The 56,907-nt window shown below is 60.5% G+C and carries 53 protein-coding genes (1 of these 53 only partly in view); 34 read left to right on the top strand and 19 right to left on the bottom strand.

Annotation, left to right across the window (positions count from 1 at the left end):
* From ACR0LW_RS17695 to ACR0LW_RS17665, 7 genes are all read left to right on the top strand, one after another.
* On the top strand, positions 1 to 466 hold the final stretch of the coding sequence (locus ACR0LW_RS17695) for a peptidoglycan D,D-transpeptidase FtsI family protein (protein WP_480707806.1). Its footprint begins 1,322 nt before the window's first position; 466 of the gene's 1,788 nt are visible here — the last part of the coding sequence; its start codon lies beyond the left edge, outside the window; the stop codon is at positions 464 to 466.
* A 22-nt stretch (positions 467 to 488) separates the two neighbouring features.
* Entirely contained in the window at positions 489 to 1,970 is a 1,482-nt protein-coding gene (locus tag ACR0LW_RS17690; protein ID WP_480883645.1) for a UDP-N-acetylmuramoyl-L-alanyl-D-glutamate--2,6-diaminopimelate ligase, read from the top strand.
* Positions 1,967 to 3,361 (top strand): UDP-N-acetylmuramoyl-tripeptide--D-alanyl-D-alanine ligase, encoded by a 1,395-nt coding sequence (locus ACR0LW_RS17685; RefSeq protein WP_480883643.1) that lies wholly within the window; start codon positions 1,967 to 1,969, stop codon positions 3,359 to 3,361. The genes ACR0LW_RS17690 and ACR0LW_RS17685 overlap by 4 nt, the downstream gene beginning before the upstream one ends.
* A 36-nt stretch (positions 3,362 to 3,397) precedes the next feature.
* A complete protein-coding gene (mraY, locus tag ACR0LW_RS17680; RefSeq protein WP_170452107.1) occupies positions 3,398 to 4,480 on the top strand; it encodes a phospho-N-acetylmuramoyl-pentapeptide-transferase in 1,083 nt (360 codons plus the stop codon).
* A complete protein-coding gene (locus ACR0LW_RS17675) occupies positions 4,477 to 5,022 on the top strand; it encodes an AAA family ATPase (RefSeq protein WP_480883641.1) in 546 nt (181 codons plus the stop codon). The genes mraY and ACR0LW_RS17675 overlap by 4 nt, the downstream gene beginning before the upstream one ends.
* Positions 5,019 to 6,419 (top strand): UDP-N-acetylmuramoyl-L-alanine--D-glutamate ligase, encoded by a 1,401-nt coding sequence (murD, locus tag ACR0LW_RS17670; protein ID WP_480883639.1) that lies wholly within the window; start codon positions 5,019 to 5,021, stop codon positions 6,417 to 6,419. The genes ACR0LW_RS17675 and murD overlap by 4 nt, the downstream gene beginning before the upstream one ends.
* Before the next feature lie 108 nt (positions 6,420 to 6,527).
* Positions 6,528 to 6,902 (top strand): glycine zipper family protein, encoded by a 375-nt coding sequence (locus ACR0LW_RS17665; RefSeq protein WP_170452101.1) that lies wholly within the window; start codon positions 6,528 to 6,530, stop codon positions 6,900 to 6,902.
* On the opposite strand, the gene ACR0LW_RS17660 is transcribed toward ACR0LW_RS17665, so the two are convergent.
* On the bottom strand, positions 6,899 to 8,086 hold the full coding sequence (locus ACR0LW_RS17660; protein ID WP_480883637.1) for a BaiN/RdsA family NAD(P)/FAD-dependent oxidoreductase: 1,188 nt from the start codon (positions 8,084 to 8,086) through the stop codon (positions 6,899 to 6,901). The two genes, ACR0LW_RS17665 and ACR0LW_RS17660, sit on opposite strands and share 4 nt — an antisense overlap.
* Positions 8,087 to 8,263: 177 nt before the next feature.
* Between ACR0LW_RS17660 and ACR0LW_RS17655 the strand changes: the two genes are divergently transcribed.
* The 16 genes from ACR0LW_RS17655 to ACR0LW_RS17580 all read left to right on the top strand — a co-directional run bounded on the left by ACR0LW_RS17655 (position 8,264) and on the right by ACR0LW_RS17580 (position 25,328).
* A complete protein-coding gene (locus tag ACR0LW_RS17655; RefSeq protein WP_170734326.1) occupies positions 8,264 to 8,593 on the top strand; it encodes a hypothetical protein in 330 nt (109 codons plus the stop codon).
* Positions 8,594 to 8,826: 233 nt separating this feature from the next.
* The gene (gene ftsW, locus ACR0LW_RS17650; protein ID WP_170452095.1) at positions 8,827 to 9,990 is read left to right on the top strand and encodes a putative lipid II flippase FtsW; all 1,164 of its coding nucleotides are present in this window, start codon (positions 8,827 to 8,829) and stop codon (positions 9,988 to 9,990) included.
* The gene (locus ACR0LW_RS17645) at positions 9,990 to 11,087 is read left to right on the top strand and encodes a UDP-N-acetylglucosamine--N-acetylmuramyl-(pentapeptide) pyrophosphoryl-undecaprenol N-acetylglucosamine transferase (protein WP_480883634.1); all 1,098 of its coding nucleotides are present in this window, start codon (positions 9,990 to 9,992) and stop codon (positions 11,085 to 11,087) included. Before ftsW ends, ACR0LW_RS17645 begins: the two co-directional genes overlap by 1 nt.
* Entirely contained in the window at positions 11,084 to 12,493 is a 1,410-nt protein-coding gene (murC, locus tag ACR0LW_RS17640) for a UDP-N-acetylmuramate--L-alanine ligase (RefSeq protein WP_480883632.1), read from the top strand. Before ACR0LW_RS17645 ends, murC begins: the two co-directional genes overlap by 4 nt.
* A gap of 77 nt (positions 12,494 to 12,570) precedes the next feature.
* Positions 12,571 to 12,819: a DUF2484 family protein gene (locus ACR0LW_RS17635; RefSeq protein ID WP_170452089.1), complete on the top strand. Its 249-nt coding sequence runs from the start codon at positions 12,571 to 12,573 to the stop codon at positions 12,817 to 12,819.
* The gene (locus ACR0LW_RS17630) at positions 12,816 to 13,058 is read left to right on the top strand and encodes a DUF2484 family protein (protein WP_170452087.1); all 243 of its coding nucleotides are present in this window, start codon (positions 12,816 to 12,818) and stop codon (positions 13,056 to 13,058) included. Before ACR0LW_RS17635 ends, ACR0LW_RS17630 begins: the two co-directional genes overlap by 4 nt.
* 56 nt (positions 13,059 to 13,114) lie before the next feature.
* The gene (gene murB, locus ACR0LW_RS17625) at positions 13,115 to 14,041 is read left to right on the top strand and encodes a UDP-N-acetylmuramate dehydrogenase (RefSeq protein ID WP_480883630.1); all 927 of its coding nucleotides are present in this window, start codon (positions 13,115 to 13,117) and stop codon (positions 14,039 to 14,041) included.
* A 103-nt stretch (positions 14,042 to 14,144) separates the two neighbouring features.
* Entirely contained in the window at positions 14,145 to 15,068 is a 924-nt protein-coding gene (locus ACR0LW_RS17620; RefSeq protein WP_480582283.1) for a D-alanine--D-alanine ligase, read from the top strand.
* Entirely contained in the window at positions 15,056 to 16,063 is a 1,008-nt protein-coding gene (locus tag ACR0LW_RS17615) for a cell division protein FtsQ/DivIB (protein ID WP_170523382.1), read from the top strand. Before ACR0LW_RS17620 ends, ACR0LW_RS17615 begins: the two co-directional genes overlap by 13 nt.
* 8 nt (positions 16,064 to 16,071) lie before the next feature.
* On the top strand, positions 16,072 to 17,406 hold the full coding sequence (ftsA, locus tag ACR0LW_RS17610) for a cell division protein FtsA (protein WP_170452079.1): 1,335 nt from the start codon (positions 16,072 to 16,074) through the stop codon (positions 17,404 to 17,406).
* Positions 17,393 to 17,806 (top strand): hypothetical protein, encoded by a 414-nt coding sequence (locus ACR0LW_RS17605; RefSeq protein ID WP_480582281.1) that lies wholly within the window; start codon positions 17,393 to 17,395, stop codon positions 17,804 to 17,806. Before ftsA ends, ACR0LW_RS17605 begins: the two co-directional genes overlap by 14 nt.
* A 349-nt stretch (positions 17,807 to 18,155) precedes the next feature.
* Positions 18,156 to 19,757 (top strand): cell division protein FtsZ, encoded by a 1,602-nt coding sequence (ftsZ, locus tag ACR0LW_RS17600; protein WP_480883627.1) that lies wholly within the window; start codon positions 18,156 to 18,158, stop codon positions 19,755 to 19,757.
* 213 nt (positions 19,758 to 19,970) lie between these two features.
* Entirely contained in the window at positions 19,971 to 20,891 is a 921-nt protein-coding gene (gene lpxC / locus ACR0LW_RS17595) for a UDP-3-O-acyl-N-acetylglucosamine deacetylase (RefSeq protein WP_170633564.1), read from the top strand.
* A gap of 126 nt (positions 20,892 to 21,017) precedes the next feature.
* The gene (locus tag ACR0LW_RS17590; RefSeq protein ID WP_170452073.1) at positions 21,018 to 21,860 is read left to right on the top strand and encodes an outer membrane protein assembly factor BamD; all 843 of its coding nucleotides are present in this window, start codon (positions 21,018 to 21,020) and stop codon (positions 21,858 to 21,860) included.
* A gap of 31 nt (positions 21,861 to 21,891) precedes the next feature.
* The gene (gene recN / locus ACR0LW_RS17585) at positions 21,892 to 23,541 is read left to right on the top strand and encodes a DNA repair protein RecN (RefSeq protein WP_480883625.1); all 1,650 of its coding nucleotides are present in this window, start codon (positions 21,892 to 21,894) and stop codon (positions 23,539 to 23,541) included.
* A gap of 101 nt (positions 23,542 to 23,642) precedes the next feature.
* Complete coding sequence (locus ACR0LW_RS17580; protein WP_170452070.1) at positions 23,643 to 25,328, top strand: chloride channel protein; 1,686 nt, start codon at positions 23,643 to 23,645, stop codon at positions 25,326 to 25,328.
* Here ACR0LW_RS17580 and ACR0LW_RS17575 read toward each other — a convergent pair.
* On the bottom strand, positions 25,325 to 26,692 hold the full coding sequence (locus ACR0LW_RS17575) for a DUF3179 domain-containing protein (RefSeq protein ID WP_170523393.1): 1,368 nt from the start codon (positions 26,690 to 26,692) through the stop codon (positions 25,325 to 25,327). The genes ACR0LW_RS17580 and ACR0LW_RS17575 overlap by 4 nt on opposite strands.
* A 189-nt stretch (positions 26,693 to 26,881) precedes the next feature.
* Here ACR0LW_RS17575 and ACR0LW_RS17570 point away from each other — a divergent pair, with 189 nt between their 5' ends.
* Positions 26,882 to 28,003, top strand: a complete 1,122-nt coding sequence (locus ACR0LW_RS17570; protein WP_480883622.1) for a TauD/TfdA family dioxygenase — start codon at positions 26,882 to 26,884, stop codon at positions 28,001 to 28,003.
* A gap of 43 nt (positions 28,004 to 28,046) precedes the next feature.
* On the opposite strand, the gene ACR0LW_RS17565 is transcribed toward ACR0LW_RS17570, so the two are convergent.
* The 7 genes from ACR0LW_RS17565 to ACR0LW_RS17535 all read right to left on the bottom strand — a co-directional run bounded on the left by ACR0LW_RS17565 (position 28,047) and on the right by ACR0LW_RS17535 (position 34,660).
* Positions 28,047 to 28,388, bottom strand: coding sequence for a DUF427 domain-containing protein (locus ACR0LW_RS17565; protein WP_170452064.1), 342 nt, complete (start codon positions 28,386 to 28,388; stop codon positions 28,047 to 28,049).
* A 63-nt stretch (positions 28,389 to 28,451) separates the two neighbouring features.
* Positions 28,452 to 30,242 (bottom strand): aminopeptidase P family protein, encoded by a 1,791-nt coding sequence (locus tag ACR0LW_RS17560; RefSeq protein WP_480883620.1) that lies wholly within the window; start codon positions 30,240 to 30,242, stop codon positions 28,452 to 28,454.
* An 85-nt stretch (positions 30,243 to 30,327) separates the two neighbouring features.
* Positions 30,328 to 32,205, bottom strand: coding sequence for a cobaltochelatase subunit CobT (gene cobT, locus ACR0LW_RS17555; RefSeq protein WP_170452060.1), 1,878 nt, complete (start codon positions 32,203 to 32,205; stop codon positions 30,328 to 30,330).
* Positions 32,206 to 32,325: 120 nt separating this feature from the next.
* The gene (cobS, locus tag ACR0LW_RS17550; protein WP_170452058.1) at positions 32,326 to 33,312 is read right to left on the bottom strand and encodes a cobaltochelatase subunit CobS; all 987 of its coding nucleotides are present in this window, start codon (positions 33,310 to 33,312) and stop codon (positions 32,326 to 32,328) included.
* Between the two features lie 150 nt (positions 33,313 to 33,462).
* Positions 33,463 to 33,729: a methyltransferase family protein gene (locus ACR0LW_RS17545; protein ID WP_480883618.1), complete on the bottom strand. Its 267-nt coding sequence runs from the start codon at positions 33,727 to 33,729 to the stop codon at positions 33,463 to 33,465.
* Positions 33,726 to 34,067 carry a hypothetical protein gene (locus ACR0LW_RS17540; RefSeq protein WP_480883616.1) on the bottom strand — a complete coding sequence of 114 codons (342 nt, stop codon included), beginning with the start codon at positions 34,065 to 34,067 and terminating at the stop codon, positions 33,726 to 33,728. The genes ACR0LW_RS17545 and ACR0LW_RS17540 overlap by 4 nt, the downstream gene beginning before the upstream one ends.
* Before the next feature lie 215 nt (positions 34,068 to 34,282).
* Positions 34,283 to 34,660, bottom strand: coding sequence for a winged helix-turn-helix transcriptional regulator (locus tag ACR0LW_RS17535; protein WP_170452054.1), 378 nt, complete (start codon positions 34,658 to 34,660; stop codon positions 34,283 to 34,285).
* Positions 34,661 to 34,861: 201 nt separating this feature from the next.
* On the opposite strand from ACR0LW_RS17535, the gene ACR0LW_RS17530 reads away from it, so the two are divergent.
* A complete protein-coding gene (locus ACR0LW_RS17530) occupies positions 34,862 to 35,611 on the top strand; it encodes a nuclear transport factor 2 family protein (RefSeq protein ID WP_480582262.1) in 750 nt (249 codons plus the stop codon).
* A gap of 120 nt (positions 35,612 to 35,731) precedes the next feature.
* On the opposite strand, the gene ACR0LW_RS17525 is transcribed toward ACR0LW_RS17530, so the two are convergent.
* A complete protein-coding gene (locus ACR0LW_RS17525) occupies positions 35,732 to 36,358 on the bottom strand; it encodes a J domain-containing protein (protein WP_170452049.1) in 627 nt (208 codons plus the stop codon).
* Between the two features lie 107 nt (positions 36,359 to 36,465).
* Between ACR0LW_RS17525 and ACR0LW_RS17520 the strand changes: the two genes are divergently transcribed.
* Together ACR0LW_RS17520 and ACR0LW_RS17515 are read left to right on the top strand one after the other, a co-directional pair.
* Positions 36,466 to 36,720 carry a BolA family protein gene (locus ACR0LW_RS17520; RefSeq protein WP_480883613.1) on the top strand — a complete coding sequence of 85 codons (255 nt, stop codon included), beginning with the start codon at positions 36,466 to 36,468 and terminating at the stop codon, positions 36,718 to 36,720.
* Positions 36,721 to 36,981: 261 nt separating this feature from the next.
* Positions 36,982 to 38,043, top strand: a complete 1,062-nt coding sequence (locus ACR0LW_RS17515) for a glycosyltransferase family 4 protein (RefSeq protein WP_480883611.1) — start codon at positions 36,982 to 36,984, stop codon at positions 38,041 to 38,043.
* Positions 38,044 to 38,066: 23 nt separating this feature from the next.
* Here the strand turns inward: ACR0LW_RS17515 and ACR0LW_RS17510 are convergent, their stop codons facing one another.
* The 6 genes from ACR0LW_RS17510 to pepN all read right to left on the bottom strand — a co-directional run bounded on the left by ACR0LW_RS17510 (position 38,067) and on the right by pepN (position 45,850).
* Entirely contained in the window at positions 38,067 to 38,477 is a 411-nt protein-coding gene (locus ACR0LW_RS17510; RefSeq protein WP_480883609.1) for a DUF4177 domain-containing protein, read from the bottom strand.
* A gap of 80 nt (positions 38,478 to 38,557) precedes the next feature.
* A complete protein-coding gene (gene pepT, locus ACR0LW_RS17505; RefSeq protein WP_480883607.1) occupies positions 38,558 to 39,802 on the bottom strand; it encodes a peptidase T in 1,245 nt (414 codons plus the stop codon).
* Positions 39,803 to 39,895: 93 nt separating this feature from the next.
* Positions 39,896 to 41,407: an Asp-tRNA(Asn)/Glu-tRNA(Gln) amidotransferase subunit GatB gene (gene gatB, locus ACR0LW_RS17500; protein WP_170622379.1), complete on the bottom strand. Its 1,512-nt coding sequence runs from the start codon at positions 41,405 to 41,407 to the stop codon at positions 39,896 to 39,898.
* A 78-nt stretch (positions 41,408 to 41,485) separates the two neighbouring features.
* Entirely contained in the window at positions 41,486 to 42,709 is a 1,224-nt protein-coding gene (locus ACR0LW_RS17495; RefSeq protein WP_480883605.1) for a hypothetical protein, read from the bottom strand.
* A gap of 163 nt (positions 42,710 to 42,872) precedes the next feature.
* Positions 42,873 to 43,301: a hypothetical protein gene (locus ACR0LW_RS17490; protein WP_170452031.1), complete on the bottom strand. Its 429-nt coding sequence runs from the start codon at positions 43,299 to 43,301 to the stop codon at positions 42,873 to 42,875.
* On the bottom strand, positions 43,298 to 45,850 hold the full coding sequence (gene pepN / locus ACR0LW_RS17485) for an aminopeptidase N (RefSeq protein WP_480883603.1): 2,553 nt from the start codon (positions 45,848 to 45,850) through the stop codon (positions 43,298 to 43,300). Before pepN ends, ACR0LW_RS17490 begins: the two co-directional genes overlap by 4 nt.
* Positions 45,851 to 46,069: 219 nt before the next feature.
* On the opposite strand from pepN, the gene ACR0LW_RS17480 reads away from it, so the two are divergent.
* The 5 genes from ACR0LW_RS17480 (at position 46,070) to ACR0LW_RS17460 (ending at position 51,439) form a co-directional block, all read left to right on the top strand.
* The gene (locus ACR0LW_RS17480) at positions 46,070 to 48,205 is read left to right on the top strand and encodes a malate synthase G (RefSeq protein ID WP_480883601.1); all 2,136 of its coding nucleotides are present in this window, start codon (positions 46,070 to 46,072) and stop codon (positions 48,203 to 48,205) included.
* Between the two features lie 80 nt (positions 48,206 to 48,285).
* On the top strand, positions 48,286 to 48,711 hold the full coding sequence (locus ACR0LW_RS17475; protein ID WP_170452025.1) for a heme-binding protein: 426 nt from the start codon (positions 48,286 to 48,288) through the stop codon (positions 48,709 to 48,711).
* Between the two features lie 134 nt (positions 48,712 to 48,845).
* Complete coding sequence (locus tag ACR0LW_RS17470; protein WP_170523451.1) at positions 48,846 to 49,625, top strand: gamma-glutamyl-gamma-aminobutyrate hydrolase family protein; 780 nt, start codon at positions 48,846 to 48,848, stop codon at positions 49,623 to 49,625.
* Positions 49,626 to 50,165: 540 nt separating this feature from the next.
* Positions 50,166 to 50,558 carry a hypothetical protein gene (locus tag ACR0LW_RS17465; protein WP_480883599.1) on the top strand — a complete coding sequence of 131 codons (393 nt, stop codon included), beginning with the start codon at positions 50,166 to 50,168 and terminating at the stop codon, positions 50,556 to 50,558.
* Complete coding sequence (locus ACR0LW_RS17460; protein ID WP_480883597.1) at positions 50,495 to 51,439, top strand: autotransporter outer membrane beta-barrel domain-containing protein; 945 nt, start codon at positions 50,495 to 50,497, stop codon at positions 51,437 to 51,439. Before ACR0LW_RS17465 ends, ACR0LW_RS17460 begins: the two co-directional genes overlap by 64 nt.
* 56 nt (positions 51,440 to 51,495) lie before the next feature.
* On the opposite strand, the gene ACR0LW_RS17455 is transcribed toward ACR0LW_RS17460, so the two are convergent.
* Positions 51,496 to 53,736, bottom strand: coding sequence for a xanthine dehydrogenase family protein molybdopterin-binding subunit (locus ACR0LW_RS17455; RefSeq protein WP_480883595.1), 2,241 nt, complete (start codon positions 53,734 to 53,736; stop codon positions 51,496 to 51,498).
* Positions 53,737 to 53,739: 3 nt separating this feature from the next.
* Entirely contained in the window at positions 53,740 to 54,204 is a 465-nt protein-coding gene (locus tag ACR0LW_RS17450; RefSeq protein ID WP_480883593.1) for a (2Fe-2S)-binding protein, read from the bottom strand.
* Between the two features lie 99 nt (positions 54,205 to 54,303).
* Here ACR0LW_RS17450 and ACR0LW_RS17445 point away from each other — a divergent pair, with 99 nt between their 5' ends.
* Positions 54,304 to 54,882: a TetR/AcrR family transcriptional regulator gene (locus tag ACR0LW_RS17445; protein ID WP_480883591.1), complete on the top strand. Its 579-nt coding sequence runs from the start codon at positions 54,304 to 54,306 to the stop codon at positions 54,880 to 54,882.
* Here the strand turns inward: ACR0LW_RS17445 and kynU are convergent.
* Positions 54,875 to 56,068, bottom strand: a complete 1,194-nt coding sequence (kynU, locus tag ACR0LW_RS17440; RefSeq protein WP_480883589.1) for a kynureninase — start codon at positions 56,066 to 56,068, stop codon at positions 54,875 to 54,877. The genes ACR0LW_RS17445 and kynU overlap by 8 nt on opposite strands.
* Positions 56,069 to 56,240: 172 nt before the next feature.
* Here kynU and ACR0LW_RS17435 point away from each other — a divergent pair, with 172 nt between their 5' ends.
* Positions 56,241 to 56,690, top strand: a complete 450-nt coding sequence (locus ACR0LW_RS17435) for a methyltransferase family protein (protein WP_170452009.1) — start codon at positions 56,241 to 56,243, stop codon at positions 56,688 to 56,690.
* The last annotated feature ends 217 nt before the right edge of the window (positions 56,691 to 56,907 follow it).

The raw sequence follows: 56,907 nt of genomic DNA, 5'->3' as shown, positions 1-56,907 counted from the left end.
GTATGCGGCAATTGCCAATGGCGGGCATTATGTCAGCCCGACGATCCTGAAGAAAAACGGCCCGCAATACGGCCCGCGCGTGCTTTCCGACAGCGCCGCGTCGCAGGCGCAGAAGATGCTGCGCAAGGTGGTGACCGACGGCACCGCCAGCTTTGGCGATGTCAAAGGCTATGACGTTGCGGGCAAGACCGGAACAGCGGATAAACCCAAGCCGCGCGGCGGGTATTACGATGACAAGGTGATTGCGACTTTTGCCACAATCTTTCCGGCCTATGATCCAAAATACGTGCTGATCGTCACGCTGGATGAACCGTCAATCGTGGCTTATGGCGAAAAGCGCCGCACCGCAGGCTGGACGGCTGTCCCGGTTGCGGCTGAGCTGATCGGGCGGGTTGCCCCTTTGCTGGGCCTGCGTCCCCGGCTTGAGCCTGAGGCGGGCGCTGCTATAACCCTGACCTCGAATTAGGGTGCCAGAGAACAGGTGGGTCATGGGCGCAAGAACAAAGAAACTCAGCCAACTGGCCCTGACCGCGCGCGGTGGCGCAAATCCGGATATCACCGGGCTGGCGGCTGACAGTCGCGAGGTCAAAGACGGCTATCTGTTTGCGGCCCTTCCCGGTACACGCGTCCACGGGGGCGAGTTCATCCAATTTGCCCTGCGCATGGGGGCCGCTGCCGTTCTGACCGACGCCGAAGGCGCACGGATCGCGGCAACCGAACTGACCGCGTCGGATGTCGCCCTGATCGTGGTCGAAGACCCGCGTCAGGCGCTGGCCGGATCAGCGGCGCTGTGGTTTGGACAGCAGCCGCAGACCATTGTGGCGGTTACTGGCACCAACGGTAAAACTTCGGTTGCCAGCTTCGTGCGCCAGATCTGGACCGAGCTTGGCCATGCCGCCGTCAATCTGGGCACTACCGGGGTCGAGGGTGCCTGGACCGCTCCGCTGGCCCACACCACGCCCGAACCGATCACCCTGCATCGCTGTCTGTCCGAGGCTGCCGAGAACGGCGTGACCCATGCAGCGATGGAGGCGTCTTCGCATGGGCTAGAGCAGCGCAGGCTGGATGGCGTTCAGCTAACCGCCGCCGGATTTTCGAACTTCACGCAGGATCATCTGGACTACCACGAAACATTCGAGGCCTATTTTGCAGCCAAGATGGGGCTGTTTGACCGGGTTCTGCCTCATGATGGGACCGCAGTGATCAACCTCAGCGACCCAAAGGGAGCCCGCGTGCGCAAGATTGCCGAGGCGCGGGGGCAGTCGGTGCTGACAGTCGGATTGGGCGAGGCCGATCTTTGCCTAATGAACCAACGCTTTGACTCGACCGGGCAGGATTTGCGGTTTTCCTGGCAAGGCAAGACCTTCCAGACCCGCCTGAACCTGATCGGAGGGTTTCAGGCCGAAAACATCCTGCTCGCCTGTGGATTGGTCATCGCCGCCGGGGATGAGCCCGAGCGGGTGTTCGAAACCCTGCCGCACCTGACAACGGTTCGGGGGCGCATGCAACTGGCGGCCACCCGTGACAACGGCGCGGCGGTGTTTGTGGACTATGCCCATACGCCTGACGCCGTTGCCACGGCGTTAAAGGCGCTACGCCCGCACGTGATGGGCCGTCTGATCGCCATTGTTGGCGCAGGTGGAGATCGCGATGCCACCAAACGTCCGCTGATGGGCAAGGCAGCAACGAACCATGCGGATACCGTATTCGTCACCGATGACAACCCGCGTAGCGAAGATCCGGCCACCATCCGCGCCGCTGTCATGGACGGCGCACCGGGTGCGACCGAGGTAGGCGACCGGGCCGAGGCCATCCTTCGCGGTATCGACGCCTTGCAGCCGGGCGACGCGTTGCTGATCGCCGGCAAGGGGCATGAAACCGGCCAGATCGTCGGCGATCAGGTTCTGCCCTTCGACGATGTCGAGCAGGCGAGCATTTCCGTGGCCGCTCTCGACGGGAGGGTCGCATGACACTCTGGACAGCGGCAGAGGCTGCCGAGGCCACCGGCGGGCGGGCAACCACGGATTGGCAGGCAAATGGCGTGTCGATTGACACAAGAACGTTGCAGCCGGGCGATCTGTTTGTTGCGCTGAAGGCTGCACGTGACGGGCATGATTTCGTGGCTCAGGCGCTTGAGAAAGGTGCAGGGGCGGCGCTGGTTTCCCATATCCCCGAGGGTGTGTCCGAGGATGCGCCGCTGTTGATCGTCAAAGATGTGCAAGCCGGGCTCGAGGCGCTCGGGCAGGCCGCGCGCGCGCGGACACAAGCGCGCGTGGTCGGGGTGACAGGTAGCGTCGGCAAAACTTCGACCAAGGAAATGCTGGCAACCATTCTTGAAACTCAGGGCAAAACCCATGCCAGCGTCGCCAGCTACAACAATCATTGGGGCGTGCCGCTGACACTGGCACGGATGCCGCAGGACACCGAGTTTGCGGTGATCGAGATCGGCATGAACCACCCCGGCGAGATTGCTCCGCTGGCCCGCCAGGCCCGCTCGCATGTGGCGCTGGTGACAACCGTGGCCGCGGTTCATCTTGAGGCGTTTGAGTCGGTTGCAGGCATTGCCCACGAAAAGGCAGCTATTTTCGAGGGGCTGGAACCCGGCGGCGCAGCCATCGTGAATGCCGATATCGACCATGCCGAAATTCTGCGTCACACGGCGCAAGATCACGGTGCAGGGATCGTTGAATTTGGCCGCAAGGCTGCAGATTACAAACTGACGGATGTGACTGCCGGGCCGGATTCGGTTCAGGCGAAAGCCTCGGTCGGTGACACGCAGTTCACCTTCGACGTCCAATCCGCCGGTACGCATTTTGCGATGAACGCATTGGGCGCTCTGGCCGCCTGTGTCGAACTGGGTGTTGATCTGGATCAGGCCATCACCGGTTTGCGGCAATGGTCCCCGGTCAAGGGGCGCGGCGTGCGCGAGACCTTGCTGCTGGCCGCTGGCGGACAGATCGAACTGCTGGACGACAGCTACAACGCCAACCCGACCTCGATGGAGGCCGCCTTGGATGTGCTGGCCGCGTCGCAAGGCGCGCGCCGCATCGCCTTTCTGGGCGACATGAAAGAACTGGGGCCGCAGGAACAGGCCATGCACGCGGCCATGGCACAGGTCGATGCGATGGCGCGTGTGGACCAAGTGCATTGCATCGGTCCGCTTATGCAGGCTTTGCATCAGGCCCTGCCAGCCAACAAGCGCGGACTGTGGTTTGAAACCAGCGCCGAGATGGCCGTGCACCTGCCTGATCTGATCAAAACCGGCGATACTGTGCTGGCCAAGGGCTCGCTGAGCATGGCTCTGGCGCGGATTGTTGACGGTCTGCGCAAAATGGGGCAAGGGGGCGCGCTTAACGGGTGAACGCACCCATAAGCCTCGTGTGAGAAGGGTTTTGTAATGCTGTATTGGTTGACCGCCTTGTCGGACGGAGGGGATTTCTGGAACCTCTTCCGTTACATCACCTTCCGCGCTGGCGGCGCCTTTATGACCGCGCTGATCTTTGGCTTCATCTTCGGCAAGCCGCTGATCAACGTGCTGCGCAGGAAGCAGGGCAAAGGCCAGCCGATCCGCGATGACGGGCCAGAGGCGCATTTTTCCAAGGCCGGAACACCGACCATGGGCGGGTTGCTGATCGTCGGCGCGCTGGTGACATCGACGCTTGTCTGGGCGCGGTGGGACAATCCCTATGTCTGGATGGTGCTGTTCGTGACACTGGCCTATGCGGCCATCGGCTTCGCCGACGATTACGCGAAGGTTTCAAAGCAGAATACCAAGGGCGTTTCGGGCCGGATGCGGCTTGCCCTGGGCGTAATCATCGCCGTTCTGGCCTCGCTCTGGGCCACTCTGCATCATCCTGAAATCCTGCAAAACCAGCTGGCCGTGCCGGTGTTCAAGGACACTCTGGTCAATCTGGGCATCTTCTATATCCCGTTCGCTATTGTCGTTATCGTGGGGGCCGCAAATGCGGTGAACCTGACCGATGGTCTGGATGGTCTGGCCATCATGCCCGCGATGATCGCGGCCTCGACCCTGGGGATCATCGCCTACGCCGTGGGCCGGGTCGACTTTACCGAGTATTTGGACGTGCACTACGTGCCCGGCACCGGTGAGATCTTCATCTTCACCTCGGCCCTCTTCGGCGCGGGGCTTGGCTTCCTGTGGTACAACGCGCCGCCTGCGGCTGTGTTCATGGGCGACACCGGATCACTGGCGCTGGGCGGCGCGCTGGGTGCCATCGCCGTGGCCACGAAACACGAGCTGGTTCTGGCCGTGGTCGGAGGCTTGTTCGTGGTCGAAGCGCTGAGCGTGATCATCCAGGTCCTCTACTTCAAACGCACCGGCAAACGCGTCTTCCTGATGGCCCCGATCCATCACCACTATGAGAAAAAGGGCTGGGCTGAGCCGACCATCGTGATCCGGTTCTGGATCATCTCGCTGATCCTGGCGATGATTGGGTTGGCGACGTTGAAGGTTCGGTGAGCGATCGCCGGATTGTACTGTCCGGGTGTTCGGGCGGTGGTAAGTCCACACTTCTTAACGAAATGGCCCGGCGCGGCTATGCGACGGTTGAGGAACCGGGTCGCCGCGTTGTGATGAACGAGCAAAGGGAAAGCGGGGGTGCCGTGCCATGGGCCAACCCGGAAGCCTTTTGTCGAAAGGTGATCCAAACCGCTTTCGATGATATGGCCGAGGCGCCGGATGGCCTGGTCTTGTTCGACCGTTCAGCGTTGGATGCTCTAATCTGGTTCGACCGAACCGGTGCCAATCTGGAAAGCGCTTTACGGAACAGGATATTGCACCTCGGCTATGATCGCCGCGTATTTCTGTTCCCACCATGGCCTGAAATCTATGAAAAAGATGAACAACGAAGGCACGATTTGTCCGACGCACTTGCGGAGTATGAGGCTTTGTGCGACCGCTTACCGAAACTCGGGTTTCAAACTCTGCTTGTTCCGAAAGCACCGATTGCTGAACGCGCGGATTGGTTTGAGGCAAAGCTAGACGAAGGGCAAAGGACATGATCCCGGTCAAAGGGTTTTCAGGACAGAAAGTTGCGGTTCTGGGGCTGGGGCGGTCTGGGCTGGCCGCCGCGCGGGCGTTGCGTGCAGGGGGGGCACAGCCGGTGTGTTGGGATGACAATCCGGATGCGCGGGAGAGGGCTCAGGCCGAGGGGTTCGTTTGCACCGATCTGCTTCGGAACGGGGCGTTTGATCAGATTGCGGCGTTGATCGTGTCTCCGGGCATTCCGCATTTGTATCCGTCGCCCAATCCGGTTGTCGCGGCGGCTTTGGACGCGGGCGTTCCGGTTGATAATGATATCGGGCTGTTCTTCCGGTCCTTCGCCGGGTCGGAATGGAACAATTATGACACCCCGCCGCGCGTAATCGCGGTGACCGGGTCGAACGGAAAATCGACCACGGCGGCGCTGATCCATCACATTCTGACCGAGGCTGGGCGCGATGCGCAATTGGCCGGAAATATCGGGCGCGGGGTGCTGGATATTGATCCGGGGGGCGATGGCTCGGTCGTGGTGCTGGAGCTTAGCAGCTATCAGACGGAACTCGCCCGCTCTCTGACGCCGGATGTGGCAGTATTTACTAACCTTTCGCCGGATCATCTGGACCGTCACGGTGGTATGGGGGGCTATTTTGCTGCCAAAAGACGGTTGTTTGCCGAAGGCGGGCCGGATCGCGCAGTCATTGGCGTGGATGAGGCCGAGGGCGCGTTTCTGGCTGGGCAGATGGCCGAGGGGCCAGCAGATGATCGGGTGATCCGCATATCAGTCGAGCGCAAGCTGACCGGTCCGGGCTGGCAGGTCTTTGCCCGCAAGGGGTTCTTGTCGGAATACCGCAAGGGGCGGCAGGCGGGTTCGATCGATCTGCGGGCGATCAAGGGCCTGCCGGGGACCCATAACCACCAGAACGCCTGCGCGGCCTATGCGGCCTGCCGTTCGCTGGGGTTGGCGCCTCGGGTGATCGAGGACGCTCTGCACAGCTATCCGGGCCTGCCCCATCGCAGCCAGATCATCGCCGAAGCCGGGGGCGTGACTTATGTGAACGATTCCAAGGCCACCAATGTTGACAGCGCGGTGAAGGCGCTGGGCGCGTTCAAGCGGATTCGCTGGATCTGCGGCGGGTTGAAGAAAGAGGGCGGGCTGGACGCGCTGAACGATGCTGCAAGCGATGTGCTGAAGGCTTATGTCATCGGGCGCGAGGCGGCAGGTTTCGCCATGCAACTGAACGTGGACGCGCAGGTGTGCACAACCATGGCCGCAGCGGTCGAGCAGGCGATGGCGGATGCCGAAACGGGCGACACCGTGTTACTTGCGCCCGCTGCTGCAAGTTTCGACCAATATGATAACTTCGAACAACGCGGTGAGGATTTTGCCGACAATGTGCGGCAAAGACTGAATGAATAACGCGGTTGCAATCGACCGCCGGTTCATCTGCTCTGGGTCGCTATCGGCTTGACGCCCCACCGGATTTGGTCTTGCCTTGGCGGGACGTTAGAAAACGAGGTTACGGATATGTCCAACCGAAAGAAATTGATGGCCTTGCCAGCGGTGCTGCTGATTGGGGCCTGTGCAAGCTCGGGTGCCAACTATACGCCAATCATCGACGGCAATATTGGCCCGAATTACAATGCGGATCTGGCGCAGTGTCAGGCTCTGGCCCGGACGCAGCCAACTGTTGATGGCCGAACGGCAGGTGCGGCGGCAATTGGTGCAGCGGGTGCGGCGGGTGCGAAGGCGATCATTGATGACAGCGCCAGCGACCTTGGCCGTACGGCTGTCGCAGGGGCGTTGCTGGGCGCGGGCGCAAGCGCGTTGCAGAACAACCAGAACCAGGAAGTCATCGTGCGCAACTGCATGCGCGGGCGCGGGTATAACGTCGTCGGCTAAGGATGCTGACGGCTTGCAATGGCGGTTCCGGCGGCATGCCCCGAGGACCACGCCCATTGAAAGTTGTATCCGCCCAGCCAGCCGGTGACATCCACCGCTTCACCAATCGCATAGAGGCCGGGGATCTCCCTGGCCTCCATCGTTTTTGACGACAGGTCGTCTGTGTCGATCCCGCCCAGAGTGACCTCGGCGGTGCGATAGCCTTCAGTGCCCGAAGGGGTCAGATGCCAATCGGACAGGGCGGCGATCAGGTCTTTGAGCGCCGCGTCGGACTGGTCGGCCAGATTGCCCTGCATCGGGATATGCTGGCTGAGGTAGTCCACCAGCCGCGCGGGCAGGTGGCGGGCCAATTCTGTGGTCAGTGCCTTGCGCCCGCCGCTTTGGCGTTGATCGCGCAGCAGGTCGAACAGAGGCAGATCGGGGATCAGGTTGACGCGGATCACCTCACCCTCGCGCCAATAGGACGACAGTTGCAGCACCGACGGACCGCTGAGGCCGCGATGAGTGAACAGCAGCGCCTCGTCAAAGCTAGTACGGTTGTTTGACAAGCGTGCTGGCAGCGAGACGCCCGAGAGGTCTTTGAATTTCCCGTCCGAGAAGGTGAACGGGACCAAAGCGGCACGTGTTTCGGTGATCCGCAGCCCGAATTGCTGCGCGATGTCATAGGCCAGCCCGGTCGCCCCCATCTTGGGGATCGATTTACCGCCTGTGGCCAGCACGAGGTTGCTGCAAGTAAGGCTGAGGCGCTGACCTTCGCGGTCGACCTCAAGCGCAAACCCGGCCTCGGTCCTGCGCAGGTCCCTGAGTTCAGTTCGCACCCACAGTTCGGCCCCGGCACGCTCCATCTCGGTCAGCAGCATCTGGATGATCTGTTTCGAGGACCCGTCGCAGAATAGCTGCCCCAGCGTTTTCTCGTGCCACGCGATATTGTGGCGTCCGACAAGATCGACGAAATCCCACTGAGAATAGCGCGCCAGGGCGGATTTGCAGAAATGCGGGTTCTGGGACAGGAAATTTGCTGGTCCCGCATAGATGTTGGTGAAATTGCAGCGCCCGCCGCCCGAAATGCGGATTTTCTCGCCGGGGGCTTTTGCATGGTCGATCACCATTACGCGCCCGCCGCAATGGGTCGCGCACATCATACCGGCAGCACCGGCCCCGAGGATGATCGTGTCGTAGGTCATGGATGGGGGATGGCTGGGTTTCCGACAAATGGCAATAGTTGCGGTGCCACCAGTACTGGTGCCTTGGTCGGTTTGTAAGAAACGTCGTTTTGTATCGTCAGATTTTGTATCCATTGACAAAATCGATGTCTGCGCATGAAGCTGGCGATAAAGCGGTTAACTGAGTCTTGTCGCTAAATGAATAAATGGAATCGTATTCCAGAGACACAGGTGCTGAATCTAAATGTTTCGGATTGGACGCTCAGCTTTCCGGGAGGCTCGTATCGTCTTTATCTTCTTCGTTCCGAACCCGAATGGGTCCAAGTGAGCTACGGGCAGACTACTGAACGATGGCCGATCGAGGTGAAAGAGGAAAACAGTTCCGGCTATCGACTTTCAGGCTTCGCTTGGGAAACACCTGAGATCATGTTGGAGTCATCCACCTGGTTCGAACTCTTGATTTCAAACCGGACCCAAGTCACCTATTGGGGGGATCGGGTGGTTTATCGTGTGGACATAGGATGCTAGTGGCTCCCGCTCTCGGGTAATCATTGCTCTATTTGGTCGCTGAAGTCGATCGTGTTCCTCTTTTTCGTAGTAGCGATTTGCGTGTTAACCCGTGTTTCGCTCGTTTGAGATCAACAGCGCTTCTATTTCAGCCACTAGCCCTCATTTCCCTAGCCCAATCTCCAAAATCCCTGTAGACTCTCACCCAGATCCCGAAAACGGGACACGAGTGAGGCAGTAAGTGGCGGTATCTCATGACTGAGATGGTGTATGGCGCGGTCCAGGACCAGCGCGGGGAACCGATTCTACCAAAGTGGTGGCGTACGATTGATCGCTGGACGATGTCCTGCGTTCTGATCCTGTTTGTCATCGGGCTGTTGCTGGGGTTGGCCTCATCGCCGCCGCTGGCCGGGCGCAACGGGTTTGATCCGTTTCACTATGTCGAACGGCAGGTGTTGTTCGGCGGGCTGGCGCTGATTGCGATGCTGCTGACGTCGATGATGTCTCCGACCCTTGTGCGCCGTCTGGCGGTTCTGGGCTTTCTGGGGGCGTTCGTCGCGCTGGCCTTCCTGCCGATCTTTGGCACCGATTTTGGCAAAGGGGCGGTGCGGTGGTATTCGCTGGGCTTTGCTTCGTTGCAGCCGTCTGAATTTCTGAAGCCCGGATTTGTGGTTGTGGCCGCGTGGTTGCTGGCGGCCTCGCAGCAGATCAACGGCCCTCCGGGGCGGTTGTGGTCTTTTGCGCTGTGCATGGCGATTGTCGGGATGCTGGTGATGCAGCCCGATTTCGGGCAGGCGTGTCTGATCCTGTTCGGCTGGGGCGTGATGTATTTCGTGGCCGGGGCACCCATGCTGCTGCTGGTTGGCATGGCGGGCGTGGTCGTGCTGGGCGGCATGTTCGCCTATTCCAACTCGGACCACTTTGCGCGCCGGATTGACGGGTTTCTGAATCAAGAGGTCGATCCGACCACCCAGCTTGGCTATGCCACCAACGCCATCCGTGAAGGCGGTCTGTTTGGTGTTGGCGTGGGTGAGGGGCAGGTGAAGTGGTCTCTGCCCGATGCGCATACGGATTTCATCATCGCTGTGGCGGCCGAGGAATACGGCCTAATCCTGGTGCTGATCATCATCGCACTCTATTCGCTGATCGTTGTACGCTCGCTTCTGCGACTGATGCGCGAACGGGACATGTTCATCCGACTGGCGGGCACCGGTCTGGCCTGCATGTTCGGCGTTCAGGCGATGATCAATATGGGTGTTGCGGTGCGCCTGCTGCCTGCCAAAGGCATGACGCTGCCCTTTGTCAGCTATGGTGGTTCGTCCCTGATCGCGGGCGGCATCGCCATCGGCATGTTGCTGGCCTTCACCCGCACCCGCCCACAGGGCGAGCTTGGCGATATTCTGCGCGGAAGAGGTTGATGAGCAAACCCTACCTTCTGATTGCGGCGGGCGGCACCGGGGGCCACATGTTCCCGGCGCAAGCGCTGGCCGAGGTGATGCTGCACAAGGGCTGGCGCGTGCGCCTGTCCACCGATCCGCGCGGCACGCGCTATACCGGTGCCTTCCCCGAAGGCGTTGAGATTGTCGAGGCATCCTCGGCCACTTTCGCGCGTGGGGGTCTCGCTGCCAAGGCGCTGGTCGGGCCAAAGATTGCTGGCGGCGTCGCCAGCATGGCCTTTCAGATGATGCGCGACAAACCGGAAGTGGTCGTGGGCTTCGGGGGGTATCCCTCGATCCCGGCACTGGGTGCGGCGACACTGCTGAAAATCCCGCGCATGATCCACGAACAGAACGGCGTTCTTGGACGTGTGAACCAACTGTTTGCCACTCGCGTTGCGCAGGTGGCCTGCGGCGTATGGCCGACCGACTTGCCGGAGGGCGCGCATGGTATTCACACCGGCAATCCGGTACGCGCCGCCGTTCTGGATCGTGCGGCTGCCCCCTATATCCCGCCGGGCGAATACCCGATGTCGGTTTTGGTGATGGGCGGATCGCAGGGCGCGCGCATCCTCAGCGATGTCGTACCCGGAGCGATCGCTGCATTGCCCGAATTCCTTCGATCCTACATCCGCGTCTCGCATCAGGCGCGGGACGAGGATGGCGACCGCGTCACCGCCTTCTACGCCGACCATGGCATCCGCGCCGATGTTCAGCCGTTCTTTGATGATGTGCCCCGCCGTATGTCGGACGCGCAACTGGTGATCAGCCGCTCGGGCGCGTCCAGCGTGGCTGATATCTCGGTCATCGGGCGACCTTCGATTCTGATCCCGTTTGCCGCCGCCGCTGGCGATCACCAGACCGCCAATGCCCGAGGTCTGGTACAGGCGGGCGGGGCGATCATGATCCCTGAAAATGCTCTTGACGTTGCCGCGTTGACCGAGCAAATGACCACGGTTCTGACAAACCCCGAAGCCGCACAGAAAATGGCCCACGCCGCCTTGTCGGTCGGGGCACCGGACGCCACCGAGCGTCTGGTTGCCCAGGTCGAGCAACTGGCGCAGAAGGAGACCACATGACCCCAGCAACCAAACTGCCGCAGGACGTAGGGCCGATCCATTTCGTCGGGATCGGCGGGATCGGGATGTCGGGCATTGCCGAAGTGCTTTTGAACCTTGGGTACAGGGTTCAGGGGTCGGATTTGAAGGCGTCGAAAATCACCGACCGTCTGGCCGCGCTGGGGGCTGAGATTTTCGTGGGGCAAAAGGCCGAGAACCTCAAGAACGCCGCAGTGGTTGTCACGTCGACCGCGATCAAACCGGGCAACCCGGAACTGGATGAGGCGCGCGCCCAAGGCCTGCCTGTTGTACGCCGGGCGGATATGCTGGCCGAACTGATGCGCTTGCGGTCAAATATCGCGATTGCCGGAACCCATGGCAAAACCACCACGACCACGATGATGGCTGAGCTGATGGTCGCGGGTGATTTCGACCCCACCGTGATCAATGGCGGCATCATTCACGCCTATGGCTCGAACGCGCGAATGGGGCAGGGCGAATGGATGGTGGTCGAGGCCGACGAATCCGATGGCTCATTCAACCGCCTGCCTGCAACCATCGCCATCGTCACCAATATCGACCCCGAGCATATGGAGCATTGGGGCGATTTCGACACGTTGCGCGATGGGTTCTATGAGTTCGTCTCGAACCTGCCCTTCTACGGTCTGGCTGTCTGCTGCACCGATCATGCCGAGGTGCAGGCTCTGGTTGGTCGCATCACCGACCGCCGCGTGCGCACCTATGGTTTCAACGCGCAGGCGGATGTGCGGGCCGAGAACCTGACCTACAAGGGCGGCGTCGCGCATTTCGACATCCACTTGCAATACGAAGACAAAGTGATCGAGGGCTGCACCCTGCCGATGCCGGGCGACCACAACGTTTCAAACGCGCTGTCTGCGGTGGCCGTCGCCCGCCATCTGGGCATGAAGGCCGCGGAAATCCGAGAGGCACTGGCCAATTTCGGCGGTGTGAACCGTCGCTTCACCAAGGTCGGCGAGGTCGATGGAGTCACCATCATCGACGATTACGGCCACCATCCGGTCGAAATCGCTGCTGTGTTGAAAGCCGCGCGTCAGGCGACCGAAGGCCGTGTGATCGCTGTCCACCAGCCGCATCGCTACTCGCGCCTGTCTAATCTGTTCGACGATTTCTGCACCTGCTTTAACGATGCCGACGTCGTCGCCATTGCCGAAGTATTCGCCGCCGGGGAGGACCCGATCGAAGGTGCGTCCCGTGACGATCTGGTCGAAGGTCTGATCCGTCACGGCCACCGCCATGCGCGCGCGATCCTAAGCGAGGATGATCTGGAACGCCTTGTGCGGGAACAGGCTCGTCCGGGCGATATGGTCGTCTGCCTCGGGGCCGGTACGATCAGCGCGTGGGCCAACGGGCTGCCTGAGAGATTGCAAAGAAAACAAGCAGTTTGACGTTCATCCTCATTTGCCGCACAACCTGAAAGTGTGATAGAGTATTCACTGATACCGCGTACCCGTGGAGGGGGCGAATGGACTATTCGATGATCTTTGCCGCACTTTGGGTGATCTGCGCGACTATCGTGGCGCTGTTGCCGATGCGGCTGCAATTCCCTCCGGGTATCTTGCTGCTGATCTGCGCGCCGGTCCTGATCCTGTGGCTGGGTTATGATCACGGCTGGTTCTGGTCGGTTGCGGCCTTTGCCGGGTTCGTGTCGATGTTCCGCAATCCCATCCGCTTTTACTGGCGCAAATGGACGGGCCGGGAGGTCACGGAATGAGCTGGTCGATTGCACTGGCCGCCGCTTGGGGTGTGGCCGCCAATGTGCTGGCGATGATCCCCAGCAAGGACAACCACTGGACCCGCGCCTACATCCTGATCGCGGTTGGCATCCCAATCGTTGGGTATGTCACGTTCGAGCATGGCCCCTGGATTGGCTTGCTGGTGCTGGGAATGGGGATGTCCGTGCTTCGGTGGCCAGTGATTTATCTGGGGCGGTGGCTGCGTCGGCGGGTCTGAGAAACGTATCCCTTATACGTCTTGCCTTGGACGCCTAAATCCGCGATCTAGCGGCCATGAGCACTCTTCCATCAACACGCGGCAGGCTGTCCCAAAATCGCAGCCTCAACGACCTGACATGGCTCCGTGTCGGAGGGCCGGCGGACTATCTGTTTCAACCTGCCGATCTGGAAGACTTGCGGGGCTTTCTGCGCGATCTGCCCGCAGATACTCCTGTTTTTCCGATGGGCGTCGGGTCTAACCTGATCGTGCGCGATGGTGGTTTGCGTGCCGTGGTGATCCGGCTGGGGCGCGGTTTCAATGGTATCTCCATCGACGGTAACACCGTCACCGCAGGCGCTGCGGCCTTGGATGCGCATGTGGCGCGGAAGGCGGCGGATGCGGGGGTTGACCTGACGTTTCTGCGCACCATTCCCGGATCTGTCGGAGGCGCGGTGCGGATGAACGCGGGCTGCTATGGCAGTTACACGGCGGATGTTCTGCGCAAAGCCACCATCGTCACGCGGCAGGGTGAGGTCGTGGACCTGACCCCAGCGGATCTGAACTTCCGATACCGCCAGACCGATCTGCCCGAAGGCGCGGTGCTGGTTTCGGCGACGTTCGAAGGCCCATCGGGCAATCCGGAAGACCTGCACGCCCGCATGGAAGCGCAACTGAATAAGCGGGATGAGACGCAGCCGACCAAGGATCGCAGCGCCGGATCGACCTTCCGCAACCCGGCGGGGTTCTCTTCAACGGGGCGGGAAGACGACGTCCATGACCTAAAGGCGTGGAAAGTGATCGATGACGCGGGGATGCGCGGGGCCACCAAGGGCGGTGCGCAGATGAGCCCGAAGCACTCGAATTTCCTGATCAATACCGGTGACGCCACCGCTGCCGACCTCGAAGGGCTGGGCGAAGAGGTGCGAAAAAAGGTTTACGAAACAAGCGGCATCACGCTAGAGTGGGAAATCATGCGGGTCGGCGATCCGCTGACAGAATAAAGCCCCAACCGTCAGACCACAACAGGCAAATTAGGGCGACGGATCAAAGGCATAACGCAGTACGGACCACGACATAAGGTCCGGGGACATTGAGGCGCACAAAGTGGGACTGTCGAGCAGGACAAACCCCAAAGTGGCGGTATTGATGGGCGGCCCCTCGGCGGAACGCGAGGTGTCACTCAGCAGCGGGCGCGAATGCGCAGCCGCCCTTGTGGGAGAAGGCATTGAAGTGGTCGAGCTGGACGCGGGTCCTGACCTCTATGCGCGCCTATTGGACATCAAACCGGATGTTGTATTCAACGCTCTGCATGGCCGCTGGGGTGAGGATGGCTGTGTGCAGGGCCTGCTGGAATGGATGCGCATTCCCTATACGCATTCGGGCGTGCTGGCCTCGGCCCTGGCGATGGACAAGCAGCGCAGCAAAGAGGCGTTTCGGGTGGCCGGGCTGCCCATCGCAGAAAGCGTGATTGCCGCCAAGTCAGATGTGATGGCCGATCATGTCATGGCACCGCCCTACGTGGCCAAGCCCAACAACGAAGGGTCCAGCGTCGGCATCTACATCGTGCATGAAAACGCGAACGGACCGCCGCAGCTGTCCGAGGACATGCCCGATCAGGTGATGGTCGAGCAATACGTGGCCGGGCGCGAGTTGACCGTGACGGTGATGGGCGACCGCGCCCTGACCGTGACCGAGATCATGACCGATGGCGGCTGGTATGACTATGACGCCAAATACAAGCCCGGCGGCTCGTGGCATGTGTTGCCTGCCGAGATACCGTCCGAGATATTCGATCTGTGCATGGACTACGCGTTGCGCGCCCACAATGTGCTGGGCTGCAAAGGCGTCAGCCGGACCGATTTCCGCTGGGACGACAGCAAGGGGCGCGACGGCTTGTTCCTGCTGGAGACCAATACTCAGCCGGGCATGACGCCGACTTCGCTGGTGCCCGAGCAGGGACAGCACCTGGGCATGACATTCGGCCAGCTTTGTGTGTGGATGGTGGAGGACGCCTCATGCGACCGCTGACAGCCACCCGCGCACCGGTGATTCATCGGACCAAGGCCCTGGCCGGTCCGGATGCCGATTTCGAATCTGCGGATACGGAAACCCATGACACTCAGCCCGTTCTGCGCTTGAGCGGAGTAAAGCTGTTCAACCGCACAGCGCGCCGGGCGGACCCTGCGCCGTCGCGGCTCAGCTATCGGTTCCAGCGGTGGATGCTGACACCGGGCATTCGACTGGGCGTCAAGCTGGGCCTGCCGATTTGCGCGGTGGCTGCTGCGATCGGTCTGTATTTTGCGTCGGAAGATCGGCGCGAGGCTGTCAGCACCTATATCGCCGACATCCGCACCTCGATTCAGGAGCGCCCGGAATTCATGGTCAACCTGATGGCCATTGACGGCGCGGGGGCCGGTCTGGCCGACGATATTCGCGAAGTGGTGCCGTTGGATTTCCCGATCAGTTCCTGGGATCTGGATGTCGAACAGATGCGCGACACGATCACCGGGCTGGACCCGGTGAAATCCGCGACCGTGCGAATCCGGCCCGGAGGCATCCTTCAGGTCGATGTGGTCGAACGGCAGCCCGTGATCGTCTGGCGCACCCGTGACGGCGTTGAGCTGTTGGATGAGACCGGTGTGCACGTGGATCAGGCGGCCTCGCGCAAGGATCATGCGGGCCTGCCCTTGATTGCGGGCGAAGGTGCGGATGCGCATGTGGCCGAGGCGCTTGAGATTTTCCAGACCTCGCGCAGCCTTGGCACTCGTGTCCGGGGCTTGGTGCGCGTGGGTGAGCGCCGCTGGGATCTGGTGCTGGATCGCGGCCAGCGCATCATGTTGCCGACCGAGCGCCCGGTGCGCGCGCTTGAGCGGGTACTGGCGGTGAACGAGGTGCAGGACCTGCTGGAGCGTGATGTGGCCGTGGTCGACATGCGCCTTGGGAACCGGCCAACCATAAGAATGACCAAAGCCGCCAGCGAAGACTGGTGGAATACAAAAGTGAACGCGAGTAACGGGCAGTAGCAACCATGATGACCGATCTTTATCAGTCCCAGCGCGCCATGCGGCAGATGCGCAGACAAGCGATGCAACGGGGCGTTATCGCCATTCTGGATGTGGGCAGTTCCAAGATCGCATGCCTCGTGCTGCGCTTTGACGGGACCGGTCGGCTGAGCGAAGACAACACCATCGGGTCGATGGCCGGGCAGACCGGGTTCCGTGTGATTGGCGCGGCGACCACACGCTCGCGCGGGGTGCAGTTCGGTGAAGTCACCGCGATGCAGGAAACTGAGCGCGCCATTCGCACCGCCCTGCAGGCGGCGCAGAAGATGGCCGACATTCGTGTCGATCACGTGATCGCCTGTTTCTCGGGCGCGAACCCGCGCTCTTACGGTCTGGACGCGCAAGTTGATCTGGAAGGCCAGCTTGTGACCGAGGCCGAGGTGGGCCGAGTGCTCAACGCTTGCGACGTGCCGGATTACGGGGCAGGGCGCGAGGTGCTGCATGCCCAGCCGGTGAATTTTGCGCTGGATAACCGCTCGGGCCTGATCGATCCGCGCGGGCAACTGGGCCAAAGCCTTGCCGTGGATATGCATATGCTGACCGTCGATGCGGTTGCGATCCAGAACATCGTGCGCTGTATCAAACGCTGCGATCTGGAACTGGCGGGGATCGCGAATTCGGCCTATGTGTCGGGCATCTCGGCGCTGGTCGAGGACGAGCAGGAATTGGGTGCCGCCTGTATCGACATGGGCGGTGGCACGACCAGCGTCTCGATCTTCATGAAGAAACACATGATCTATGCCGACTGCGTGCGCATGGGCGGCGATCACGTGACGCAGGACATCTCGATGGGGCTTGGCGTGCCGACGGCGGTGGCCGAGCGGATCAAGACCTTTAACGGCGGCGTCCATGCCACCGGGGCCGATGATCGCGACCTGATCGATATCGGCGGCGATACCGGCGATTGGGAGCATGATCGCCGGACCGTCAGCCGGGCTGAGCTGATCGGTATCATGCGGCCTCGGGTCGAGGAAATTCTGGAAGAGGTCCGCGTGCGGCTGGATGCCGCCGGGTTCGAACACATGCCCAGCCAGCAGATCGTTCTGACGGGCGGCGGCAGCCAGATCATGGGGCTGGACGGTTTGGCGACGCGCATTTTGGGTCAAAGGGTCCGCCTGGGCCGTCCGCTGCGCGTTCACGGCCTGCCGCAATCGGCGACAGGGCCGGGCTTTTCTTCGGCCGTGGGTCTCAGCCTGTTTGCGGCACATCCGCAGGACGAATGGTGGGATTTCGAAATTCCGGTCGACACCTATGCCGCGCGCCCGTTCAAGCGCGCCGTGCGGTGGTTCCGTGACAATTGGTAAAACCTTTGTTGGCGCCATTCTGGCGTTATGGCCGGGTCTCGCCCCGGCCCAAACCCTGATCACGCCCGAGGTTTTTCTGGACTCCGTTATCGGCAAAACCGTTATGTTCTATGAGATCCGCAGCGGCGATCTGGTCGGAACGGAGGAATTCCTGAACCACAGAACCTCGGTCTGGCGGGAAGCAGGGAGGGGCTGCGTCTACGGGCAGATCACCACGCCCAACGGCCAGATCTGTTTTTTGTATGACAATGACCCGGATGGCATTCCGGTTTGCTGGTGGCCGTTTCTGCACGAAGACCGCCTGATGGTCCGGCTGGCGTCATTGACAAACGGCGAAATTCAAGAGGTTCGCAGCATCACCGAAAACGGCTTGGACTGTCCAAGTGCCCCGATCAGCTAAAGAAACCGGTTGCGGCTGCGGGATTTATCCCTAAAGATATCCACAAGGCCCGTCAGAGGCCCGGCGGCAGGACATTGAGCAGTTTTCCGCCCTACCAAAACCGGGATTTCCGTCCGTGTGCAAATCAATCGCCACGGCGCGGTTTTCGGCTGTCTTGTGGCATCTTTAGGCCGCTCCGCAAGATTTGGCGGCAGGTGCGAAATGCCGCCGTTTGATGCCTTATTTCCTCCATATTTTGTGGATTTGCGCGATTTTTGACGTGACCTTTGCGCATCACAAGGATAGAATCGAACAAGGATAGGTAAGAAAAACACCGCTTTGGCGGAACAAAAATACAGGCGGACAGAGCATGACATTGAATCTTTCGATGCCCGGGCACGACGAACTGAAGCCTCGGATTACAGTATTTGGCGTTGGCGGCGCAGGCGGCAACGCAGTCAACAACATGATTGAAAAACAGTTGGACGGCGTCGATTTTGTCGTCGCCAACACCGACGCGCAGGCGTTGCAGCAAAGCCAGTCTTCGGCGCGGGTGCAACTGGGTGTGAAGGTCACCGAAGGTCTGGGGGCAGGGGCCCGTCCGACGGTTGGGGCCGCCGCCGCCGAAGAAAGCATCGAACAGATCGTCGATCATCTGGCAGGTGCCCATATGTGTTTCATCACCGCCGGTATGGGCGGGGGCACCGGTACCGGGGCCGCGCCGATCATCGCGCAGGCCGCGCGGGAACTGGGTGTGCTGACCGTTGGCGTTGTCACCAAACCCTTCCAGTTCGAAGGTGCCAAGCGCATGCGCCAGGCCGAAGACGGCGTCGAGGCGCTGCAACAGGTCGTCGATACGCTGATCATCATCCCGAACCAGAACCTGTTCCGTCTGGCCAATGAAAAGACCACGTTCACCGAGGCGTTCTCGATGGCCGATGACGTTCTGTATCAGGGCGTCAAGGGCGTGACTGATCTGATGGTGCGCCCGGGTCTGATCAACCTCGACTTCGCGGACGTGCGCGCCGTGATGGACGAGATGGGCAAGGCGATGATGGGCACGGGCGAGGCGACCGGCGAAGATCGGGCCATTCAGGCCGCCGAAAAGGCCATCGCCAACCCGCTGCTGGACGAAATCAGCCTCAAAGGCGCGAAGGGCGTGTTGATCAACATCACAGGCTCGCACGACCTGACACTGTTCGAACTGGACGAAGCCGCCAACCGCATTCGCGAGGAAGTGGACCCCGAGGCCAATATCATCGTCGGTTCGACCCTCGACACCGCGATGGAAGGCGGAATGCGCGTTTCGGTCGTGGCAACCGGGATCGATGCCACGGAAAAAACCAGCGATGTGCCAGTTGCGCGCCGTTCGATGTCCGAGCCGCTGACCCGCACTGTATCGGCCGAAGAACCTGTGCGTGATGAAGCACCTGCCGCGGCAGAAGTGGCAGAGGCCGCGCCTCAGATGCCGGAAAACCGCGAACCCTCGCTGTTCGAGGCAACCGAAGAGCCCGCGCAATTCCAGCCGCGTGACGAACAGGACGATGATGGCCTTCCGCCGCCCGCCTACCAACCGCGTGTCGCTGAATTCGAACCGCAGCCGGAACCTGTTGAGCAGGCGCCGGACGCCTACGCCGCGCAACCGCATGCGGCGGGAACGCCTTCGCCCGAGGCGCTGCAGCGCTTGCAGGCGGCGGTGCAAAATGTCCCCTCGGCAGCACAGCGTCTGACCGCAACACGGTCGCCGGAACCCGCGCCGCAGCCGCAAGCTGAAGCCGAAGAACGCCCCCGCTTTGGCTTTAACCGTCTGATCGACCGCATGACCGGTCACGCCGCGGATACACCCGCGCAGCCGGTCCGTCAGCAGCCCGCGATGCGGCAGGCTGACGCCACGGCACCTGCGCATGAAGAAGCGGATCCCGACCAGGAGCGGATCGAAATTCCGGCTTTCCTGCGCCGTCAAGCCAACTGATCGCGGTAACAAAATGAGCATCAGGGGTCGCCATCAGGCGGCCCTTTTTCTATATTTGTTAGGGATTTATGAGCAGATAAGCAGGGTTTTGCCGATCTGTTACATTGATGTTTCATTCAGTTGCAAAGAGTGAGTTGAGCCTGACCGCCCGCTTCCTTAACTGGGTGTCCAACACAGCCGTCCGAGGCTGGACACCACTCGCTGAGGCCCATTTTGCAACATACGCTCAAATCTCCGGTCACGTTCAAAGGCGTCGGACTGCACGGCGGTCAGCCTGTTGTCATGGTTCTGAAACCGGCAGCAGCAGGTCATGGCATCTGGTTCAAACGGACGGATATCGAGCTGGGCAACGCTTTGATCCCTGCCATCTATGACATTGTCGAACGTACGCCGCTGTGCACCCGACTGATCAATGATGCAGGCGTGTCGGTGTCGACCGTCGAACATATCATGGCGGCGCTGGCGGGTTGCGGCGTGCACAACGCGCTGATCGAGATTGACGGGCCCGAAGTGCCGATCATGGACGGGTCGTCCATCGACTTTGTGCGGGGCATCATGGCCAAGGGTGTGCGCCGTCAGGCCAGCCCGGTTCTGGCTTATGAAGTGCTGAAACCCGTCACCGCATCGCGCGAGGGGGCCAGCGCATCTATCGCTCCGGCGGATGGGCTGATCATCGATTTCCATATCGACTTTGAAGATGCCGCTATCGGCAATCAGACCAAAACGCTGGATATGCGCAACGGATCCTTCGTGCGCGAGCTGAGCGATTGCCGCACCTTCTGCCGCCGTATCGACGTGGAAGCCATGCGCGAAAACGGTCTGGCCCTGGGTGGTACGCTGGAAAACGCTGTTGTGGTGCAGGGTGACGAGGTTCTGACCCCGGGTGGCCTGCGCTATGCGGACGAAGCCGTTCGCCACAAGATGCTGGATGCGTTGGGTGATCTTTATCTGGCGGGCGGTCCGATCCTGGGTCACTTCACCGGTGACAAGTCCGGCCATTCGATGACCAACACCCTGCTGCGCAAGCTGTTCGAAACACCCGGCGCGGTGCGTCCGATCCTGTGCACACCTGAACAGGCAGCCCGTCTGCCGGGCCAGGGCCTTGTTCTGGATGAAATTCCGGCGGTCGCCTGATTCAATCAACTCTGACGACATTTGCGACAGAGCGCGCATAAGGCGTTTTGCACCGGAAATATCTATGCTAGACCATGGCTCAATTCGGGGCAAACCTCGTTGAGTATGATGACAAGGATGGGCGGTATGGTTGGCAGCAAAGCGGCAGTCAGGTTCGCGGGCGCGATTCTTCTGGCAGCAGTTTTGACAGCATGTGGTAACAGGGGCGCTGACCGCGAACAGAACCTTGAAGGCTTCACGCCCGAGCAGATTTATACGCGTGGCGAATATGAGCTGTCGCAGAATCGCTCGGACGACGCGGCTTGGTATTTCTCGGAAGTCGAACGGCTTTACCCCTATTCGGATTGGGCCAAACGCGCGCTGATCATGCAGGCGTTTTCATTCCATGCCGACAAGAATTACGAAGAAAGCCGCGCCGCCGCGCAGCGCTATATCGACTTTTACCCCACGGACGAAGATGCGGCCTATGCGCAGTATCTGCTGGCGCTCAGCTATTATGACCAGATCGACGAAGTTGGCCGCGACCAGGGCCTGACCTTTCAGGCCCTACAAGCGCTGCGCACGGTGATCGAGGTTTATCCCGACAGCGAATATGCCACCTCGGCCGTGTTGAAGTTCGATCTGGCCTTTGACCATCTGGCGGGCAAGGAAATGGAGATCGGGCGCTATTACCTGCGTCAAGATCACTATATCGCGGCCATCAACCGCTTCCGTGTCGTGGTCGAGGATTTCCAAACCACGTCGCACACTGCCGAAGCGCTGTATCGTTTGGTCGAGGCCTATCTGTCCTTGGGTCTGTTTGATGAGGCGCAGACCGCAGGCGCGATCCTTGGATACAACTACCAGTCCTCGGAATGGTATGACGATGCCTACAAGCTGTTGACCTCGCGCGGGCTGGATCTGAAGAGCCGTGGCAACAACTGGCTCAGCCAGATTTATCGCCAGACGATCAAGGGCCAGTGGTTGTAAGCTGGTGACGGTCTGGGGATGCTAACACCCGATGCTGCGCGCCTTAGATATCCGTGACATGCTGATCATCGACCGGTTGGAACTGACGTTCCAGCCGGGCCTGAACGCGCTGACCGGTGAGACCGGGGCGGGCAAGTCGATCCTTTTGGATTCGCTGGGGTTCGTTCTGGGTTGGCGCGGTCGGGCCGCACTGGTCCGGCAGGGTGCGGCGCAGGGCGAGGTGGTGGCCGAGTTTGAGCTGCCCGACGGCCATCCGGCCCATGCGGTTCTGGCCGAGGCCGGTTTGCCGGGCGGAGAGGAATTGATCCTGCGCCGCGTCAACACCGCCGAGGGCCGCAAGACCGCCTGGGTCAATGACCGTCGTTGCTCGGGCGAGGTGCTGCGGGCGCTGTCCGAAACGCTGATCGAATTGCACGGCCAGCATGATGATCGCGGATTGCTGAACCCGCGCGGCCACCGGGTTTTGCTGGATGACTACGCTCAGGTCTCGGAACAGTTGGCATCGGTGCGCCGTGCGTGGTCCGAGATGTCGCGCAGCCGCAAGGCATTGGCCGAGACCGAGGCCGCGCTGGCCGCGATGCGCGCTGAAGAGGAATTTCTGCGTCATTCCGTGGCCGAGTTGGACAAGCTGGACCCGCAACCGGGTGAGGATGCCGATCTGGATGCGCGCCGCCGCATGATGCAGGGGGCCGAGCGGATCCGCGATGACGTCGCCCGCGCATTTGACCTGTTGGGCGGTGAAGGTGCCGAAGGCGCGATGTCGGATGCGATGCGCTGGCTGGAAGGTGTGTCCGACAATGCAGGCGGGCAGTTGGAAGACCCCATCGCTGCGCTGGGGCGTGCCCTGATCGAATTGGGTGAGGCGCAGGACGGTGTGAACGCCTGCCTTCAGGCGCTGGATTTCAATCCGGCGGAACTGGAAGCCGCCGAAGAACGCCTGTTCGCGATCCGCGCGCTGGCCCGCAAGCATGACGTGGCACCGGATGATCTGGGCGCGTTTGCAGATACTCTGCGGGATCGTCTGGGTCAGTTGGATGCCGGTGACGCTGATCTGGCCGAGCGTCGGGCCGCTGTCGACGCTGCGCAAGCCGCATATGATACGGCTGCGGCCAGGCTCAGCACGGCCCGCCAAAAGGCCGCCGGGCAGTTGGATGCGGCGGTCATGGCCGAGCTTGCGCCGCTGAAAATGGAACGGGCGGTGTTTCAGACAGAAATCTCGCCAGCCGATCCCGGCCCCGAAGGCACCGATGCGGTGGCCTTCACGGTTGCCACCAACCCCGGCGCGCCGTCGGGGCAGCTGAACAAGATCGCCTCGGGTGGTGAGCTCAGCCGGTTTCTGCTGGCGCTCAAGGTTTGCCTGTCCGGTGATGACAGTGCCAGAACGATGATCTTTGACGAGATTGACCGGGGCGTCGGCGGTGCCACTGCCGATGCCGTGGGGCGGCGGTTGGCCTCGTTGGCGCAAGGTGGGCAGGTGCTGGTCGTCACACACTCACCCCAAGTGGCCGCGCGCGCTGCGCATCACTGGCGGGTGCAGAAGCAGGTAAGCGCGGGTCAGACCCTCTCGACTGTTGTGCCCTTGGCCGAAGGTGATCGCGTGGATGAGATCGCCCGAATGGTGTCGGGCGACACGATCACCGACGAAGCGCGCGCTGCCGCCCGCGCCTTGCTGGACGCCTGACGCCGCTTGTGGCGTTTCCTGGTGCCTCCACCGTCGCTATCGCACTTTTATATGGCCGCCCCGTGGCTTACTAAGGGGTATGTATTGATCCCCGAGGGCCAATGACCCAGTCAACCCGCACCGTTCTGCGCAACCAGCTCAATCAGGCCATGGCCGCGATCAAGGATGCGTGGCGGGTGATGCGGCGGCGTGGGCCCAGCCAGATTCAGTTCTGGTTCATCGCCCTGGCCATCGGAATCGCCGCCGGGTTCATGGCGCTGGGGTTCCGCAAGGCGATCCGCGCGCTGCAGGCGTATCTCTACGACACCGAGGATATTCTGCTGCTGCACAGCCATGCAGAGATGCTGCCGTGGTTCATGGTGTTGATCATCCCCATCATTGGCGGTCTAATCGTCGGTATCATCCTGAACAAGTTTACCGATGATGGCCGCGTGCGGTCTGTCGCGGACGTGATCGAAGGGGCCGCCGTCAGCGATGGCCGGGTAGAAACCAAGGCTGGTATCGCCTCGTTCTTCGCCTCGCTGATCACGCTGAGTTCCGGCGGCTCAACCGGTCGGGAGGGACCGGTGGTGCATATGGCCGGTGTCATCTCGACCTGGGTCAGCAACCGCATCCACGCCGACGGGATCACCGGGCGGGATCTGCTGGGGTGCGCGGTCGCCGCCGCCGTTTCAGCCAGCTTCAACGCGCCCATCGCCGGGGCGCTGTTCGCGCTTGAGGTTGTGTTGCGCCACTTCGCCGTGCACGCCTTTGCGCCCATTGTCATCGCCTCGGTCGCAGGGACTGTGATCAACCGGCTGGAATATGGCGATGTCACTGAATTCACGCTGGATACACCCGGATCGCTGCAATTCTACGTGGAACTGCCCGCCTTTCTGATCCTCGGGCTGATCTGCGGGTTTGTGGCCTTGCTGCTGATGCGCTCGATCTTCTTTGCCGAGGATATTGGCAACCACATCCAGAACCGCCTGTCTCTGCCCGGTTGGCTGCGTCCGGCTGTGTCCGGTGCGATGCTGGGCCTGCTGGCGATCTGGTTCCCGCATATCATCGGTGTGGGGTATGAAACGACGACCCGCGCCCTGACCGGCGATCTTGTGTTGACGACGGCCATCCTGTTTGCCGTGGTCAAGACCGTTGCGGTTGCCATCACCATGGGCGGGCGCATGGGGGGCGGGGTATTCTCACCCGCGTTGATGATCGGCGCGCTGACGGGGCTGGCCTTTGGTCTGATCGCCACCGGTTTGTTGCCCGACGTGTCGGGAACCCACACGCTCTATGCCTTTGCCGGAATGGGGGCGGTTGCGGCGGCTGTTCTTGGTGCGCCGATCTCGACCACACTGATCGTGTTTGAATTGACCGGAGACTGGCAGATCGGTCTGGCCGTGATGGTGTCGGTGTCGATGTCCACTGCGCTGGCCTCGCGTCTGGTGGATCGGTCGTTCTTCCTGACCCAGCTTGAGCGTCGCAATGTGCATCTGGCCGCCGGGCCGCAGGCCTATCTGCTGGCCATGCTGCGGGCCGGGGCAGTGATGCGGCCCATTGGCGACGCGCGCTCGATCACCGCCGACGAGGCGCGCGCGCTGATCGAACAGGGCCTGTGTGTCAAGGCCAGCGCCACGCTGGAGGCTGCGATGCCCTATTTCGACCGGGACGACATTCCATGCATCCCGGTGATCATCCTGGAAGACGACGGGACCGAAACCCCGGTTGGTGCCTTGTATCACGTCGATGCGCTGAAGGCGTATAACCGCGCGCTGGCGGCCACAGCGGCCGAGGAGCATTCCTAGCCCCGATACACGCTCGCGGCGTCGCCCAGATAGTTGTCCCAGGCAAACCAGTACGAGATATGCCCGGCCACCCGTGGCAATTGGGTGCCATCCGGGCCGATCAGCATTTCTTCGGTCAAGGTCCATTTGCGGCCTGCTTCATCCACCAGACCGCCATCCGCAGCCGTGAACCTGTGGCCGGCACGCTCATAGGCGCGGACGGTGCGCCGATCCGGATTGCCAATCAAAACCAAAGGCCGGTTCGCAATCGCATCGTTGATCACGCGGGTTCGGCTGAACGCATCTAAGGGCCAGGCCCGTGCCGCGCCAAACTGGCGGATCGCAAACACATAGTCCTTTTGCCGGTGCTGCGACTGATCCACCTGCGCCGGGAACATCAGTTCGGATGAGGCAAAATACTCGCGATACACCACGCCCGAGCCATAGTTCCGCCGATGCCCGGTGTTCAACGACAAGGCCCGCGTGTCAGGGTGCGAGGTTTTCCAGCTGTCCCAGGTGGTGATGACAACCGGTCGCTGTTTCAGTTCTATCCCGCTGTCGACCAGCGGGCCGACGACAGGCTTGCCGGTATATTGGTTCCACAGCGAATGCGTCTCGCGGTCAAACATCAGCTTGTTGGAACGGTAAAGGAATCCTGACGAGCCAAACACAAAGGGCTTGCGCCGACCCGCAACCTGCGTTTCGAACAGGATGCCGGACCCGCATAGGGTGCAATAGGCCAGGGCGACCGGGACCCCGCCAATCACCTCGTTAAACATCTCGTGCCAGCCCATGATCCGCAGCGGATAGGCGCGCGTGTCGCCGTTGATCGAGACGCCAAAGACCAGATCGTCGTCCCTGAGGTAACTGGCATCCGAGGCCGAGATCAGCGTTGGATTGTCCAAGGAGGGGATGCCGTCCTTGTAAACGCCGCCCCATGCGATCTCTTCCAGCCGGATTTTCATCCTGTCGCGCGCCAGGTATTCGGGCCGCAGGAACAGATCGAAGTTCTGATCGATCCCCAACAGAACTTCGCGTTTGAACGGGATGAGCGACGGGTGGGGCACCAGTTGCGGGTTCCGTTCCTGCCAGAGCATCCAGTCAAACCAGTCGGTGCCGTGTTTCTGGCCCGAGAGGGTTTCAATCACTTCGGAAATCTCGTCCCGCCGCCGGTCGGCAAACCGCATTGCGGTGATCAGGGCCGGAACCACATCCGGGTTTCCTCGCCGTATCAGGTACGCCATCTGTGCTTCAAAATCGGTGCGACCGGAATACAGCGTGCTGCGTATGGCCTCTAGCACCGGATCGCTTTGCGCCCACACCGCCCCCGGCACTAACGCTCCGGCCCCGATCAACCCGGCAAATCTGCGACGTGAAACAGACATGGCGCCCTCCTGTTCGCATCCACATTCAGTGTGCACGCCATATGCTTCACATGCACACCACAGTCGCGTGAGCAGGATACGCGAATTTGAAATTGGCTTTGCGTCAAAATTCGGATCTCGTCATGGTCGCGTCAGAATCCCGGAAACGGGACCAACACATGCGGTTGTTTCATCTGCCAGGAGCCAGCGATGTCGAACACAAATGGTGCGGTTGCTCTGAAAGATCAGGGGCTCGTTCTTCACGCCGGTGGGCAGGACGTCTATTTCAACTATTACTGGCTGCGGGACAATTGCACCTCGTCTTTTGATCCCGAACTGCGTGAGCGCACGTTTGACATTACTTCGCTGACTCAAGCCCCGCAGGCCAGATCGGCCGAGGTTGAGGGCAATGATCTGATCATCGATTGGCTGGGTGAAGACCACCAAAGCCGGTATTCAATCGACTGGCTGATGGAATTTCAGACACGCGGCGGGCGGGATGATCCGGCGGTGCTTCCCAGAAAGCTCTGGCGGTCCGGGCACAGCGACAGCTTTCCACGGTTCAGCCAACATGACGTGATCCACGACATGCCAACCCGCGCGGCCTGGGCCCGTGCCTTGCTTGAAGAAGGCGTCGCCGTCATCACGGATATGGAGGACAGCGACGAGTCCTTGACCAAGCTCGCCAATTGCCTCGGGCTGGTCCGGCCCTCGGTCGCTGGTGAGTATTTTGATGTGAAGGTCCACATAGACCCCGTCAATCTTGCGTTCACGGCCAATGCGCTGGAGATGCATACCGACACACCGTCAGAAGAAATGGCGCCCGGTGTTCAGTTTCTGCATTGCCGCAGAAACAGCGTGGATGGGGGCTACAGCCTGTTTGTCGACGGGGCCGCCGTGGCCGAAGACTTCCGCGCCGAACATCCCGAAGACTTTGATCTACTGGTCCAGCATCAAGTGCCGTTTTTCTATGACCACGAAGATTTCGACTGGCGCGCGCATCAGCACGTGATCGAACTGGATACCAATGGCACCGTGTCAGGCGTGACCATCTCGCAGCATATGGCGGATGTGTTTGATTTGCCCCAGGACGTTCTGGATGCCTATTACCCGGCTTTCAGCAAGTTCCTGCGGGCAATCAACAGCCCCAAATACCTCAACCGCTTTCGCATGCAGGCCGGAGAGTGCTTTGTCTTCGACAACCACCGGATCGTTCATGGCCGCGAGGCGTATTCTGCCACAAGCGGAGAACGCTATCTGCGGGGATGTTACATCGACCGGGGCGAGATGCGATCAAGCTACCGCACGCTGGTGCGCAAGGGCTATGTCTGATCCGCGCCGCAGCCCAGGGCAAATACAGGTGAGCCAAACAGGTTTAAATCTGTTCAACCTTCACTGACTCCGCCGGATAAAACGCCAGATAACCCTTGATCTCGGCCATGGCAGGGATCGGGTTTTCATAGCTCCAGGCGGCGTTTTCTGTCACCGATGACTTGTTCACGATCGAATAATGCGTCGCGTCGCCCTTATGCGGGCAATGCGTAACCTTGTCCGTCTGATCCAGAAACGCCATCGCGATATCCGCGCGAGGAAAATAGACCACTGGATCCAGATCGCCTTCCAGCAGTACCAGAGCATTGCTGCTTTCGCCCAGAACCGCACCGCCCGAGCGAACGCTCCACTTTCCGTCCGCCTTCTCGATTGTGATCTCAGTCATATTTCGTCTTTTCCTCGCCTTTTTCGGGCCTCTCCTCTGCCCGTTCCATGTAACAGTCCGATGTCAAATCGGCGCTGTTGCGGCATCCAACCACAGTTGAGCCTCAGGGCCCAGCCTTGGCCGGATCTTTTCTGCAACGGCCTGATGATAGCTGTTCAGCCAGGCGCGTTCGGTGGAGGTAAGCATATCTACCAAGATCAGGCGCCGGTCAATCGGCACGTAAGTCAGCGTTCGCCATTGCAGCATGGCGCGTTCATCATCGCCGTCAGGTAGGTTGGGGGCTTCTTCGACCACGACAAGATTTTCGATGCGGATACCAAACGCGCCTTCGCGGTAATATCCGGGCTCGTTCGACAGGATCATGCCGGGTTCCAATGGCACGTGGCTGATCCGCGACAGGCGCTGCGGGCCTTCGTGCACGCTTAGGTAAGCGCCGACACCGTGACCGACCCCGTGATTGAAATCCTGTCCCGCCTGCCACAGCGGCACCCGGGCGATGCATTCAATGTCACGTCCAGACAGCCCGACCGGCCAGCGCAGCATCGACAGATTGATCATGCCCTTCAGAACGCGGGTGAAGCAGGCTTTCTCGATCTCTCCGACCTCACCTATCCCAATGGTTCGGGTGATATCGGTGGTCCCGTCCAGATATTGCCCGCCACTGTCCAGCACCAGCAGATGGCCATTTTCCAACCTGCTATCGGTCGCCTCGGTCACCCGGTAATGCATGATCGCTCCATGGGGGCCGGTTCCCGCGATTGTGTCGAACGAAATGTCCTGCAACGCATTGTCTTTACGCCGGCTCTCTTCCAGCCGCGTCACGACCTGGGTTTCAGAGACGGTACCGGGGCCTTGTCCATCCAACCAGCATAAGGTTTCGATCACCGCAACCGCATCACGCAAATGCGCCTCGGCGCTGCCTGCGATTTCAGCCGGGTTTTTACAGGCTTTCGGCACGGCGCAGGGATCGCCGCCGTCAACCATCTTGTCCCCCGAAGCGTCTGCAACGATCTGAGGTACCGTGTTCGGATCCACCTGAACGCGTCCTTCCAACCGACCGACAGCATCCAGAAACGCCGCAGGGTCCCGGACCGAGACCTGATCCCCCAAATGCTCGCGTACACCGTCCAGCTTTCCGGCGGCCATGAACAGATCAACCTGCCCAGCGGCGTGCAAAATCGCGAACCCATGCGCCACAGGGTTATAGGCGATATCCGAGCCGCGAATATTCAGCAGCCACATGATCGAATCCGGCAAGGTGATCAGCGCCGCCGCGCGCCCGGACGTATTCAAACCCTCCGCCAGTCGCGCGATCTTGCTTTCGGCGGTTTCCCCGGCAAATTCAATCGGATGGGCTGCCACAGGGTTCATTGGCGGGGCAGGCTGATCCGCCCAGATCCGGTCTACCAGATTGTCACTGCGCACCAGTTCAATATCGCTACCCGCAAGCTCTTTCGCCACGGCCGAGACCTGACCGGCCGCGTGCAGCCAGGGGTCAAACCCGACCTTGCCGCCCTGCGGCAACTGCTCTTTCAACCAGGTGCTCAGGCTGACATCCGGCCAGGGGACCGGAGTGTAGACCTCGGCAACCTGCGCCTTGACCTGCGTCCGATACCGCCCATCGACAAACACACCGGCCACATCGCGCAGCGCAGCGCAGAACCCGGCCGAGCCGGTAAACCCGGTCAACCAGCCCAGCCGCTCATCCCGTGGGGCCACATATTCCCCCTGGTGCGCATCTGCGCGCGGGATCAGAAACCCGTCCAGCCCCTCTTGCTCCATCTCGGCCCGCAATGCAGCCAAGCGCGGCGGCCCCTGTTCCGGACGCGCCGTAACTTCAAAAGACTGAAACATCATTCCCTCCCTCAAACCGAAGGACGGCTTGAAACGCCGCCTCTTCTTCTTGTCTAAAATACGGCCGCCGGAGGCAAGGCCAGCCTTAGCTGGCCTTTTTCATTCCCATCACACGGGCGCGGGCGCGTGGATCGCTGTCAAACAGCGCCGCCAGTTGTTCGGTCATCGCGCCAGCCAACTGCTCGACATCGGTGATCGTGACGGCCCGATCATAATACCGGGTCACGTCGTGGCCGATCCCGATAGCTAGCAATTCGACCATCTTGCGTTTTTCGACCATGGCGATTACATCGCGCAGGTGTTTTTCCAGATAATTTGCCGGGTTCACGCTCAGCGTTGAATCATCGACCGGAGCGCCGTCCGAAATCACCATCAGGATCTTGCGCTGTTCTCGCCGCGCCAGCATGCGGCGATGGGCCCATTCCAGCGCCTCACCGTCGATGTTTTCCTTAAGCAACCCCTCTTTCATCATCAGACCCAGATTGGCCCGAGCGCGCCGCCAGGGCGCATCGGCCCCTTTGTAGATGATATGGCGCAGATCGTTCAGACGCCCGGGCTGTTGCGGGCGGCCATCGTTCAGCCATGCCTCGCGCGCCTGACCGCCTTTCCACGCGCGCGTGGTAAAGCCCAGAATCTCGACCTTCACATTGCAGCGCTCCAGCGTCCTTGCCAGAACATCAGCACAGACGGCGGCGATCGAGATCGGACGCCCGCGCATTGAGCCTGAGTTATCCAGCAGCAGGGTCACCACGGTATCGCGGAACTCGGTGTCTTTCTCGACCTTGAAGCTCAGCGGTGTGGTCGGGTTTGCCACGACACGCGCCAGACGCCCGGCATCCAGAATGCCTTCCTCGCGGTCAAACTCCCACGACCGGTTCTGTTGCGCCTGCAAACGGCGTTGCAGCTTGTTGGCCAGACGGCTGACAGCCCCTTTCAACTGGTCCAGCTGCTGATCGAGATAGGCGCGCAGCCGTTCAAGCTCGGCCGGTTCGGCCAGATCCTCGGCGGCGATCTCTTCGTCATGCGTGTTCAGGTAGACCTTGTAATCCGGGTCAGCCTCGGACGCGGGGGGCGGGGCAGGCGGTTCCAGTGGGGCCTCGCCGTCCGGCATCTCGGCCTCATCGCCCATCTCATCTTCGGCCATCTCATCCATCGAGACCTGTGCCTGAGACTGATCTTGCTGTTCTTCCTGCGTTTGCTCGGGCGTGGCGTCGGCGTCTTGCTCGTCCTGATCATCCTGCCCGGTGCTGTCGGGATCGGGCTGTTCGTCCGCGTCGTCCTCGGCCTGATCTTCCTGCTCGTCATCCAGCTCATCCGGGTCATCGCCCAGCTGGTCGCCATAGCCCAGATCCTTGATCACCTGACGGGTGAATTTGGCAAACTCGGCCTGATCCGAGAGAATATCGTCGAGGTTTTCCAGCGTGCCGCCCGCCTGTTCCTCGATAAACCCGCGCCACAGGTTCATGACGTTTTCCGCTGCAGGCGGCAGATCGCGCCCGGTGGCCAGATGCCGGATCAGATAGCCTGCCGCCACCGACAGGGGCGCTTCGGCCGGTTGCTTGCATTGATCATACCCGCGCCGCAGCGCTTCGTGGCCAATCTTTACGTCGATGTTCGACGCCGTGCCGGGCATATCCCGCGCACCCATCGCCTCGCACCGCGCGACCTCCATCGCTTCATAAAGATCCCGCGCCATGTCGCCCGGAGGCGCATAGCGCGCATGGGTCGCGTCATCATGGTATTTGCGTTGCAACGCCAAGGCATCCGCCGTGCCGCGCGCCAGCAACACCTCTTCTCGAGTCATCCGGCGCGACACCTGAGGCAGCCGCATCGACTCACCCGACATGCCCGAGGGATCGACTGTATAGGTCACCGACAGTTCGGGATCATCGGCCATGACCTTGGTGGCCTCGGCCAGGGCCTTCTTGAACGGATCAGCAGGGTTGTCGTTCTTCTGTGCCATGTCCTAAGCCCTCATCAAAGTGACCTGCCCAACGCGGAGAAGACTAACGGATCCGCCTTCATCTGGCCAAAAATATCCCCGCCGGAGGCATTGCGCCCGAAACGGGCGCAATTCGGGTGCTTACCCCAAGCTCGCGCTCGCCGCGCTTTCCGGCAGTTCCTCATCAAAGCAACGCTGATAGAACTCGGCCACGGTCTGACGCTCCAACTCGTCGCATTTGTTCAGGAAAGACAGACGGAAGGCATAGCCGACATTACGGAAAATCTCGGCGTTCTGGGCCCAGTTGATCACGGTCCGTGGGCTCATGACGGTGGACAGATCGCCATTCATGAACGCGGTCCGGGTCAGGTCGGCGACTGTGACCATCTGGCTGACGGTCTTGCGGCCCTTCTCGGTGTTGTAATGCGGGGCCTTCGACAGAACGATCATCGTTTCGGCGTCGTGGCTCAGGTAGTTCAGGGTCGAGACCAGTGACCAGCGGTCCATCTGCGCTTGGTTGATCTGCTGCGTGCCGTGATAAAGGCCCGTGGTGTCGCCAAGACCAACAGTGTTGGCGGTGGCGAACAGGCGGAAGTTCGGGTTCGGCGTAATGATCTCGTTCTGGTCCAGCAGGGTCAGCTTGCCGTCATGCTCCAGAACACGCTGGATCACGAACATCACGTCGGCGCGGCCTGCGTCGTATTCGTCGAAAACGATGGCAACGGGGTTGCGCAGCGCCCAGGGCAGGATGCCTTCGTGAAATTCAGTCACCTGCTTGCCGTCGCGCAGCTTGATCGCGTCTTTACCGATCAGGTCGATCCGGCTGATGTGGCTGTCCAGGTTCACACGCACGGCAGGCCAGTTCAGACGGGCGGCGACCTGTTCGATATGGGTCGATTTTCCGGTGCCGTGATAGCCCTGGATCATCACCCGGCGGTTATGGGCAAAGCCTGCCAGAATCGCCAGCGTCGTCTCTGGGTCGAACTTGTAGGTGTGATCAATGGCAGGCACACGGTCGCTGGCCTCGGCAAAGCCCTTGACCGCCATGTCGCTGTCAATGCCAAACACTTCACGGACCGAGATCTCTTCGGTTGGTTTTGCGTTGATGTCGATCGATCCGTCAGCCATGCGCCTTGTCCTTATCCTTTGACCCGTATTGCCGGGTTTGAACCCGTGTGTGGTGCAACATATTGCAGGCAAGGGCAAGGGAAAGCCGCCACTTGAAGAAGCTGACCGGATGTTTCTTTTCAACTGGCCTTATCGGTTGGTCTGAAACGATTAGTGCAGGATCGCTCTGCGCAATCTGATCAGGCTGCGCTCATCAACAAATCGTGGCGTTTGGCGCATGTAGTCCTGAAAGGCGCGGCCATATCCCTGAAGCAGCCATCTTTCCTCGTTCAGAACGAATAGAAAGTAGATCAGGAACAGAATGGCCGCCAAGGCCAGGGTCAGCCACGATCCGCTGGAGATCCCCAGACCCACCGTTGCCAGCACCGAGGTGACATATTGCGGATTGCGCGAATAGGCATACATGCCGCCTGTCACCAACCCGTCGCTTTCGCAGTAGGTATTGTCGAGCCCAGAAACCTGTACCCGCGCAGAGTAATTCCGAAGGACAGAACCATGATCGGCACCCCGATGGCGTAGCGCACCCAATGGCCCCAGCCGTTCACCCAAACCTCGGACAAAGCGAACACGACGGTGGCCCCGCAAAACAGCCGAAACAGCCCGAACGCCGCGTGATGCCGCCACCCGCTGGCGCTGGGCCACAGACCCAAACGCGGCAAACGCAGGTTCAGGGCAAGATACAGGCTCAGCATCAGGGTCGAACCGAGGGCCAGCACCACTGAGACCTCGTGAATGGTGTAGATCAGGTTGTCCATATCGCAGTCCAAACTCGCTGTTCGCGTCAAATCGGATATGGGCAGATTACGCGGCCCACGGGACAGGCCGTAACAAGGGTTTGTAACAGGTTGAGGACGACGAGATGCTCTGAACGATCAGGTTCGTATTGGACGTCACGTTTGAGGGCTGTGGAGCCACCCCATGCAGGCGTCAGAGTTGCAATTTGCTAGCGCCGGTGATCGGCCATAACCGCTCAGTCCTGATGCGCTTTTTCATATTCCAGCCGCGCAGCCTTGACCTGCTCCTGTCGCGTGCTGGACCAGAAGACCAACGGTTTCAGATGCTCCAGAAGGCTACGACCCAGCGGGGTCAGTTCGTAAGACACAGCGACCGGAGGACCAGGATCAACGGTCCGTGTCAAATACCCATCGCGCTGAAGCCCCCGCAGGTTTTCGGTGAGAACCCGCTGTGTCACATCGCCGATGCAGCGCTTGATCTCTCCAAACCTTTTCGGTTCATCCTCAAGCGACAAGATGATGATCATGCGCCACTTGCCCGTAACATTCGACAGAACGGAGCGAATGGGGCAGTTCGATGCTTCGGCTTTGCTTTCAACGCCTATGGGTAGCATTTTCGCCTCGGTGCAAATTGAATACCAGCGTCGATTACCATACCGATGTTCGGCGATTCAAGCGCCCTTGGACCAGACCAGGTATCCTAAAACATACCTTGTTTCATTTTAGTGCGTAATTGAAACGTAGTGCATTTTTGATACCAGCTATTGCCATAACGCGAATCGAAAGGACGCACGATGACACCTAAGGAACTGGTTATGGCTCTGTTTACAGCAGCCTTTGTTGAACATGACCCGCAAGCGGCCAAAGATCTGCTGGCCCCGGACTACATTCAACACAATCCTTCAATTCCAACCGGGGCCGACGCATTGCTGAGCGTTATTCCGGCAATCGAAGCCTCAGGCATGACCGTCACAACCCACCGCGTCATTGCCGAGGGGGATTATGTCGTCTTGCACAACACTTTTGAAAACGCCGATGCTTTTGGCGCCCCGACCCTTGTTGCCTTCGATGTGTTCAGGGTCGAAGACGGGCTGGTTGCTGAACACTGGGACAACTTGCAAGCCCCGCCTGAGACCACGGCGTCGGGACGCTCAATGACAGATGGGCCGGTCGAGTTGGCCGATCATGGGAAAACGGCTGAAAACAAACAGCTTGTCGTCGGCTTCGTGCGGGATGTCCTTGCCGGAAATGCCCCCGAGAAAGTCACCGATTACATGGACCCTGCCGTTTATCGTCAGCACAATCCGAACATCGCGGATGGCTTGGATGGCCTAATGGCAGCGGTCGAGGCATTTGCGGCGCAAGGGATGGTCATCACCAAGTTCGAACCGCAGATTGTTGTTGCCGAGGGGAACTTTGTCTTCGTGGCGTCGGATGCCGTCATGGGTGGCGAGCCGTGGGCGTTTTTTGATCTTTGGCACGTCGAGAATGGCAAAATCGTCGAACACTGGGACGTCGTTTCGCCCATCCCAAACGAAATGGCCCACGACAACGGTAAATTCTGATTGTGCTTGGCAAGACCTATTGCATGGGGTGGGGGATTCCAGCCCGTGCAATTCGATCTTCAAATCAGGCGTATCTGATGATCCCACAACCCTATTAACAAGCGAGGCTTGGGCCAGACGTCACTTGAAGTTCCGGCTATCCTTGATCTGATCCCAGGCCCAGACGACCTCTTGCAGCTGTTCCTCTTGCGAGCGGTCGCCGCCGTTCATGTCCGGGTGCAGTACCTTGATCAGCTTCTTGTAGGCCTTGCGGACCTCGGCTTTGGACCAGCTGTCATTGGCTTCCAGAATCTCGATTGCACGACGCTCGGTGGGCGGCAGGCGACGGCCTCCTCCGCCTGAGGTGCGGCCCTTGTTCTGGGTGCTGTTCGAACCCAACACCTGATGCGGGTCTTCGATGCCCAGGCGGGCCCAGGCACGGGCTTCGGGATCGCCCATGGGTTTGGTTTCACGTTCCCAAACCTTGTCTTTCGAACGCTGCGCGTTCAGCTCGGCCTCGGTCGTGCCGTCGAAGAAGTTCCATTTCTGGTTATATTCGCGCACATGCTGCTGGCAGAACCAGTAGAAATCATCCAATACATCCGGTGCTTTGGGCGCGCGGTACTTGCCGGGTTCTTCACATCCCGGGTGGTCGCAGATCCGCACCGAGGTCTCAGACGCGCCCGACATACCCCGACGCCCGCGCGGGTTCTTTTTCTTGGCGCTGGAAACGGACATATCAAATCCGAAGGGGTCTGACTTCGCCATGCTGTGATCCTCACGAACGCATCTTTTCGACTCGGAGGCAGCAGTTTAGTCTAAGCAGCCGAAAGTAGAAGAGGGGCGCGGCAAAATTTTTGCCGCTGAGCATAAAAATGAACGTGACCGACGAAATCCGAACCCGCCTGCAAGCCGCATTCGATCCGCGCGAGCTGGAGGTTGTCGATGACAGCGAAAGCCATCGCGGCCATGCGGGGTATCAGGACGGAGGCGAGAGCCATTTCAACGTCCGCATCCGAGCCTCTGCATTCGAGGGGCAGTCCCGCGTCGCCCGCCATCGCGCGGTGCACAAGGCGTTGGGGGATATTGTGCCCCGGATCCATGCGTTGGCGCTGGATATCGACGTCTGACCCTGTTCCAAGCGGATCACAGAATCGCTTGGGCCGTTTTCCGGCGGTCGCCGTCAAAATTGCGTTTCTAATTCGCATGGGATTCCGGTCTTGCAGAGCGATTGTTCAGGCTATGACTTTGGCGAGAGTTATAGAAACCGGCCAGAGACCAATTAGAGCGTCGTTTTTCGTCTTAATTTTAATTTAACAAACGATTTGTTGTATGAACTTCTGGCGTGGTTTAGCGTCACGAAGCCTGCTGATTTGTTTTAGGGTGTTTTGGTGCGAGTACTATTTGTACAGGCCGGATTTGGGCCGGGTGGTGCGGAAAAAGTTATCTCAATGTTGTCGGGGCATTTCGCCCGGCGCGGGTTGAAGGTGCATGTGACGGCCTTCAGCATGCCCGAGCAGGGGCCGTACTTCGAAAATCACCCCGATGTTGAAATCAGCGCGCTGACCGGGAAGTCGGGGCAGCTCAGGCGCTTGATGCACATCCGAAAAACAGTGCGCCAATTCAAGCCAGATCTGGTGATCTCATTTCTGACCAAGGTCAACGTGCTGACCTTGCTGGCGACGCTGGACAAGCGCATTCCAGTCATCATTTGCGAGCGCAACAACCCAAAACGGCAAAATGCCCATCCCTTGTGGTTGAAGTTCAAGGCCGTGTTGGGGATGCGGGCTGCCAAAGTGGTCGCTTTGACACAAAAAGGTCTGGCGGATTTGCCACCGACGCTGCGCAAGCGCGGCATTGTTATTCCGAACCCGATTACGCCCTTTGATGTCGTTGCCCCGACAAAGACCGGACCCGCGCGCAAATTGGTTTCGATCGGACGGCTGGTGCCCCAAAAGGGCTTCGATATGCTTCTGCAAGCCATGCAACGTATTCACGCGCACAGCCCCGAAACGACTCTGACAATATACGGAGAAGGGCCCGAACGCGGCGCATTGGAAACGCTGCGTCGGGATCTGGGGCTTGAGGGCGTTGTGAATTTGCCGGGCAATACGCCCGAGGTCGGCCTTTGGGCAAAAAACAGTGAGATCGTTTTGGCGACGTCCCGCTTTGAAGGGTTTCACAATGTTGTCGCCGAGGCGGCGGTCAGTGGTATCCCCATTGTGTCCTTCGATTGCGACTATGGCCCATCCGATCTTATTGATCACGGTCGAAATGGTTTTTTGGTGCCGACCGGAGATGTCGATGCGCTGGCCGCGTCTGCCTTGCAGCTGATACAGGATCCGCACATGCGCACGGAAATGGCGGCCAATCACACTGACATACGCCACCGGCTGGCGCCGGACCTTGTGTTTTCGGTCTGGGATGACCTGATCGCCGAAGTCACGTCTTAGCGGTCGGGTACAGTCGGCAGGGTTTAGGCTTTGTCCGGCTCTTTTGCCGCATCATCGCTGTGTTTTAGCGTCAGGGGCGGTTCGTCTGCTTCTTCGGCGATGGGCTCGGGCGCTTGCACGGCCTCTGGCCCCGGAACAGGCTGGGCCAGCGGCACGCCTTCGGGTGTTTCGGTCGGGGACGGCGTGGGCACAACAGCCGCCGCGATCATCCGCCGGAACACCAGAACATTGCGCCAGTTCGTGGTCGATTTGGTCAGGCCCGAGCGTTCCTCGCTAGGCAGCAGTTCCGCCCGCTGGTATTCCCACCCGGCCTGCGCCATTTGGTTCAAAACCTGCTCAACCGAGGCCGCAAAGCGCCCCTCGACCGTTTTGACGCCCTTGGCCTTGGTGCCTTTTTGCGGGGCGGGGATCACCTTGTATTCGTAGCGCTGCATCAATTGTTTCCTAATGCCTGTTGCGGCCAACTTAGCACGCCAGTCCATGGGTGAAAGGGAGGTTGCGAAAATGGCGTCATTCAGCCGGTTTTCTGCGCCGCCTTGGCCACAACCGACAGGCACAATTCGGTTGCCTGTGCCATGTCCTGTACCGAAATCCATTCCAGCGGTCCGTGAATGCATTGCATCCCGGTGAACAGGTTGGGGCAGGGGGTTCCGAACTCGGTCAGGCGGGATCCGTCCGTGCCGCCCCGGATGGGAACGGAAAGAGGCTCGATGCCAAGCTCCTGACAGGCTTCTCGGGCCAGATCGACGGGAGTCATGTCGTTTTCCAACCAATAGCGCATGTTGCGGTATTGATGGCTGATGTCGCAGGTGATGGTCGCACGCGGTTCGGTGGCCTGCACCGCGTCGCAGACCTGACGCACGATCTGCCGTTGCGCCTCAAGGCCCTCCATCTCGAAATCGCGCAGGATCAGCTTGATCTCCATCTCGGATGAGCCGCCATTCATATCGGTGATATGGATGAATCCATCACGCCCATCAGTGGTTTCCGGGGTCATGGTCGCCTGCGGCAAGGTGTGCACAATCTTGGCGGCGAGGTGGGCGGCATTAACCATCTTGTCCTTCGCCAGTCCGGGATGGATCGAGACGCCGATAATTTTGATCACCGCGCGGTCGGCCGAGAAGCTTTCGTATTCGATCTCGCCCACTTCCTGACCGTCCAGCGTATAGGCGAAATCGGCCCCCAGGTCTTTGGGCAGTTGCGGGGTCACACCACGGCCGATTTCCTCGTCGGGGGTGAAGGCGATGCGGATCGGGCCGTGGGGGATGTTTTTGTTTTCAATAAGATGCCGCGCCATTGTCATCAGGATCGACACGCCCGCCTTGTCGTCGCCGCCCAGTAGGGTGGTGCCGGATGCGGTGATCAGGTCATGACCGATCTTTTCCGCCAGATAAGGATGTTCCGCAGGTGACAGCACCAGATCGGGATCATCGGGAAAGGAGATGTCGCCGCCGTTGTACCCTTTGATCACACGCGGCTTGACGCCGGTGGCGTTGAACTGGGGCGCGGTGTCCACATGGGCCAGAAAGCCGATGGTCGGGCCGGGCGCGGTGCCGGGGATTGTCGCCACAACAACGCTGTCGCCGGTCAGTTCAACATCCTGCGCGCCGATTGCCCTTAGCTCGTCACGCAGCAGGTTCAGCATGTCGAACTGAATGTCGGTGCTGGGGGTGGTGGCCGAGGTCTCATCGCTTTGGCTGTCGATGGCCGCGTAGCGGACCAGACGGTCCTCGAGTTCCTGATTAAATCTGTTCTGCATGGCACCCTCCGTCATCTCTGCCGAAGAAAGGGCGCAAATGAAAACGGAGTCAAGCCGGTGGCCTGACTCCGTTCAATCCGGGTGAGCGGGGGCTTACGATCCCAGCTTTTTGCTGACCAGTTCGTTCACAGCCTTGGGGTTGGCCTTGCCGCCGGTGGCTTTCATCACCTGACCGACAAACCAGCCCGCCAGTTTCGGGTTCACCTTGGCCTTTTCGACCTGCGCCGGGTTGGCGGCGATGATCTCGTCCAAGGCGGCCTCAATGGCGCCCGTGTCCGTCACCTGTTTCATGCCGCGTTCTTCGACGATCTGCGCCGGGTCGCCGCCTTCTGTATAGACGATCTCGAACAGATCCTTGGCGATCTTGCCGGAAATGGCGTCCGAGGCGATCAGGTCGATGATGCCACCCAACTGCGCAGGCGAAACCGGCGAGTCGGTGATCTCGTGATCTTCTTTCTTCAATCGGCCGAACAGCTCGTTGATGACCCAGTTCGCGGCCAGCTTGCCGTTGCGGCCCTGAGCGACCTCTTCGAAATAGGCGGCGCTTTCGACCTCGGCCGTCAGAACGGATGCGTCATAATCGGTCAGGCCAAACTCGCTGATGAAGCGTGCCTTTTTGTCGTCGGGCAGTTCGGGCAGCTTGGCGGCAATGTCGTCGACCCACGCCTGTTCGATTTCCAAAGGCAGCAGGTCAGGGTCGGGGAAATAGCGGTAGTCATGTGCCTCTTCCTTGGACCGCATTGAGCGTGTCTCGCCCTTGTCCGGGTCATACAGACGGGTTTCCTGATCGACCTTGCCACCCGCTTCGACGATGGCGATCTGGCGGCGGGCCTCAACCTCGATCGCCTGCTGGATAAAACGCATCGAGTTCATGTTCTTGATCTCGCAGCGCGTGCCCAGATGCGAGAAATCCTGTGTTTCCTGATACTTCTCATACGCGCCCGGCAAGCAGATCGAGACGTTCACGTCCGCCCGTAGGTTGCCGTTCTGCATGTTACCGTCGCAGGTGCCCAGATACCGCATGATCTGGCGCAACTTGGCGATATAGGCGGCGGCCTCTTCAGGGCCACGAATATCGGGGCGGCTGACAATCTCCATCAGGCAAACGCCCGTGCGGTTCAGGTCGACAAAGGACATATGCGGGTCCATGTCGTGGATCGATTTACCCGCGTCCTGCTCCATATGGATACGTTCGATGCGGACCATGCGCGCGGTACCGTCGCCCATTTCAACCAGCACTTCGCCTTCGCCCACGATGGGGTGATACAGCTGGGAAATCTGATAGCCCTGCGGCAGGTCGGGGTAGAAATAGTTCTTGCGGTCGAACGCCGATTTCAGATTGATATCCGCCTTCAGGCCCAACCCGGTGCGCACGGCCTGTTCCACGCAGAACTCGTTGATCACCGGCAGCATCCCCGGCATCGCCGCGTCCACAAAGGCCACGTTTGCGTTCGGCTCGGCCCCGAATTGGGTCGATGCGCCGGAAAACAGCTTGGCATTGGACGAGACCTGAGCGTGCACCTCCATCCCGATCACCAGTTCCCAATCGTGCTTGGCCCCGGCAATGGTTTTGACTTTGGGCATATCGTATGTCAGGTCGAGCATGGCGCGCCTCATATCCGCAGAAATCTAGACCAGCGTATTATGCCCGGCGCGCCAAAGGGGCAAGGGGGAAGGCGCGATTCAGTGCTGCGAAAACCGCAGGCCGGTCGGAGTGAAGGTCACATCCTTGCCGCTGCCCAGCTCATCCCGGAAGAAATCGCCAATCGCTCGCAAAGCATCGCGCTGTCCGCGCGCGGCGAACCGCTCGGGTGAGTTGATGCGGACCGAGTTGTTAAATCCGGCCGCCGCATGGGCCCAGATCAGCGGGTGAAGCTCGGTCAGGTGATCGCGGATCAGCCAGTTTGCAGCCTCGCGCATCTGGCTGCGCACCAGATCGGCCTGTTCGTTCAGGCCCAGCCCGTTTTGCAGCGTGATCGCGCAATAGGCGGACAGCATGTTGACCATCTGCTGATCGGGTCGCCGTTGCAGGATATCCCGCAGACCTTCCAGGAAATACTCGACATCCAACCGCGCGCAGGCCTCTTCGTCCAGCGCGATGGCGTCGAACTGAACCCAGGTATAACCACCTGCGCCCCATGTCTTATGGGTCCGGGCAGCGTTGCGCAGGGCCTGAATTTCCAGTTCCTCATAACTTCCAAACCAACGGGGCAGCAGGTGACTGCCCATCGCGCGCATGTGGCGCTGATTATTCGGGTCCAAGGTGATCAGGCGTTCATATTCATCCGCAACCCGCGCCGTCGCCTTGCGTTGACCGGCCAGCAAGGCACATGCCGCAGCCGCGATCAGCGGGCTGTTGGGGGCGGCGGCTTTGCAATCCGGCAGGATTTGCGCCGCCCGGTCGAAATGCGCCGCACAGCGCGACCGATGCAGCGGCGGCAGGGTCGCATCCGCCGCGTTTCCGCGCCACGCCCATGCGATGTCGATATGGGCCAGCGCCACGACCAGAGCGATCATCGGGTCGTCGGGATTGTCGCGCAATTCGGATTCCAGATCTGAAATGCCACCCAGAAGGTCGTAATCCGAAATCGGTTTGCCGTCGGACAGGGCATGTTCTGCCGCCAGCACCACGTCGGAACGCGCGCCAAAGGCCAAAAGATCGGCGATTGGCATCCCGTCCGGGGCCGTCTTGCGCGCGTCATCAGCGGCACGCATTTCCTTGGACAGTTCAGACCAACGATCCTGACGCGCCAGATGGCGGCCACGCTCGATCGTTTCGCGCCCGACCATGTCCTCGGGGCCCAATTTGGCGACGGGAATATTCAGCTGACCCTGCTCGGGCAAGGCCGCAGCCAAGGCGGACGTTGCGCTGAAATCAGACGCGGTTTGGGGTTTGGAAGCTGTCAATCGGGCAGAAAGCGCCCGTGCAAACCAGAACATGGTAGAACTCGAAAACTTAAAAACTGGTAACGTACGACTCAAAATTGGCCGGAAACTGCGGCTATTTCAAGTTAAATGCTCGTTACCTTTTATGAATTCTGCGCAATCTTGCATTGTTGCACGGATCGTTTCAGAAAACGGTAAAATGGTGGCGTTTGACGCGAAAACCGGCCTGTTCCAGCACGGTTTCGAATGCGCGATGCGGTGGAATCGACTCATCCGGCAGGCGGACCTTTTTGTCCGAGTGCAGAACCAGTGAGACGCGGACCGAGAAATCCCAGCGCGTGTCAAAGCGGATGTATTGGATTTCATCCAAGGCCATTTCGCCCTGTCTTTTGCCTGAAAACCAGCGCAGGCGATGCTGATCCAGTTGAACGCCGGCGCTGCTGTCCTGAACGACGTCCCAGATGGCGGGCAAGGTCGCAAGGGACAGCAACCCAACGATCCACCACACCGCGTCAAACAGGATGATCAGCGACAGCAAAGCGGCATAGACGCCGATCAGAATCAGGATCGTGCGTGGATTCCGGTTGTGCCGCGTGAACGTGTAGGTCGTCATGCGCCCAGAATGCGCGACACCATCTCGGTCGTGTCGCGTGACAGGTCTGGTGCCTCGGAAATGCGGGTCAGATGCGCGCGGATCAGGTCCTGACGGTCTGCGTCGTATCGCCTCCAGGTCTGGAAGGCCGAACACATGCGCGCGGTGGTCTGTGGATTCACCGGGTCCAGGCGAATGAGCCAATCGGCCAGCAAGCGATACCCTGCGCCATCGGCCTGATGAAACCCGGCATGGTTCATCGCCAGCCCGCCCATCACAGCGCGGAAGCGGTTGGGGTTTTTCCAATTGAAATCAGCGTGCTGTGTTAGCGTTTGGGCGGTTTTTGGCGTTGCCTCGGGCGCGGCCATCGCGACTTGCAGGCCGAACCATTTGTCAATCACCAGACGGTCATGCTGCCACTGATCATAGAACGCGGCCAATTCGGCCTCGCCCTTGCGGGCGCGCAACAGGCAGGACAGGGCCGAAAGTTGCAGGGTCATGTTGTCCGATTGGGCATAGGCCTCTGCCGCCATCGCGCCGCCGTCCAACCGCGTGGTTAGGGCCAAAGCCGCACCTCCCAGCGCGCGCTTGCCGGATTGTTCCGCATCCGGCTTGTAGGGCGTGTCCACCAAAGCCTCGCTGTGCAGGCGGGGCAGCAGGTCTTGCAGATGCTGTGCTGTGGCCTGCCGCAGGGTCTCGGTCGCGGTCCAGATTGCCATCGGGTCGGGCGTCTCGGCCCGTTCATACAAAGCCGCCGCCAGTTCGGATTGCGTGGGCAGGCCCAGCATCAACGCGCGGTAGGCCGGGTCCAGATCGCCATCGCGTAACACCGCCAGCAAACCATCCAGGTAATCGGCATCCGGCACCGCCTCATCCGAGATCATCCGCAGCAACGTATCCTCGGCCAGCGCGCGCCCCGCCTGCCAGCGGTTGAACGGGTCGGTATCATGGGCCAGCAGAAACGCCCGTTCGGCATTCGAGTGATCTTGTTCCAAGATCACCGGGGCCGAGAAATCGCGCAGGATCGAGGGCACGGGTTTGGCCGCCAGACCGGTCAAGGTAAAACTCTGCTCGGCCTCGGTCAGTTCTAGCACCTCGGTTGCGCGGACCTCATCGCCATTGGGGCCAAGCAGGCCCACGGCGACGGGGATCACCTGCGGTTCTTTGGTGTCCTGACCCGGCGTGGGTTCGGTGCGCTGGCGCAACGTCAGGGTATAGGCGCCATCTTCCCAATGTTCGGCAACCGATACCCGAGGCGTTCCGGATTGGCTGTACCAGCGCTTGAACTGGGTCAGATCGCGGCCTGTTGTGTCCTCGAACACCTTGATCCAATCCTCGATGGTGCAGGCCTGCCCGTCATGGCGGTCGAAATACAGGTCCAGCGCCTTGGCGTAGGCTTCGTCGCCAACCAGCCGTTTCAGCATGCCGATCACCTCGGCGCCTTTCTCATAGACGGTCGCGGTGTAGAAGTTGTTAATTTCCTGAAAGCTTTCTGGTCTCACCGGATGTGACAGCGGCCCGTTATCCTCGGGGAATTGCCGCGCGCGCAGGTCGATGGCGTCGTGGATGCGCTTCACCGGGGCCGAACGCATGTCGGACGTGAATTGGGCGTCACGAAACACTGTCAGCCCCTCTTTCAGGCACAGCTGAAACCAGTCGCGGCAGGTGATGCGGTTGCCGGTCCAGTTGTGGAAATACTCATGCGCGATGATCGCCTCGATCCGTTCGAAATTCACATCGGTCGAGGTTTCCGGGCTGGCCAGAACGGCCGAGGAGTTGAAGATGTTCAGTCCCTTGTTCTCCATCGCGCCCATGTTGAAATCGTCCACGGCGACGATGTTGAACACATCCAGATCGTATTCGCGGCCATAGACGTCCTCGTCCCATTTCATCGACTTTTTCAGGGCTTCCATGCCAAAGGCGCATTTGCCTTCGTCGCCGGGGCGGACCCAGAGGTTCAGATCCACGTCGCGGCCCGACATGGTGGTGAAACGGTCGGAATGCGCGATCAGGTCTCCTGCTACCAGCGCGAACAGGTATGCGGGCTTGGGCCATGGGTCGGTCCATTCGGCCCAACCTTCGCCCTTGCCGGACGGATTGCCGTTGGACAGCAGCACAGGCAGGTCGCCATTGATGCGTACGGTGAAGGTGGACATCACGTCGGGGCGGTCGGGGTAATAGGTGATCTTGCGAAACCCTTCGGCCTCGCATTGCGTGCAGTACATGCCGTTCGACATATACAGCCCTTCCAGCGCGGTGTTGTTGCCGGGGTCGATCTCAACCTCGGATTCCCAGATGAATGGAGCATTCGGGGCAGCGGCGGTCAGACCCTTGTCGGTGAGTTTGGGCGTGACATCGACACCGTCAATGGCGGCGCGGATCAGGGTCAGGTCTTCGCCATGCAGGAAAAACGTGCGGTCGGTGGCCTCGGGGTTTGGCCGGAATGCAATGCGCGAGGTGACGCGGGTGGCGTGATCAGCCAGATCAAAAGTCAGATGCACATTGTCCACCAGATAGCCGAAGGGCGCATAGTCTTTCAGATAGATCGTTGTGGGGGCGGCGTCGCGCATCGGGGGCCTCGCATCGGTTCGTGTCTGGCGCGACGTTAGGGGCTGCGCCGCCGGGCTGCAAGCGGGGTGGCGTCGGCCATCCGGGGCTCGGGTTTCGGTTTGATCTGGTGCGTGTGGTGGGTTTGGGGGATGAATTTCCCAACAAGAGTTGCCTATCGGAAACATCCGTCCTAATTGAGGACGGCATACAGTGGCGTACAAAAGCGGGAGAAATGGTAGATGAGCAGCAGAGAAACCCGGAGCGGCCTGCAGATCTCCGCAGAGTTGACAGGTTTTATCGAGGGTCAGGCGCTGCCGGGAACGGGTGTGTCGCCGGAAACATTCTGGTCCGGCCTGTCCCGAATGGTCGAAGAGTTGGGGCCGAAGAACAAGGCGCTGCTGGCCAAACGCAACGAGATTCAGGGCCGTATCGACGGCTGGCATCTGGCGAATATCGGTCAGGATCATGACGCCGCCGCCTATCAGGCTTTCCTGCGCGAGATCGGCTATCTGGTCGAAGACGGCGCGGCGTTTCAGATCGAAACCACCAATGTCGATCCCGAGATCGCGCTGACCCCCGGCCCGCAGCTGGTGGTGCCGATCACCAACGCCCGCTTTGCGCTGAACGCCGCCAATGCGCGATGGGGCAGCCTCTATGATGCGCTGTACGGCACCGACGCGATGGGCGATCTGCCCGGAGGTGGCGGGTACGATACCGAGCGCGGCGCCCGCGTGATCGCCTGGGCCAAGTCGTTTCTGGATGACGCCGTGCCACTGGCCGAAGGGTCGTGGGCGGATGTTACCGGCCCGCGTGTTGCGGGCGGTACGCTGGTGCCCGCTCTGGCCAACCCGGCGGGCTTTGTGGGCTTTGGTGGCGCTGCGGACGCTCCCAAATTTGTGCTGCTGAAGAACAACGGCCTGCACATTCAGATCATGATCGACCCAACCAGCAATATCGGGGCGACGGACCCTGCCGGGATCGCGGATATGCGTCTGGAATCTGCGTTGTCCACGATCATGGACTGCGAGGACTCGGTCGCCTGTGTCGATGCGGCGGACAAGGTGGTGGCCTATAGCAACTGGCTGGGTCTGATGAAGGGCGACCTGACCGAAGAGGTCACAAAGGGCGGCAAGACCTTTACCCGTAAATTGGCGGTCGACGTGGGTTACACCACCGCTGGGGGAGAGCAGGCAACGCTGAAGGGCCGCTCGCTGATGTTGGTGCGCAATGTAGGTCACCTGATGACCAACCCCGCCGTACTGGACGGTGAGGGGAACGAGATCGGTGAAGGGCTGATGGATGCGCTCTGCACTACGCTGATCGCGATGCATGACCTCAAGCGCGAGGGCGGGAACTCGGTCGCAGGGTCGGTCTATGTGGTCAAACCCAAGATGCATGGCCCGGATGAAGTGGCCTTCTCGGTTGAGATTTTCGACATGGTCGAAGACATTCTGGGCCTGCCGCGCAATACGGTGAAGCTGGGCATCATGGATGAGGAACGCCGCACGTCGGTGAACCTTGGCGAGTGTATTCGGGCTGCGAAATCGCGGGTGGCCTTCATCAATACCGGGTTCCTTGATCGGACGGGGGATGAGATCCACACCTCGATGGAGGCTGGCCCGATGCTGCCGAAAGGCGACATCAAGAACACGCCGTGGATTGCGTCCTATGAGGATCGCAATGTCGATATCGGCCTGGCCTGCGGCCTGAAAGGCAAAGCACAGATCGGTAAGGGCATGTGGGCGATGCCGGATCGGATGGGCGACATGCTGGAGGCCAAGATCGGCCATCCGCAATCCGGTGCCACCTGCGCCTGGGTGCCGTCACCAACTGCCGCGACCCTGCACGCGACGCATTATCATAAAGTCAGTGTCCTGGACCGTCAGGACGAACTGGCCGCTGGTGGACCCCGTGGCACGCTGGAGGATCTGCTGACCATCCCGCTGCTGGGTGGGCGCAACCTGAGCGCGGATGAGATCACCCGCGAGATCGAGAACAACGCGCAGGGTATTCTGGGCTATGTGGTACGCTGGGTCGATCAGGGTGTGGGCTGTTCGAAAGTGCCGGATATCAACGATATCGGCCTGATGGAGGACCGTGCGACCTGTCGGATTTCGTCTCAGGCACTGGCCAACTGGTTGCACCACGACGTGGTGAGCGAAGAACAGGTCATGGCGGCGATGCGGAAGATGGCTGCCGTGGTGGATCGCCAAAACGCGGATGATGTGGCCTATGTTCCCATGGCACCCGGCTTCGACGGTGTTGCTTTCCAGGCCGCTTGCGATCTGGTTTTCAAGGGCCGCATTCAGCCTTCGGGCTATACCGAGCCGGTTCTGCATGCGCGGCGGTTGGAATTCAAAGCCAGCCGGGGCTAGGCGGCAATGGCGGGAACGAGGGGGCTGTCTGCCCCCTCGTGTCCCCAATGATATTTTTGGCCAGATGAAAGGGATCAGGTATGGGCATTTCCTTGCGCAAGGCGCGCACCATCATTCGTAAGGCTCTGGAAAAGGGGCATGAGATGGAGCTGAAGCCTCTGTCCGTTGTGGTTCTGGACGCGGGCGGCCATGTCATTGCTTTTGAGCGCGAGGATGGCGCGGCCCCCGGTCGGTTCGCGATTGCGCAGGGCAAGGCCTATGGTTCGGTCATGCTGGGCATGGCGGGGACGGCGCAGATGCAACGGGCCGAGGCGCAGGCCTATTTCATGGCCTCGGTGAACGGCGCCTATGGCGGTCAGGTCATTCCTGTGCCGGGCGGCATTCTGTTGCGGGACAAGAAGGGCGCTGTGATTGGCGCGGTTGGCGTGACCGGCGATACCTCGGACAACGACGCCGTGGCGGGCATGGCCGGGATCGAGGCCGCCGGGTTGACCGGGGAGATCTGATCAACCGGTCGCATGGTTACGCTTGTGCGCAGTTGAACATTGCGTTGCGCTGTCATGCAGGGCGTGTTCTGTTGCACGTTCCCAAGTCTGCCGTTAGCGTCCATTCCAATCAGTGCAACAGCAAGGACATTGGAATGGCGCGGCCCGTCGTAGGCATCATTGGCAACTCTTACCTGATGAATGATCAATACCCGACCCATGCGGGCGGGACGATGAATTCGGATGCCGTGGCCAATGTCTCGGACTGTTTGCCACTGCTGATCCCGGCGGATCCGCGGTTTGTCTCAGTCGATGAGCTGCTTGAGACATGTGACGGGTTTCTGCTGACCGGTGGTCGCCCCAACGTGCACCCCGAGGAATATGGCGAGCCCGCAACCGACGCCCATGGCGATTTCGACCGGGCGCGGGATGCGATCACCTTGCCGCTGGTGCGCGCCTGTGTAGAGCGTGGTCAGCCTTTCTTGGGCATTTGCCGCGGGTTTCAGGAGGTCAACGTGGCCATGGGCGGTACGCTGTATCCCGAGATCCGGGACCTGCCGGGCCGGATGAACCACCGGATGCCGCCGGATGGTACGCTGGAGGAGAAATTCGCCTTGCGCCATGTGGTGACGCTGACCGAACGTGGCGTTTTCCACGACCTGTTTGGTGCTTCCGAGGTGATGACCAATACGTTGCACGGGCAGGGGATCAAGACCGTCGGCCAGCGGGTTGTGATCGATGGTCACGCACCGGATGGCACGCCAGAAGCGATGTATATCAAGGATGCGCCGGGCTTTACGCTGTCCGTGCAGTGGCATCCGGAATGGGATGCGGTCAACGATCCGGTGTCGCGCCCGTTGTTCGAAGCCTTTGGGGCGGCTGTACACTTGTGGAGTTGCGGCCGCAAAACAGGTGCCTTTCAGAAATCGGCCTGATACGCATCGGGCGTTTGCATATCCGCCACATTCTCAAATTTAGATTTTATTGTAGCCAATTTGGCTTGCCTGGCCGTGTTTGCGCCTGAGAGGCTTGGGCCATCGTGCTTTGCCTTGGGCCGTTTGCCCGAAACGCAACTTTGGGGCCTGATATGCGACGACCTTTAAAGCGGATGCGGCGGTACTCTGGTCTTTTTATGGCCGCGTGTTTTGCGACTTTTGGAATTGCCGCTGATGTAGCGGCGCAGCAATGCGGTTCTTTGGGTGAGTTACTTTATATCGGTCGCACCCCGAACTCGGCGTCATCCGTTTGGCTATCCGCGACAGGGCAAGGAAATTTCCGTCTTGAAGCCGCGCAGCGCAACACAACGGTCGATACATGGAGCAGGTCACGCAGTGGCGTTCATCTGAGTTTTTCACCTTTTGTGTCGAACGGAAACGGCGGCGTGCATCGGCTGTTCGAGGTAGGCGGAGCCCCAAACGGTCGCGATTGTTTGATCGACACTCAAAACCAACAAAGAAATTGGAGCTTGCCCGGTGGTGGCGGTAGCTCTGGTGGCAGCAACGGCGGGTCCGGTGGAGGGAACGGTAGCGGCGGTTCCGGCGGCAGCAGTGGTGGAACCGGTGGCGGCAGTGGTGGCTTCGGTGGCGGAAGCAGCGGTGGCGGCTTTGGCGGCGGAAGCGGCGGCTTTGGCGGCGGCAGTAGTAGTGGTGGAACCGGTGGCAGCAGCGGCGGCACCGGCAGCAGCAGCGGTGGCGGCACTGGTAGCAGCAGCGGTGGCACTGGCAGCAGCGGCGGAACGGGTGGTTTCGCGGGGAGTTCTGGCGGATCTGGCGGGTTTCCCGGAGGTGGGTCGACAGCGGTCGTTGTGCCGCGTACGCAGCCCGGCTCATCTGGTGGTGGAACCGGCGTTGCCCGAGCGGAATGTGTAAACGCGGCGACAGGCAAGCTGGATTCCGCGCTATGTGACCCTCAAGTTGTTCCTATTGTTGCCGGGCCGCCATTGACGGAAGGCCGGGATCTTGCGCCGCCATCGCCATGGAACGTCTGGACGGATTTCTCCTACACGGAAATCGAGGATACGCGCGGCGTCAATGAGGTTGATGTCAATGACAGGTATTTCGCTGCTGGTATCGATCGGCTGGTACGAGAGGATCTGGTGATTGGCTTTCAGGTCGAGATGGAAAGTATTGATGTCGAAGGTTTTGAAGGCCAGTTCACGCAAGACACCCAAGGATTCGCGGCCGGTCCCTATTTCGCCTGGCGCATGTCAGACCGATGGGTCCTCAATGGCTTGGCAACGTTCGGCGAGTTTTCAACAGATGTCGGTGTGCTTGAGCTGAGCGGCGATTTCGACCGTACGCGATGGCGCGCCAATCTGGAAGCTATTGGCCAATACGAGGCCGGACCATATCTGATCAGGCCATCTATTGCCTTTGATTACTATAATTACAGTGCTGAAGATTACGATCTGACCGGCACGGTTCTGGGCCAGCCTACCAACATAATCGGCGAGGTTGCCAAAGTCAGATACAGTGCCCTGACGCCGGAGTTGGAGGTGAGCAGGCCGTTTGTCACGTCGCGGTCCGTTGTATCTCCGTTTGCGTCGCTCAGCGCAACCTATTGGTTCGAGCGGGACGAAATTGGGGTCAGCGCAACATCGCAGTCAGATGTGACATGGGCTACGCGTATCGGTGTACGGGGAAGAGCCAGCGAGGCCGTTTTCCTGGAAGCCACCCTGGGGTATCTGGGTCTGTTCGAGGATGATTTGGATGCGACCGAGGCATCCATCTTCCTGTCGGTCAATTTCTGACTGTGTCGAGGGCAGATTGATCCCCGGCCCTGTACGGACAGGAGCGGGGTGTTCGCTCAGATCAGCAGATTGAACTGCTTCATCAACGGCAGGGTGCGGGCGCGTTCGCCGGTCAGGTCGAACAGTGCGTTGCCTAGTGCTGGCATTGAGGGGGGCGTGCCGGGCTCGCCCGCGCCGCCCATATGACGGTTGGTTTCCAGCACGCGCACCTCGACCTGCGGTGCTGTGTGCATGCGGATCGCGTCGTAGTCGGGGAAGTTGTACTGCTCGACCTCGCCTTCGGCAAAGGTGATCTCGCCGTAACAGGCCGCCGACAGGCCATACATCATGCCGCCAAACATCTGGGCCTTGACGTTTTCCGGGTCCAGCGCCAGCCCCATGTCGCAGGCGATCCACGCCTTGTTGATGCGGATGGTGCCGTCTTCGTCGACCACTTCGATGACCTGAGCCACAGGTGTTCCGAAGCTGTAGGTAAAGGCCACGCCGCGCCCGACGCCGTTGGGTGTTTGACCCGTCCAGCCGGACATTTCTTTCACTGCTTCCAGGCAACCGGCCGAGGGTGCATGTTCACCCTTCATCAACTCCAGCCGGAATTCCAGCGGATCGCGGCCAGCGGCGTGGGCCAGTTCGTCCATGAAGGTTTCATGAAAAAACCCGTTATGGCTGTTCCCGACCGAGCGCCAGAAGCCCACGGGGACATTCAGACCGGCGATATGGCCGCTCATGCGATAGTTCGGAACGGCGTAGGGCTGGTTAAAGAACCCTTCGACCAGCACCTTGTCCGGACCCGCGCCGGGAAGGCCGGTGTAGCGCCCGACCGCCTGCTGCGTGCAGGATTGTGCCGCCACTTGACCGTCGATCAGAACTGCCTTGCCGTCCTGAACCGCGCCCCGCATCCGGGCGATAGCGCCGGGGCGGAAATAGTCGTGGCGCATGTCTTCTTCGCGGCTCCAGGTGGTTTGCACCGGGGTTCCGGGCATGGCCATGGCAACCTTGGTGGCGATCTCGCCAAAGTCCAGCTCTCCGCGCCGACCGAATCCGCCACCCAGATAGGTGGTGTGAATCTGCACCTGCTCGGTCTCAAGCCCAGCAGTGTTGGCGACGCGGAACTGGATCAGGGTCGGGGCCTGGTTGCCGCACCACAGTTCCAGCGCGTCTCCGGTGTAAAGCGCAGTGGCGTTCATCGGCTCCATCGTCGCGTGGGCAAGGTAGGGCAGCTGGTATTCCGCCGTGATCTCGGTTGCGCCTTCGGGGGTGACGCTGACATCGCCGTCGTCGCGCATGGTCGAGTTCGGTGAGTCGTCAAAGGCCTCGGCGATCTTGGCGAAAATGCCATCGGTGTCGGGTGGGTAAGGGGCGTCGCCCCAGTCGACCTCGATGGCCTCGACCGCCTGATTGGCGAGCCAGGTGTTGTTGGCAATGACCGCAACGCCGGTGCCCAGATCGACGATCTGTTCGACGCCGGGCATGGATTTTGCGGTGCTGTCATCAAAGCCGTTCATCGCTCCGCCCAGTTTGGGGTTCATACGAACGGCGGCGAATTTCATGCCGGGCAGGCGCACATCGACGCCGAATTCAGCGGTGCCGGTGGCCTTTTCCACCATATCCAGACGTGGCTGGGTCTGACCCAGATAACGCCATTCGGACGGATCGCGCAGGGGCACCTCGACCGGCTCCAAACCGGCGGCGTCCATCGCAAGCTCGGTATAGGCGATCTTGTCGCCATTGGGGGCGATCACATGGCCCGAAGCGGTTTGCAACTGCGAAGGATCAACGCCCAGCCGGTCCGCCGCAGCCCGTTTCAGCGTCTCACGCGCCGATGCCCCGGCCTGACGCATCCGTTCGAATCCGTCCTTCATCGAGGTCGAACCGCCGGTGACCTGCAGGCTGAGTGTTCTGCCCAGAACGCCCAGAGCCTCGCCCAGGTTGTGCTGGAAATTCGAGATATCGTAGCCCTTGTTGGGCAGACCTTCGCCAATCAGGGCCGAGTTGTAATAGGCCGCCGCTGCAGGGCCGTGCAGAACGGTGATCTGGTCCAGATCGACGTCCAGTTCCTCGGCAATCAACGCGGCCCAGGTGGTTTGCACGCCCTGTCCCATTTCGGCGCGGGGGGCAAACAGCGTCACGCCGTTCTGGTCGATCAGGATGAACGGGTTCAGCGCGGCCTCGCCGTCGCCGGGTTTCAGCGGGTTGGCGGCGGGCCGGGTGACGTAATAGGCCCCGAAGGCCACGCCGCCAACAATTGCGGCAGACCCGATCAGGAAGGTGCGGCGCAGGATTTTTCCAACTTTGCCCATAACTTACGCCTCCTTCAACTTGCCAGCAGCGTCGTGGATCGCTGCACGAATGCGGGGGTAGGTGCCACAGCGGCACAGGTTGCCCTGCATCGCCTCGTCAATGTCAGTGTCCGTGGGCGAGGGGTTTTCGGCCAGCAATGCCGCCGCCTGCATGATCTGCCCGGACTGGCAATAGCCGCATTGCGCCACCTGATGGTCAACCCAAGCCTGCTGGATCGCCGACATCGCCGTGGGGCTGCCGATGCCTTCGATCGTGGTCACATCGCCCCAGACATCAGACAGGGCGACCTGACAGGATCGAACAGCCTCGCCATCGATATGAACCGTGCAGGCCCCGCAGGCGGCCACGCCGCAGCCGAATTTGGTGCCGGTCAGGCCGACCTCGTCCCGCAAAACCCAAAGCAGGGGGACGTCATCAGGCAGGTCAACCTGATGCGCTGTTCCGTTGATTTTCAGGGTGGTCGCCATGGCACACCTCTCGCTCGCTGTGGCAGTTTCTGACATAATTGGTGAAAAGTGTCAGTGTGTCAATTGACAAAATAGACGAAAACTGTCAGAGCTTCGGAAATGAAGGATTCAAGTGAAGACAAGCGGCAAAAGGCCATCCTGGACTCGGCGTTTCAGGCGTTTTCCAGCTATGGCTTCCGCAAGACCTCGATGGATGACATAGCGCGCGGCGCTGGAATGTCCCGTCCTGCTGTCTATCTGCACTACAAGAACAAAGAGGCGATTGTTCGCGAGCTGACGCAACTGCATTACGCAGAGAAGATTGCCGCCGTGGCCAAGGCTCTGGCGGTCGAAGGATCGGTTTCGGACGTCCTTGCGTCAGCGGTCAGGGCACAAATGGATGGTATGGCGGCTATTCTGGCCTCGCCCCATGGGGTCGAAATGCTGGATACGACCAAATCCATGTCGACCGACATTGTCGAACAAGGTGAAGCAGATCTGACCGATCTTTTCGCCGCCTGGCTGACCAGGATGCAAGCCGAAGGCCGCGCGCAAATCTTCGCCGCGCCGCATGAGACGGCCACGACCATTACAGCAAGCCTGAAGGGCATCAAGCTGACCTCATCCAGTGCCCAGGATTTTGAACAGCGCATTGCCCAGTTGGCGGCGTTGATCGGGGCTGGGTTGGAGGTCAAGTAACCCGCTGGCGGATCTTGTACTCGGGCCGGTCCCAAAGCCGGTTGCTCATGATATCCGCCAGAATTTCGACGGCCCGATCCACGTCCCCTTCATCGATATAAAGCGGAGTGAACCCAAAGCGCATGATGTCCGGGGCCCGGAAATCTCCGATCACGCCACGGGCAATAAGCGCCTGCATCGCGGCATAACCGTCGGAGAACCGGAATGAGATCTGGCTGCCGCGCTGGGCCGGATCACGGGGGCTGGCAAGTTCCAGATCGGGGCAGGTGGCCTCGACGCCGGCAATGAAGCGTTGGGTCAGTTCAATGGACTTGGTGCGAACATCCACCATCTCGGTCATGTCCCAGATGTCCATCGCTGCCGACAGGGCGGTCATCTGAATAACCGGCGGAGTCCCGACCCGCATCCGTTCGATCCCGGCACCGGGGCGATAGTCCAGATCAAAGGCGAAAGGGGCCTCGTGCCCCAACCAGCCGGACAAGGCCGGGCGCACCTGGTCTGAAAGGCGCGGCGCGACGTAGATAAAGGCAGGCGCGCCCGGTCCGCCGTTGAGATATTTATACGTGCAACCCACGGCGAAATCGGCATTGCACCCGGCCAGATCCACCGGGATCGCACCTGCCGAATGCGCCAGATCCCAAACCGTCACCACGCCTTTGGCATGGGCCTGGTCGGTCAGCGCCTTCATGTCATGCATCCGCCCGGTGCGGTAATCGACCTCGGTCAGCATCAGAACGGCGATCTCATCCGTGATCGCTTCGGCCACCTGTTCGGGCTCAACCACGCGCAGTTCGTAGTCCGCGCCGAGCGATCGCAACAGCCCGTCGGCCATATACAGATCGGACGGGAAGTTGCCATTGTCCGACAGCACAACCCGGCGGTCCGGGTTCAGTTCCAAAGCCGAGGCAACCGCCTGATAAACCTTGATCGATAACGTGTCGCCGACAACAACGCTGCCCGGTTCGGCCCCGATCAGTCGCCCGATCCGGTCGCCCAGACCCGCCGGCATCCCCATCCAACCGGCCTTATTCCAGCCCGTGATCAGCATCTGGCCCCATTCGTCGGACATCATGGCCTGAACCCGGTCCGCCGCCCCTTTTGGTACAGGCCCCAAAGAGTTCCCGTCCAGATAAACCATACCGTCGGGCAGCGTGAACATGGCCTTGGTTGCGGCGAAATCAGTCATGGCAGCTCACTTTTTCGTTTCAAAGTCGCGGGTTACCTTGGGCGTAAACGATCCCCGCCGCCCTGTCCATTGATGCGACATACTGGGGTTTTGCTATTTTGGCCTGAAAACGATAGGACAGCGCCCAGAAACGACACGTGCCCTTACGTGGCGTCAGCTTTCGAGGATCGCAATGCGCTGGATTGATGTTCCCCCTGTTTGGCTTGCAGGTTTTGTCCTGCTGGCCTGGCTGCAGGCGCGGTTCCTCAGCTTTGGTCTGTCGCTTGACGGAGGGCTGACCGATCTGATCAGCGGAGTGCTGATCGGCGGCGGCATCCTTCTGGCGGTCCTGGCCGTTGTCGAGTTTCGGCGGCATCAGACCACCGTCATCCCCCATGGAACACCCAGCGCGATGGTGCAGTCCGGCATCTACAAACGCAGTCGCAACCCGATCTATCTGGGCGACGTTCTTATTTTGGCAGGGCTGATCCTGCGGTTCGACGCGGTCGTGTCGCTTGCCCTTGTCCCGATCTTTGTCTGGGTGTTGGAGCGGCGCTTCATTCTGCCCGAAGAAGACCGGCTGCGCCGCACCTTTCGCGCTGATTTCGCCCGCTACGAACGCAAGACACGGCGCTGGGTTTAGGAGGGGGCGGCAATGACACAACGTAACAAATGCTGCGCTTGCGAAATAAAATTGCGCGAGATACACGTTTTCTTAACAATCAATACCGAGGACCTGCTCGGCCTTGGAACCACGGGAGATTGCCAGTGAAAATAGGCACACCAAGAGAGATATATGAGGGTGAGAATCGGGTTGCGATGACGCCTGAGTCTGCGGTTCAGTTGCAGAAGCTGGGGTA

Source organism: Ruegeria sp. N4, from assembly GCF_056531425.1.
The sequence above is the reverse complement of the archived record's forward strand: the minus strand, read 5'-3'. Positions and strand labels throughout refer to the sequence as shown.

What these genes read in the sequence shown, in the direction of transcription:
- ACR0LW_RS17690 (WP_480883645.1), top strand. Translation starts at nt 489, where the DNA reads ATGGGCGCAAGAACAAAGAAACTCAGCCAACTGGCCCTGACCGCGCGC.
- ACR0LW_RS17685 (WP_480883643.1), top strand. Translation starts at nt 1,967, where the DNA reads ATGACACTCTGGACAGCGGCAGAGGCTGCCGAGGCCACCGGCGGGCGG.
- mraY (WP_170452107.1), top strand. Translation starts at nt 3,398, where the DNA reads ATGCTGTATTGGTTGACCGCCTTGTCGGACGGAGGGGATTTCTGGAAC.
- murD (WP_480883639.1), top strand. Translation starts at nt 5,019, where the DNA reads ATGATCCCGGTCAAAGGGTTTTCAGGACAGAAAGTTGCGGTTCTGGGG.
- ACR0LW_RS17665 (WP_170452101.1), top strand. Translation starts at nt 6,528, where the DNA reads ATGTCCAACCGAAAGAAATTGATGGCCTTGCCAGCGGTGCTGCTGATT.
- ACR0LW_RS17660 (WP_480883637.1), bottom strand. Translation starts at nt 8,086, where the DNA reads ATGACCTACGACACGATCATCCTCGGGGCCGGTGCTGCCGGTATGATG.
- ACR0LW_RS17655 (WP_170734326.1), top strand. Translation starts at nt 8,264, where the DNA reads ATGAATAAATGGAATCGTATTCCAGAGACACAGGTGCTGAATCTAAAT.
- ftsW (WP_170452095.1), top strand. Translation starts at nt 8,827, where the DNA reads ATGACTGAGATGGTGTATGGCGCGGTCCAGGACCAGCGCGGGGAACCG.
- ACR0LW_RS17645 (WP_480883634.1), top strand. Translation starts at nt 9,990, where the DNA reads ATGAGCAAACCCTACCTTCTGATTGCGGCGGGCGGCACCGGGGGCCAC.
- murC (WP_480883632.1), top strand. Translation starts at nt 11,084, where the DNA reads ATGACCCCAGCAACCAAACTGCCGCAGGACGTAGGGCCGATCCATTTC.
- ACR0LW_RS17635 (WP_170452089.1), top strand. Translation starts at nt 12,571, where the DNA reads ATGGACTATTCGATGATCTTTGCCGCACTTTGGGTGATCTGCGCGACT.
- ACR0LW_RS17630 (WP_170452087.1), top strand. Translation starts at nt 12,816, where the DNA reads ATGAGCTGGTCGATTGCACTGGCCGCCGCTTGGGGTGTGGCCGCCAAT.
- murB (WP_480883630.1), top strand. Translation starts at nt 13,115, where the DNA reads ATGAGCACTCTTCCATCAACACGCGGCAGGCTGTCCCAAAATCGCAGC.
- ACR0LW_RS17615 (WP_170523382.1), top strand. Translation starts at nt 15,056, where the DNA reads ATGCGACCGCTGACAGCCACCCGCGCACCGGTGATTCATCGGACCAAG.
- ftsA (WP_170452079.1), top strand. Translation starts at nt 16,072, where the DNA reads ATGACCGATCTTTATCAGTCCCAGCGCGCCATGCGGCAGATGCGCAGA.
- ftsZ (WP_480883627.1), top strand. Translation starts at nt 18,156, where the DNA reads ATGACATTGAATCTTTCGATGCCCGGGCACGACGAACTGAAGCCTCGG.
- ACR0LW_RS17590 (WP_170452073.1), top strand. Translation starts at nt 21,018, where the DNA reads ATGGTTGGCAGCAAAGCGGCAGTCAGGTTCGCGGGCGCGATTCTTCTG.
- recN (WP_480883625.1), top strand. Translation starts at nt 21,892, where the DNA reads ATGCTGCGCGCCTTAGATATCCGTGACATGCTGATCATCGACCGGTTG.
- ACR0LW_RS17580 (WP_170452070.1), top strand. Translation starts at nt 23,643, where the DNA reads ATGACCCAGTCAACCCGCACCGTTCTGCGCAACCAGCTCAATCAGGCC.
- ACR0LW_RS17575 (WP_170523393.1), bottom strand. Translation starts at nt 26,692, where the DNA reads ATGTCTGTTTCACGTCGCAGATTTGCCGGGTTGATCGGGGCCGGAGCG.
- ACR0LW_RS17570 (WP_480883622.1), top strand. Translation starts at nt 26,882, where the DNA reads ATGTCGAACACAAATGGTGCGGTTGCTCTGAAAGATCAGGGGCTCGTT.
- ACR0LW_RS17565 (WP_170452064.1), bottom strand. Translation starts at nt 28,388, where the DNA reads ATGACTGAGATCACAATCGAGAAGGCGGACGGAAAGTGGAGCGTTCGC.
- ACR0LW_RS17560 (WP_480883620.1), bottom strand. Translation starts at nt 30,242, where the DNA reads ATGTTTCAGTCTTTTGAAGTTACGGCGCGTCCGGAACAGGGGCCGCCG.
- cobT (WP_170452060.1), bottom strand. Translation starts at nt 32,205, where the DNA reads ATGGCACAGAAGAACGACAACCCTGCTGATCCGTTCAAGAAGGCCCTG.
- cobS (WP_170452058.1), bottom strand. Translation starts at nt 33,312, where the DNA reads ATGGCTGACGGATCGATCGACATCAACGCAAAACCAACCGAAGAGATC.
- ACR0LW_RS17540 (WP_480883616.1), bottom strand. Translation starts at nt 34,067, where the DNA reads ATGGACAACCTGATCTACACCATTCACGAGGTCTCAGTGGTGCTGGCC.
- ACR0LW_RS17535 (WP_170452054.1), bottom strand. Translation starts at nt 34,660, where the DNA reads ATGCTACCCATAGGCGTTGAAAGCAAAGCCGAAGCATCGAACTGCCCC.
- ACR0LW_RS17530 (WP_480582262.1), top strand. Translation starts at nt 34,862, where the DNA reads ATGGCTCTGTTTACAGCAGCCTTTGTTGAACATGACCCGCAAGCGGCC.
- ACR0LW_RS17525 (WP_170452049.1), bottom strand. Translation starts at nt 36,358, where the DNA reads ATGGCGAAGTCAGACCCCTTCGGATTTGATATGTCCGTTTCCAGCGCC.
- ACR0LW_RS17520 (WP_480883613.1), top strand. Translation starts at nt 36,466, where the DNA reads ATGAACGTGACCGACGAAATCCGAACCCGCCTGCAAGCCGCATTCGAT.
- ACR0LW_RS17510 (WP_480883609.1), bottom strand. Translation starts at nt 38,477, where the DNA reads ATGCAGCGCTACGAATACAAGGTGATCCCCGCCCCGCAAAAAGGCACC.
- pepT (WP_480883607.1), bottom strand. Translation starts at nt 39,802, where the DNA reads ATGCAGAACAGATTTAATCAGGAACTCGAGGACCGTCTGGTCCGCTAC.
- gatB (WP_170622379.1), bottom strand. Translation starts at nt 41,407, where the DNA reads ATGCTCGACCTGACATACGATATGCCCAAAGTCAAAACCATTGCCGGG.
- ACR0LW_RS17490 (WP_170452031.1), bottom strand. Translation starts at nt 43,301, where the DNA reads ATGACGACCTACACGTTCACGCGGCACAACCGGAATCCACGCACGATC.
- pepN (WP_480883603.1), bottom strand. Translation starts at nt 45,850, where the DNA reads ATGCGCGACGCCGCCCCCACAACGATCTATCTGAAAGACTATGCGCCC.
- ACR0LW_RS17480 (WP_480883601.1), top strand. Translation starts at nt 46,070, where the DNA reads ATGAGCAGCAGAGAAACCCGGAGCGGCCTGCAGATCTCCGCAGAGTTG.
- ACR0LW_RS17475 (WP_170452025.1), top strand. Translation starts at nt 48,286, where the DNA reads ATGGGCATTTCCTTGCGCAAGGCGCGCACCATCATTCGTAAGGCTCTG.
- ACR0LW_RS17470 (WP_170523451.1), top strand. Translation starts at nt 48,846, where the DNA reads ATGGCGCGGCCCGTCGTAGGCATCATTGGCAACTCTTACCTGATGAAT.
- ACR0LW_RS17455 (WP_480883595.1), bottom strand. Translation starts at nt 53,736, where the DNA reads ATGGGCAAAGTTGGAAAAATCCTGCGCCGCACCTTCCTGATCGGGTCT.
- ACR0LW_RS17450 (WP_480883593.1), bottom strand. Translation starts at nt 54,204, where the DNA reads ATGGCGACCACCCTGAAAATCAACGGAACAGCGCATCAGGTTGACCTG.
- ACR0LW_RS17445 (WP_480883591.1), top strand. Translation starts at nt 54,304, where the DNA reads ATGAAGGATTCAAGTGAAGACAAGCGGCAAAAGGCCATCCTGGACTCG.
- kynU (WP_480883589.1), bottom strand. Translation starts at nt 56,068, where the DNA reads ATGACTGATTTCGCCGCAACCAAGGCCATGTTCACGCTGCCCGACGGT.
- ACR0LW_RS17435 (WP_170452009.1), top strand. Translation starts at nt 56,241, where the DNA reads ATGCGCTGGATTGATGTTCCCCCTGTTTGGCTTGCAGGTTTTGTCCTG.